The sequence below is a fragment of the Ardenticatenales bacterium genome, assembly GCA_020634515.1.
In the GTDB taxonomy this organism is placed as follows: domain Bacteria; phylum Chloroflexota; class Anaerolineae; order Promineifilales; family Promineifilaceae; genus JAGVTM01.
This window is the reverse complement of sequence record JACKBL010000001.1, coordinates 461,372-519,042: the sequence shown is the minus strand read 5'-3', so window position 1 is coordinate 519,042 and position 57,671 is coordinate 461,372. Positions and strand designations below refer to the sequence as shown.

The 57,671-nt window shown below is 60.9% G+C and carries 51 protein-coding genes and 1 tRNA gene (2 of these 52 running past the window's edge); 29 read left to right on the top strand and 23 right to left on the bottom strand.

Annotated elements, in window-relative coordinates:
* From H6650_01975 to yjjX, 3 genes are all read right to left on the bottom strand, one after another.
* Nucleotides 1-1,542, bottom strand: partial view of a PAS domain-containing sensor histidine kinase gene (locus H6650_01975; GenBank protein MCB8950760.1) — the 5' portion only. 237 nt of this gene lie to the left of the window's left edge; only the first 1,542 of its 1,779 coding nucleotides appear in the window; it begins with the start codon at nt 1,540-1,542; the stop codon falls past the left edge of the window.
* Nucleotides 1,543-1,738: 196 nt separating this feature from the next.
* Nucleotides 1,739-3,145: a site-specific DNA-methyltransferase gene (locus H6650_01970; GenBank protein MCB8950759.1), complete on the bottom strand. Its 1,407-nt coding sequence runs from the start codon at nt 3,143-3,145 to the stop codon at nt 1,739-1,741.
* A 12-nt stretch (nt 3,146-3,157) separates the two neighbouring features.
* Nucleotides 3,158-3,694 (bottom strand): inosine/xanthosine triphosphatase, encoded by a 537-nt coding sequence (gene yjjX / locus H6650_01965; protein MCB8950758.1) that lies wholly within the window; start codon nt 3,692-3,694, stop codon nt 3,158-3,160.
* 151 nt (nt 3,695-3,845) lie between these two features.
* Here yjjX and H6650_01960 point away from each other — a divergent pair, with 151 nt between their 5' ends.
* Together H6650_01960 and H6650_01955 are read left to right on the top strand one after the other, a co-directional pair.
* Complete coding sequence (locus H6650_01960; protein MCB8950757.1) at nt 3,846-6,575, top strand: DNA translocase FtsK 4TM domain-containing protein; 2,730 nt, start codon at nt 3,846-3,848, stop codon at nt 6,573-6,575.
* A 27-nt stretch (nt 6,576-6,602) separates the two neighbouring features.
* The gene (locus tag H6650_01955; GenBank protein ID MCB8950756.1) at nt 6,603-7,865 is read left to right on the top strand and encodes an MFS transporter; all 1,263 of its coding nucleotides are present in this window, start codon (nt 6,603-6,605) and stop codon (nt 7,863-7,865) included.
* Between the two features lie 47 nt (nt 7,866-7,912).
* Here H6650_01955 and nth read toward each other — a convergent pair whose 3' ends face one another.
* The 5 genes from nth to H6650_01930 form a co-directional block, all read right to left on the bottom strand.
* On the bottom strand, nt 7,913-8,563 hold the full coding sequence (gene nth, locus H6650_01950) for an endonuclease III (GenBank protein ID MCB8950755.1): 651 nt from the start codon (nt 8,561-8,563) through the stop codon (nt 7,913-7,915).
* 90 nt (nt 8,564-8,653) lie between these two features.
* Nucleotides 8,654-8,740: transfer RNA gene (locus H6650_01945), tRNA-Ser, on the bottom strand.
* 11 nt (nt 8,741-8,751) lie between these two features.
* On the bottom strand, nt 8,752-9,213 hold the full coding sequence (gene tadA / locus H6650_01940) for a tRNA adenosine(34) deaminase TadA (protein ID MCB8950754.1): 462 nt from the start codon (nt 9,211-9,213) through the stop codon (nt 8,752-8,754).
* A 181-nt stretch (nt 9,214-9,394) separates the two neighbouring features.
* Nucleotides 9,395-10,357: a folate-binding protein YgfZ gene (locus H6650_01935; protein MCB8950753.1), complete on the bottom strand. Its 963-nt coding sequence runs from the start codon at nt 10,355-10,357 to the stop codon at nt 9,395-9,397.
* Nucleotides 10,354-10,872 carry a ClbS/DfsB family four-helix bundle protein gene (locus tag H6650_01930; protein MCB8950752.1) on the bottom strand — a complete coding sequence of 173 codons (519 nt, stop codon included), beginning with the start codon at nt 10,870-10,872 and terminating at the stop codon, nt 10,354-10,356. The genes H6650_01935 and H6650_01930 overlap by 4 nt, the downstream gene beginning before the upstream one ends.
* Nucleotides 10,873-10,908: 36 nt before the next feature.
* On the opposite strand from H6650_01930, the gene H6650_01925 reads away from it, so the two are divergent.
* The 26 genes from H6650_01925 (at nt 10,909) to H6650_01800 (ending at nt 41,390) form a co-directional block, all read left to right on the top strand.
* Nucleotides 10,909-11,148 (top strand): hypothetical protein, encoded by a 240-nt coding sequence (locus H6650_01925; protein MCB8950751.1) that lies wholly within the window; start codon nt 10,909-10,911, stop codon nt 11,146-11,148.
* 558 nt (nt 11,149-11,706) lie between these two features.
* Nucleotides 11,707-12,975, top strand: coding sequence for a hypothetical protein (locus tag H6650_01920; protein MCB8950750.1), 1,269 nt, complete (start codon nt 11,707-11,709; stop codon nt 12,973-12,975).
* Nucleotides 12,976-13,029: 54 nt separating this feature from the next.
* Nucleotides 13,030-14,625 (top strand): cytochrome c3 family protein, encoded by a 1,596-nt coding sequence (locus H6650_01915; protein MCB8950749.1) that lies wholly within the window; start codon nt 13,030-13,032, stop codon nt 14,623-14,625.
* Nucleotides 14,622-15,479, top strand: a complete 858-nt coding sequence (locus H6650_01910; GenBank protein ID MCB8950748.1) for a hypothetical protein — start codon at nt 14,622-14,624, stop codon at nt 15,477-15,479. Before H6650_01915 ends, H6650_01910 begins: the two co-directional genes overlap by 4 nt.
* Nucleotides 15,480-15,737: 258 nt before the next feature.
* The gene (locus H6650_01905) at nt 15,738-17,756 is read left to right on the top strand and encodes a cytochrome c3 family protein (GenBank protein MCB8950747.1); all 2,019 of its coding nucleotides are present in this window, start codon (nt 15,738-15,740) and stop codon (nt 17,754-17,756) included.
* A gap of 182 nt (nt 17,757-17,938) precedes the next feature.
* On the top strand, nt 17,939-19,453 hold the full coding sequence (locus H6650_01900) for a sensor histidine kinase (GenBank protein MCB8950746.1): 1,515 nt from the start codon (nt 17,939-17,941) through the stop codon (nt 19,451-19,453).
* The gene (locus H6650_01895) at nt 19,425-20,072 is read left to right on the top strand and encodes a response regulator transcription factor (GenBank protein MCB8950745.1); all 648 of its coding nucleotides are present in this window, start codon (nt 19,425-19,427) and stop codon (nt 20,070-20,072) included. Before H6650_01900 ends, H6650_01895 begins: the two co-directional genes overlap by 29 nt.
* A 298-nt stretch (nt 20,073-20,370) precedes the next feature.
* Nucleotides 20,371-20,511: a hypothetical protein gene (locus H6650_01890; GenBank protein MCB8950744.1), complete on the top strand. Its 141-nt coding sequence runs from the start codon at nt 20,371-20,373 to the stop codon at nt 20,509-20,511.
* Between the two features lie 67 nt (nt 20,512-20,578).
* The gene (locus H6650_01885; GenBank protein MCB8950743.1) at nt 20,579-20,935 is read left to right on the top strand and encodes a hypothetical protein; all 357 of its coding nucleotides are present in this window, start codon (nt 20,579-20,581) and stop codon (nt 20,933-20,935) included.
* 26 nt (nt 20,936-20,961) lie between these two features.
* On the top strand, nt 20,962-21,861 hold the full coding sequence (locus tag H6650_01880) for a hypothetical protein (GenBank protein MCB8950742.1): 900 nt from the start codon (nt 20,962-20,964) through the stop codon (nt 21,859-21,861).
* Between the two features lie 213 nt (nt 21,862-22,074).
* Nucleotides 22,075-22,719 carry a 4Fe-4S dicluster domain-containing protein gene (locus tag H6650_01875; protein MCB8950741.1) on the top strand — a complete coding sequence of 215 codons (645 nt, stop codon included), beginning with the start codon at nt 22,075-22,077 and terminating at the stop codon, nt 22,717-22,719.
* Between the two features lie 8 nt (nt 22,720-22,727).
* Complete coding sequence (gene nrfD, locus H6650_01870) at nt 22,728-23,975, top strand: polysulfide reductase NrfD (protein ID MCB8950740.1); 1,248 nt, start codon at nt 22,728-22,730, stop codon at nt 23,973-23,975.
* A gap of 192 nt (nt 23,976-24,167) precedes the next feature.
* Nucleotides 24,168-24,539: a hypothetical protein gene (locus H6650_01865; GenBank protein MCB8950739.1), complete on the top strand. Its 372-nt coding sequence runs from the start codon at nt 24,168-24,170 to the stop codon at nt 24,537-24,539.
* A gap of 334 nt (nt 24,540-24,873) precedes the next feature.
* Complete coding sequence (locus H6650_01860; GenBank protein MCB8950738.1) at nt 24,874-25,350, top strand: cytochrome c maturation protein CcmE; 477 nt, start codon at nt 24,874-24,876, stop codon at nt 25,348-25,350.
* 103 nt (nt 25,351-25,453) lie between these two features.
* The gene (locus H6650_01855) at nt 25,454-27,460 is read left to right on the top strand and encodes a heme lyase CcmF/NrfE family subunit (GenBank protein MCB8950737.1); all 2,007 of its coding nucleotides are present in this window, start codon (nt 25,454-25,456) and stop codon (nt 27,458-27,460) included.
* A 12-nt stretch (nt 27,461-27,472) separates the two neighbouring features.
* Nucleotides 27,473-27,973: a cytochrome c-type biogenesis protein CcmH gene (locus tag H6650_01850; GenBank protein MCB8950736.1), complete on the top strand. Its 501-nt coding sequence runs from the start codon at nt 27,473-27,475 to the stop codon at nt 27,971-27,973.
* Nucleotides 27,970-28,554, top strand: a complete 585-nt coding sequence (locus H6650_01845) for a TlpA family protein disulfide reductase (GenBank protein MCB8950735.1) — start codon at nt 27,970-27,972, stop codon at nt 28,552-28,554. The genes H6650_01850 and H6650_01845 overlap by 4 nt, the downstream gene beginning before the upstream one ends.
* Nucleotides 28,555-28,621: 67 nt before the next feature.
* The gene (locus H6650_01840) at nt 28,622-29,221 is read left to right on the top strand and encodes a zinc ribbon domain-containing protein (GenBank protein MCB8950734.1); all 600 of its coding nucleotides are present in this window, start codon (nt 28,622-28,624) and stop codon (nt 29,219-29,221) included.
* 60 nt (nt 29,222-29,281) lie between these two features.
* Nucleotides 29,282-31,006: a c-type cytochrome gene (locus tag H6650_01835; protein ID MCB8950733.1), complete on the top strand. Its 1,725-nt coding sequence runs from the start codon at nt 29,282-29,284 to the stop codon at nt 31,004-31,006.
* Nucleotides 31,007-31,061: 55 nt separating this feature from the next.
* Nucleotides 31,062-32,090 (top strand): polysaccharide deacetylase family protein, encoded by a 1,029-nt coding sequence (locus tag H6650_01830; protein MCB8950732.1) that lies wholly within the window; start codon nt 31,062-31,064, stop codon nt 32,088-32,090.
* A 13-nt stretch (nt 32,091-32,103) separates the two neighbouring features.
* Nucleotides 32,104-33,447, top strand: coding sequence for a DUF2029 domain-containing protein (locus H6650_01825; GenBank protein MCB8950731.1), 1,344 nt, complete (start codon nt 32,104-32,106; stop codon nt 33,445-33,447).
* Nucleotides 33,444-34,634, top strand: a complete 1,191-nt coding sequence (locus H6650_01820; protein MCB8950730.1) for an MFS transporter — start codon at nt 33,444-33,446, stop codon at nt 34,632-34,634. Before H6650_01825 ends, H6650_01820 begins: the two co-directional genes overlap by 4 nt.
* The gene (locus tag H6650_01815) at nt 34,631-35,779 is read left to right on the top strand and encodes a hypothetical protein (GenBank protein ID MCB8950729.1); all 1,149 of its coding nucleotides are present in this window, start codon (nt 34,631-34,633) and stop codon (nt 35,777-35,779) included. The genes H6650_01820 and H6650_01815 overlap by 4 nt, the downstream gene beginning before the upstream one ends.
* Nucleotides 35,780-35,788: 9 nt before the next feature.
* Nucleotides 35,789-35,995 carry a hypothetical protein gene (locus tag H6650_01810; GenBank protein MCB8950728.1) on the top strand — a complete coding sequence of 69 codons (207 nt, stop codon included), beginning with the start codon at nt 35,789-35,791 and terminating at the stop codon, nt 35,993-35,995.
* A gap of 400 nt (nt 35,996-36,395) precedes the next feature.
* Entirely contained in the window at nt 36,396-37,448 is a 1,053-nt protein-coding gene (locus H6650_01805; protein MCB8950727.1) for a BMP family ABC transporter substrate-binding protein, read from the top strand.
* A 432-nt stretch (nt 37,449-37,880) separates the two neighbouring features.
* The gene (locus H6650_01800) at nt 37,881-41,390 is read left to right on the top strand and encodes a lamin tail domain-containing protein (GenBank protein MCB8950726.1); all 3,510 of its coding nucleotides are present in this window, start codon (nt 37,881-37,883) and stop codon (nt 41,388-41,390) included.
* Between the two features lie 41 nt (nt 41,391-41,431).
* Here H6650_01800 and H6650_01795 read toward each other — a convergent pair whose 3' ends face one another.
* From H6650_01795 to H6650_01730, 14 genes are all read right to left on the bottom strand, one after another.
* Nucleotides 41,432-42,643, bottom strand: a complete 1,212-nt coding sequence (locus tag H6650_01795; GenBank protein MCB8950725.1) for an ATPase — start codon at nt 42,641-42,643, stop codon at nt 41,432-41,434.
* 5 nt (nt 42,644-42,648) lie between these two features.
* Nucleotides 42,649-43,626, bottom strand: coding sequence for a ribonuclease Z (locus H6650_01790; GenBank protein MCB8950724.1), 978 nt, complete (start codon nt 43,624-43,626; stop codon nt 42,649-42,651).
* A gap of 331 nt (nt 43,627-43,957) precedes the next feature.
* Nucleotides 43,958-45,019 carry an RNA 3'-phosphate cyclase gene (gene rtcA / locus H6650_01785; protein MCB8950723.1) on the bottom strand — a complete coding sequence of 354 codons (1,062 nt, stop codon included), beginning with the start codon at nt 45,017-45,019 and terminating at the stop codon, nt 43,958-43,960.
* Nucleotides 45,020-45,226: 207 nt separating this feature from the next.
* Complete coding sequence (gene recR / locus H6650_01780; GenBank protein ID MCB8950722.1) at nt 45,227-45,835, bottom strand: recombination protein RecR; 609 nt, start codon at nt 45,833-45,835, stop codon at nt 45,227-45,229.
* Nucleotides 45,836-46,026: 191 nt separating this feature from the next.
* Complete coding sequence (locus H6650_01775; GenBank protein ID MCB8950721.1) at nt 46,027-46,338, bottom strand: YbaB/EbfC family nucleoid-associated protein; 312 nt, start codon at nt 46,336-46,338, stop codon at nt 46,027-46,029.
* A gap of 186 nt (nt 46,339-46,524) precedes the next feature.
* Nucleotides 46,525-48,147: a DNA polymerase III subunit gamma/tau gene (gene dnaX / locus H6650_01770; protein ID MCB8950720.1), complete on the bottom strand. Its 1,623-nt coding sequence runs from the start codon at nt 48,145-48,147 to the stop codon at nt 46,525-46,527.
* Between the two features lie 149 nt (nt 48,148-48,296).
* Nucleotides 48,297-49,856: a DUF4268 domain-containing protein gene (locus H6650_01765; GenBank protein MCB8950719.1), complete on the bottom strand. Its 1,560-nt coding sequence runs from the start codon at nt 49,854-49,856 to the stop codon at nt 48,297-48,299.
* Nucleotides 49,857-49,985: 129 nt separating this feature from the next.
* A complete protein-coding gene (locus H6650_01760) occupies nt 49,986-50,633 on the bottom strand; it encodes an HD domain-containing protein (GenBank protein MCB8950718.1) in 648 nt (215 codons plus the stop codon).
* 161 nt (nt 50,634-50,794) lie between these two features.
* Nucleotides 50,795-51,790 (bottom strand): Rpn family recombination-promoting nuclease/putative transposase, encoded by a 996-nt coding sequence (locus H6650_01755; protein ID MCB8950717.1) that lies wholly within the window; start codon nt 51,788-51,790, stop codon nt 50,795-50,797.
* Nucleotides 51,791-51,837: 47 nt separating this feature from the next.
* A complete protein-coding gene (locus H6650_01750; GenBank protein MCB8950716.1) occupies nt 51,838-52,152 on the bottom strand; it encodes a peroxidase in 315 nt (104 codons plus the stop codon).
* Nucleotides 52,153-52,185: 33 nt separating this feature from the next.
* Entirely contained in the window at nt 52,186-52,431 is a 246-nt protein-coding gene (locus H6650_01745) for a carboxymuconolactone decarboxylase family protein (GenBank protein ID MCB8950715.1), read from the bottom strand.
* Between the two features lie 56 nt (nt 52,432-52,487).
* Nucleotides 52,488-53,399, bottom strand: a complete 912-nt coding sequence (locus H6650_01740) for an ABC transporter permease (protein MCB8950714.1) — start codon at nt 53,397-53,399, stop codon at nt 52,488-52,490.
* A gap of 1 nt (nt 53,400) precedes the next feature.
* Nucleotides 53,401-54,534 (bottom strand): ABC transporter permease, encoded by a 1,134-nt coding sequence (locus H6650_01735; GenBank protein MCB8950713.1) that lies wholly within the window; start codon nt 54,532-54,534, stop codon nt 53,401-53,403.
* Nucleotides 54,535-54,561: 27 nt separating this feature from the next.
* On the bottom strand, nt 54,562-56,106 hold the full coding sequence (locus H6650_01730; protein ID MCB8950712.1) for an ABC transporter ATP-binding protein: 1,545 nt from the start codon (nt 56,104-56,106) through the stop codon (nt 54,562-54,564).
* 214 nt (nt 56,107-56,320) lie between these two features.
* Between H6650_01730 and H6650_01725 the strand changes: the two genes are divergently transcribed.
* Complete coding sequence (locus tag H6650_01725) at nt 56,321-56,830, top strand: hypothetical protein (GenBank protein MCB8950711.1); 510 nt, start codon at nt 56,321-56,323, stop codon at nt 56,828-56,830.
* Between the two features lie 35 nt (nt 56,831-56,865).
* On the opposite strand, the gene H6650_01720 is transcribed toward H6650_01725, so the two are convergent.
* On the bottom strand, nt 56,866-57,671 hold the 3' portion of the coding sequence (locus H6650_01720) for an MBL fold metallo-hydrolase (protein MCB8950710.1). Its footprint extends 49 nt past the window's final position; the window shows 806 of its 855 coding nt (coding positions 50-855); the start codon falls outside the window, past its right edge — the gene reads right to left on this strand; its stop codon occupies nt 56,866-56,868.

The following is a 57,671-nucleotide window of genomic DNA, read 5'->3' as shown; positions in this document are numbered from 1 at the left end:
GGGTACACCAAAATTCTCAATCTCCAACTTGAGAGACTCATCTACCTCAGACAATCTCACATCTACCCAGGTCCCTGAATCACGCGACCAACTGTATTTCACTGCGTTGTGAAGCAGGTTGGTGATGACACGTAGCATCTCTTGCTCGTTGGCGGTAATTCTCACGTATGTAACCACGGACGCGGGATGAAAGGTAATACCACGACTATCGGCAAAGCCGTAAAGATTGCGCATTGCCTGTTCTACGATCATCCACAATTTGAACGTTGTTCGCGGAGACTGTACATCATGAGCAGGTGTAGTCAGGTAAGCACGCAAACTACGTAAAGCATGGTCCATATGCAAAATATCTCCAATTCGTTCCTGGAGTCGAGCCAGAGCAAGAATACGCATTATTTCTTGCGCTTCTTGTCGAACCTGTTTCAGTGGCTGACGCGGCACTCCCCCACTTTCCAGGGCATTTTGACAAGCGGCGGCTATCTGTACAGCGGAGAAATATAATGCGTGCGGGCGAAATAGCAGTTCTGTCTTTTCAGCTTCATCCAACTTCGTGATAAGCTTCTGGAGTTCCTGTTGCAGCGCTGTCAAGTCACCGCGCGCCACTAGCGCTTGTTCCAATAGGATTAGGCTACGTCGTAAAGTTGTTACTGATCCCTGCATTTCTGAATAAATTTGTTCGGCGGTTATGACCGGAGCTGGGGCAAAAGGGCTGGGGTCTAGGGCCGCTTTTGCCATTTTTATGTCGCTACCAATAGTGATAAGCCCTGTCGTAAAAGTGTGTAGAACGTTTCCTAGATCCTGACGCAACTTTTCCAGAGGGGCATCTTGAGCCAGATCCCGTATTACACCTACACGACCAATTGGTTTGCCGCGCTCATTTCGCTCAACGCGTACATTCGCTTCGATCCAAAAAATCCTCCGCTGGTCAATGGTCTGCACTTCAAGCTGATGAGTTACAGAATTCTCATTTCCCAAATCAATGCGGTTATGGAAGCTTTCGTAATCACTGGAATGCCTGTAAAGACAACTTATGTTTACGCCAACAGCTTCCTGCGCGGAGGAGAATCCAAACATATCAGCAAATGCTTGATTGCAGTAGGTAATGATGTCTGTTGCATTCCGGACCTCAACTGCATAGTATCCAACTGGAATGGCTCGCATAATTCTGCGATGAATCTTACGTTCGGTTGCATCTAACACGATACCTTCGCAGCCCTGGTAATGACCACTGTCATCTGTTATCGCCACTAGATATAGAGAGGCCCAAAAGTGCTCACCCCATGGACGTTTAAACTCGAAAACACCATCCTGCAAAGTCTCATTAGTGACCAGATCCATCTTGATTTTCTGTGCTGTTTCTGCGGGACGAGCATAAACCATGTTAATGTTCTTTCCGACAACTTCCACAAAGTTCTGGAAACCGTGCAAGTCTAGCCAGGCACGGTTAACATAAATGATGTTGTCATCAGCATCAAGGCGATATGCGCCAATAGGAATTCGCGACAATATAGCGGATGATAGATCAAGAGGTACGTCATTCATGGAAAGACCTATTGTTGATCAGCAATAAGGAGTCTTAACTGTACAAGTGCAACACGCTTTTCCAGTCTTCAGATGTGGCACATCTACAGAACTGGCTAACGCTAACCATCATTACCATATAATATAACTATTCATAGGGATTTTTCCCCTCGGAACCATAACGATCCTATGTCAAACCCTCTGGACACGCTTCCCATTAGCCATTTCGGGTTGTCCGCATCTTATAGAGGCCAATGACGTACTCGGTGTGCATGCGGCGCTGGATGGGGGAGTGGGGGTCGTGTTTGTTGGCTGCCGGCATCATCCTACGATTCCGGTCCAACTGGCGCACGCCGATGTCAGGGACGGTGAAACCCAACGCCGCGCCCATTTCCGCCAGGCAATGGTGTGTTTCCGTGCTTAGGCCCCGCATGACGGAATTGCCCACCACCAGGATAGCCGCCGCGCCGGGACGGAGGACGCGGTGCATTTCCGCCAGCACGCGCGTCATCTCCGAGTAGTAGCGGTGCAGGATACGCCCTTTGCGCACGTCCCGTTCGCCGATGCCGGCAACAATGCCGGCAGTCCGCGGTGGCAATGGCGCAAACATAACATTTTGCAGCGACTCATCCCCGATATACCGTTTCCGCCGCTGCCCCAGGTCGTCAATGAGATAACCCATCCAGACGAGCGAGAATTTGTGGGCGCGCATGTAATCGATGGCATTGCCGGCATACGGTGGCGACGTCACAATCAAATCCACCACCGCATCCGCCAGCGGCAGCGCCTGCGCATTCCCAAACCCCAGCAGCGGCAGCGGTTCTGCCGGCAAATCCGCCAACAACCCACGCGCCACGTACCGCACCCGCCGCCGAAACTCCCCCAGCACCGGATAAATCACCTTCACCTGATGATGATTCCGCACCGTGCCAGAGGCCGCCACCTGCCCAAACAGCACCTTGCCCGTAGGCGACAGCGCCGCCTGGACGCGGTGCGGGCGCGTGTGCGCCAGGTCCACCGCCAGCGACACCCCGCGCGAACGGGCAATAATCGTCGCCGAAAAAGCCGTCAACAAAAAAGCGCGCACATCCGTCTCCGCCACCCCTTCAATCTCCCGCATGAGCGCCGTCAATTCCCACTGCGTCGTCGGCGCAAACCAGTAATCCATAAAACGCCGGCTGCTTTCGCCCCAACGTCGCGCCCGAAAGCGCTCCAGCGCGTCCCGCTCCTTTTTCACCGCCCGCGCCGCCCGCGCCGCCGCCTCCACGCCCGCCTGCCGCGCCACCGCCGCGTCCAACGGCGTCGTTTTCACCTGCCCCAACAGCACCGCCAGCGGATCAATATCAAACCCCACCGCCTGCCGCCCCCCCAAACGCGCCTCCAACACTGTCGTACCCGAACCAAACATCGGATCGAGAACAACCTGGCCCGGCTGCGTCAGCGCGGTAATGAATTCTCGCGGGAGTTGGGGAGGAAAGCGCGCCGGAAACGAGTGAATGTGATGGGCGGAGCAACCGTTTCCCTGGTCGTGGAAGTCCAGATCGCGCGCCAGCAGATCGGCCAGACGCGCCGCGGTGGAATCGGCAGCAGGAGCAAGCGGTAGGGCGGCGGCTGTGTGCATCATGAGCGATTCCGGTCAGCCAGAAAACCCACGCCTGTAGAAGTGGGGCGTGAGAAATGGGGCCAGGGCATAGGCAACCGCCGCCGCCAGAGCCTCGCGGCGGTTAACGAGGCCGTTGGTGAACGCGCCCACGGCCCCATCCTTGTGCTTCACATTCGTCTGCCCCAGCAACTCGTCCATCACCGGCCCCAGTTCCGCGCCCTGGCGAATCCGCGCGGCAACGAAGTCGGGCAGCAGCAGGCGCCCCGCGCTGCCGACGCCCTCCGCCCCCTGCGCGTCCAGCACCACGGCCCACGCCGTCAGCATGAGGCCCGTCGGCTCCGCCTGCACGCCGCCCTCAATGCCCACGCCCAGGTCCGCCTGCGCCTGCCGCCGCGCAGCCACGGCGCGATTGCGCGCGCCGGCAATGCACTCCGCGTCGCTCAGGGGCATGGCGCTGACCCCCGTGGGTACGGCACAGGGGAAAAGCTGGCAATCGGGCCACACCTGGGCCACAATCTGTCTCACGGCGGCAATTTTAACCGGATTGGTAGAGCCAACGGCAATTCTCATGATCTCTTCGGGTTCGTGAAAAATTACTTTGAGATTGGTTCATTCTGGGAGAATGAACCAATCTAACGCGACCACGCTCTTTTTTAACACGTTCGTGCCAACCTGCCCATATCCCGCTTCCGTGCTATAATGCCCCAGGAACATTTGAGCTATGACGAAAAAGAAGAGCAACAGCGCCAAAACGTCACAAACACAGGCTCGCTCCGCGACGCGCGGGGGAACGTCGGCGCGCGGCAAGAGCGGCGGCAAAAGTAAGCCTGCTTCCTCCAGGTCGAAAAATACGCCACGGCGCGGACGCAAACGGGAGCCGTTTCGTTTGAATCTGGAGCAGAAGGCGCTGATTGCCGGCATTGTCCTCATCTTCCTCACCGCCATCACCGTCCTCAGCCTCCTCTCCCCCAACCAGGGACAACTCCCCGCCGCCCTCGCCAACCTCATGTGGTCCACCTTTGGTTGGGGCGGGGCCGTCATCCCCCTCTTTGTCGGCGGCGCCGGCTTCTACCTCGTCCTCTGGGGCATGGAGCAGCACCCCAAACTGCCCACCATCCGCCTCGCGGGCCTCGTCCTCCTCTACCTGATCATCGAAGCCTTTGCCTCCCTCCTGCTCGTCATGGGGCGCAATGGCCTGCCGGACGTGTGGACCGTGGCGCAGCAGCAGAAGGGGGGCGGCTACCTCGGCGGCATGATTGCATTGTTGATTACGAGTTTTGCCGGCAATCTCGGCGGCATCATCATCCTCGCTCTCCTGGGCCTGGGCGCAACCGTCCTCCTCACCGGCGTTGATCGCCAGGACTTGCAAACCATCTGGCGGCTGCTCCAATCCCGGAGCCGGCGGGCGGATCAACCCACCGTCGCCGACACCCCCGCGCCCGCTGCGCGCGAGCGGCCAGCCGCCACGCCTCGTCCGGCCATCACCCAACCGGCTTTGCGCCTGGGGGATACACCCGCCACGGACACACCCGCCACGGACACACCCGCCACGGACACACCCGCGCCGGAGAACGAACGCCCCGCCCGCCGCTCTCGGCGCTCGCGCAGCGCGGAACCGGCGCAGCCGCCGCCCCCCGCCGAGCCGATACCCGTCTTCCTCGGAGCCAGCCCGGGGCAGGTATGGCGGCTGCCGGAGTTGAGCACTATGCTGGATGCCGGCACAGATCAAGAAACCAACGACCTGAACATCCGCGAACACGTGGAAATCATCGAACACACGCTGGAGAGCTTCGGCGCGCCCGCCGCCGTCGTGGAAATCAGCCAGGGTCCCACCATCACCCAATACGGCGTCGAACCACAGTTCATCGAACAGCGCAGTGGCAAACGCACCAAAGTCAAAGTGGGCAAAATCGCCAGCCTGGCCGATGACCTCGCCCTGGCCCTGGCCGCCCGCTCCATCCGCATTCAAGCCCCCGTCCCCGGCAAAGGGTACGTGGGCATCGAAGTGCCCAACACGGCCAAAGCCATCGTCTCCCTGCGCGACGTGATGGAAGCCGACGAATTCCAGCGCATCCGCGGACCGCTGCGCCTGGGCCTGGGGCAAAACGTCTCCGGGCAACCCGTGGCCGCGGACCTCTCCCGGATGCCCCATTTGCTCATCGCCGGGGCCACCGGCTCCGGCAAGTCCGTCTGCGTGAACGGCATCATCGCCTGCCTGCTGCTGCAAAACACACCGGACGACCTGCGCTTCGTCATGGTGGACCCCAAGCGGGTGGAACTGGTCGGCTACAATGGTATTCCCCATCTGGTCGCGCCGGTGGTGGTGGACCTGGAGCGCGTCGTAGGCACGCTGCAATGGGCCATGCGCGAAATGGACACCCGCTACCATAAATTGGCGGAAGTGGGCGCGCGCAATATCGTTGAGTACAACAAAAAAGTGGCGCGGCGGCAGGAATACGAGAAGCTGCCCTACATTGTGATCATCATTGACGAGCTGGCCGACTTGATGATGATGGCCCCGGAAGATACGGAAAAGGGCATCACGCGCCTGGCGCAAATGGCCCGCGCCACGGGCATCCACATGATTATCGCCACACAGCGCCCGTCGGTGGACGTGGTTACGGGATTGATCAAGGCGAATTTTCCGGCGCGCATCGCCTTCGCCGTCGCCTCCGGCACGGACAGCCGCGTGATTTTGGATACAACGGGCGCGGAGCGGCTGCTGGGGCAGGGGGACATGCTGTTCCAAAGCCCGGATGCGGCGGCTCCTGTGCGAATGCAGGGGTGCTTTGTCAGTGATAAGGAACTGCAAGCGATCATTCACTACTGGCAGGCGGCCCGTCGCCAGAATTTGCTGCAAGCGCGCGGCCCGTTGGCCGGACCGGCTGCCGCGGCGGAACCGTCGGCGGATGCGGACGAACGGGACGCGGTGGCGCCAGGCGCGCGCGCCACGCCCGCACGCACGGAGGCGCTGCCGGGGGATGGGGAAGAACCAGATGCCGGCATTTCTCCCACGCCTCCTGCCGCCATAACCCCACCCACGCCCGTCGTTCTGCCGCCATCCACGCCCCCCACGCCGGCACGTCGCCCTGCGTCGCCCCCGCCAGAGCCAACGCTGACCACCATCCCCTCCCCCTTGCAGCAACCCTTATGGGAAGACCTGATCCCGGCGGAAAACGGCAACGGGGACGAAGATGAGTTGATGTCTGAAGCGATTGACATGGTGCGCAAATTGGGCAAGGCATCCACATCCCTGCTCCAGCGCCGCTTCCGTATCGGCTACACACGCGCGGCCCGCCTCATTGATGCCATGGAAGAAAAGGGCATCATTGGCCCGCCTACGGGCACGAGCAAGGCGCGCGAGGTGCTGCCGTGGGACCCGGCGGCGGAAAGTGGGACGGATGATGAGGATACGGCAAATGCCGGCAGCGCCGCCGAGGACACCGCCTGACATTGGTCCAATCTCCAGAGAACCCGCTTGATGTTCACACGCCTCGTCGCCTTCCAACACCGCGATTTCCGTCTTCTCTGGGGTGGACAAACCCTGTCCAGCATCGGCACGCAAATGCAGTTGATCGCCGTCAACTGGCACGTGTTCGCCCTGCTCAAAGGGCAGACCATCACCATAACCCTGTTTGGGCGCGCGATTCCGCTGGGGGCGGAGGCGTTGGGGTTGGGCACGTTGGGGCTGGCGCGCATCGTGCCCATTTTCATTCTGGCGCTGTTGGGCGGGATGCTGGCGGATACGTATGACCGGCGGCGGGTGTTGATAGGGACGAATGTGGCGGCGGCGGTTTTTGCCGGCATTCTCGCCCTCCTCACCCTCACCCACCAGATCAACCTCCCCCTCATCTACCTCCTCACCGCCGCCGGCGCGGCCACCGGCGCATTTGGCGAACCGGCGGAGCAATCCCTCGTCCCCAACGTCGTCCCCCGCCACCACCTCACCAACGCCATCAGCCTGAACACCCTGCGCTGGTACGGTGCCAGCATCATCGGCCCCGCCGCTGCCGGCATCCTCGTGGGCGTGCTAGATGTGGGCATCGTCTACGCCATCAACGCCATCTCCTTTCTGGCGATGATCGTCGCCCTCTGGGGCATGACCTATCGCGGCGCGGGGCGTGGCAGCGGCGGCGGCATGGGGTGGGCCGCGCTGCGGGACGGGCTGCGCTTCACCTTTGGCTCGCGCATCATCCTCAGCACGATGCTGCTGGACTTCATGGCTACCTTCTTCAGTTCGGCGCGCACGATGCTGCCCATCGTCGCGGACCAGATTCTGGGCGTGGGGGTGCAGGGGTACGGGATTTTGGCGGCGGCGCAGCCGGTGGGGGCGGTCATTGCCGGCATCTGGCTGGCCGTGCGCGAGGATATTCGTCACCAGGGCGTCGTCCTCCTCGTCAGCGTCGCCATCTACGGCCTGGCCACCGCCCTCTTCGGCCTCTCCACCCTGTTCGCCCTCTCCTTCATCCTCTTCGCCTTCACCGGCGCGGCGGATACCGTCTCCACGGTCATTCGCGGCACCATCCGCCAGCTTACCACACCGGACGAACTACGCGGACGCATGACGGGCGTGAACATGATCTTCTTCATGGGGGGACCGCAGTTGGGCGAACTGGAAGCCGGTCTGGTGGCCTCCGTCTTTGGCGTCCCGCTGGCTATCGTCAGCGGCGGCGTGGCCACCGTCCTCCTCACCGCCCTCATCGCCTGGCGTTTCCCCCGCCTGCGCCGCTACGATAATTGATTGGCTCGTCACCCGGTTCATAATGCCGGCAGCAGCCGCCCCACCCACTACGAACGAGAAGCAAAACTAAACGCCGCCGGGCACAAATCGGTCAGGGGGCACTGTTCGCAATCCGGCTTGCGCGCATCGCAAACGCGGCGGCCATGAAAAATGAGCAGGTGGGAAAAGGCGACCCACTCCCCGTGGGGCACAATGGCCATCAAATCCGCCTCAATTTTACGCGGATCAGATGCCGTCGTCAGGCCGAGGCGGTTGGACAATCGCTTGACGTGCGTGTCCACGACAATGCCCTCGGCGATGCCAAAAATCTCCCCCAGCACGACATTGGCCGTTTTCCGCGCCACGCCCGGCAATGTGAGCAGGTCTGACATAGATGCCGGCACTTCCCCGCCAAACTCATGCACAATTTTCCCCGCCGTCTCCTGAATGTAGCGCGCCTTCTGCCGGTAAAAACCCGTCGGGCGCACAATCTCCTCCACCGCCGCCCGCGCCGCCCCCGCCAGGTCCGCCGCCGTCGGATAGCGGGCAAACAGCACCGGCGTCACCTGGTTCACGCGCACGTCCGTGCATTGCGCGGAGAGGATAGTGGCAATGAGAAGCTGCAACGGGGTCTCATAGTCCAACTCGCAATGAAAATCAGGGTGACGCAAGCGCAGGCGGTGGATCAATGCCGGCAGGCGTTCGGCTGGGGGCAACATGTCGGGATTCATAAGCAATCGGGCACAATGGGGCAGCAGTACGGATGAAAAAAAGCCTGTATGCGGCGCACATACAGGCCAGTCAAACAGCGGAGAGGGTGGGATTCGAACCCACGGTGACCTCACGGCCACAACGCTTTTCGAGAGCGCCCCGATCAACCACTCCGGCACCTCTCCAGATGCAATTGTCAGCTTGCGGCAGCAAGGGGTTCGCCGCGCTTCTGGCGCAACCTGCGGAAAAAGGCTTGCAGCAACGCCGCCGCCTCCTCTTCCAACACGCCACTGCTGATTTTAACCAGATGATTGAAGCGGGGTTCGCGCAGCACCTGGACGATGGAGCCATCCGCACCAAAGCGGGTGTCGCGCGCGCCATAGACCAACCGCTCCAACCGTCCCTGAATCATCGCCCCGGCGCACATAGGGCAGGGTTCCAGCGTGCAGTACAATGTCACGCCGATCAGCCGCCAGTTGCGCAAGTAGACGGCGGCCTGCCGCAGAGCCGTCATCTCCGCGTGCGCCGTCGGGTCCAGGTCCGCTTCTTTGCGATTGTATCCCGCGCCAATGACCTGCCCCGCATAAACGGCCACCGCGCCAACGGGCACTTCGCCCAGGTCGGCAGCCAATTGCGCTTGTGCCAGGGCCAGGCGCATCCAATGCGCGTCATCCAGGTTCGTAACGTTCGCTTCAATCACAAAACGATTATAGCAACGCGAGCAGAAACACGCCAAAGACCGTGCCCTCGTCCAGCAGGGGCGGGCCAGGCGGAGCGTCCGTGCCGTCCCGCCCTACGCCGATTTGCAGATGGTTGTTGGCGGCTGCCCAAACGGACAGCTACTTTTCTACAGATACGGGGATGTCGTTGGCTGTGAGGGCGCTGAGGTCGGTGTCAAGGATGCCGGTTTTGAGGTAGCCGAGGGCCAGGGGGCCGCGGGGGCCGTCGGCGGCGGAGGTGATTGTGCCCACGGCGCGATCATTGAGGGTGAGTTCCGTGCCGGCATTTACCACTCCCGCCAGACGCAGCCGAAACAACTTCTTCGCCAGCCGCCCGCGGCTCTCCAGACGGGCGATAATCTCCTGCCCCGTGTAGCACCCCTTCTTAAAGGAAACGTCCGCCCACAAATTCGCTTCCAGAGGGATGTAGTCCAGCGTAATCTCATGCCGCAGGCGAGGCAACCCACTTTCAATGCGCAGGTAGTCGTAAGCGGCGGCAGATGCCGGCACAATACCCCCCTCTTGTAGCATCGCCGCCACCGCTTCCTTTGCCCCCCGCGGGCACATGAGGAAGTAGCCATCCCCGGCCACGGGGTCGGTGCGGTGCAGCGTCACCGCGAGGTCGGCCAGCGTCACCCGCCGCCAATGGTGCGGCGGCAAATCCACTGCCTCCGGCCACAGCGCGGCCAGGCGCGCGCCGGCGGCCTTGCCGTAGATGCCCCAGATAGCCTTCTCCGCCGTGAGGTCTTGCAGGCGAAAGTCGTCGTTGAAGAAGACAAACCGCAGGAGATAGCGGGCAATGTTCGGCGCGTTTTCCTCCCCCGTGAGCGCGTAGACGTCGTCGCTCCCCGCGTACAGAATCAGGCGATCAATCATGCGGCCAATGTCCGAGGTCAGAATGGTGGCCGCCCCTTCGCCATCGCCCAACCCCTTCACTGCCTGCGTGGACATGCGGTGGAGCAGGTCGAGGCGCGTCGCGCCGCTGAATTTGAGCAGCCCCAGGTCGCCGCGGTCTACCAGGATGGCCTGCTTGTGCGCCGCTTCGTAGGCGGCGGCCAGCGTCTCTGCGGTCAGCGTTGTCATTCGTTCACCTCAATGCTCCCCAAATCTACCCGCGCCGCCTGCCAGTCGCGGGCAAACGCTTCCACCGCCGCCGCGTGCGCCGCCTCGTGCCGGAAAGTCACGTCCGCGATGATTTCCCACAAGGGTTTGTCGAACCACTTGTATCGCCGGGGATCGTTCAAGGCGCGGTCGCTGAAATCCTCCAGCCACTGCTCCAACTGCGCCCGCGCTCCCTGGAAATCGGCAAAAACCCATTCCAGGTCGCGGTCTTTGTTTTCCTCGTAGCGCGCGGCGTTGTAGGCGTCGCGGTCGGCCAGGGCTTGCAGCAGCCGCTGCGGTTTTTTACCTTGCCGCACCTGCATCAGCGCCGTCACCAGTTCCGCTTCCCAGGTCGCCAGGTGTGCCAGCAGGTCGCAAACGGACCAATGCCCCAACACACCCGGATAGGTGAGCGCCTCGTCGGGCAGGGGTTCCAAAGCCATCAACAGCCGTTCACGGCTGGCGTCTAGTGCATCGTAGAGTTCTTCCTGATTCATGGGGGGCATTGTAGCATATGGTCGGGGGAAGGGGAAATGCCGGCAGGTGGCCGCCTCTACAAATATCTTCGCTGGGAACTGGAAACGTACCCCCTCACCCAACTCCACCTTTCCCCGGACGAACTGCTGCGCTGCCTCACCCGCATTCTGGAAACGGGCGATTGGCGCACCCAGCAAAAACTGCTCCGGGAAGCGGAGCGCGCCTTCACGCTCGCCGGATGGGGCGATTTCTTCACCTGGAAAATGGCGCGATTCAGCCTTGAATACGCCGAATAACGGGAATTGGCCGTCGCACCACCCCCATTTTTGCGCTTACGTCTTGTTGCTTTGGTATGGTGGATGTTATAATCTTGCAGCCAGTCCATAATGCCATTAGTGGTCCTTGTATCCGTGCTTTTTCCCAGGCTATCCTATCAGGTGACGGTAGTTGTCATCCATTTGTTATGATAAATGTCACTTTTGAGGCTTGCTGCCTGCCGATAAACTAGTCACTGTATCAAATCAGGTTTGGTGCTGTACCGTATGGCATCTCCTGATTGAGCAGATCGTAGAGTTGCTCCTTCTTTTGGTCAGGCAATGCATTTTTGTGGCAATCTGGTGCGTTTCGGATTGACCTGCCGGCATTTTCAAACTTCCACAGTGACTATACAGGTCATCTGCCCAGATTGGACCAATTTGCTCTGGTTGAATCTTATTGATGTCTACAAAATTGGTCCAATCTCTCGGAGACGTGAATAGTTACCTTCCACAGACAAAATCTTCATCTCTCGCACCAAACGAACACATTCCTCGCACAAGGTGGCGAACATGGCAGCATTTAGAGGAGGAAAGATCATGAGACGAAATAGCTGGCGGGGAGCATTTTTCCCACTCCTCATCCTCGTCCTATTTCTCACCGCCTGCGCCGGCGAAATTGGCCCCGCAGGACCGGCAGGCCCCCCCGGACCGCAAGGCATCCCCGGCCCCACCGGGCGTGACGGCGCGGCCGGGTCTCCCGGACCGGCCGGCGTTGATGGCCTCAGCTACCAACCGCCTGCCTTCATCGGCGCGGACGCCTGCGCCGAATGCCACCAGGAAATCTACGACCGGTACCGCTACAGCGGCCACGCCTGGCAACTCACCCCCGTCATCAACGGCGAATCCCCCGACTACCCCTGGAGCAGCGTCCCTAATCCCCCCGCGGGCTACACCTGGGACGACATTAGCTACATCGTCGGCGGCTACCAGTGGAAGGCCCTCTTCCTGGATCAGGATGGCTACATCATCACGGGTAACGAAGCACAATACAATCTGGCAAACCGCCGCCTGGGGCAGCGGGATGAATGGGTCGCCTTTCACACCGGCGAAACACGGTCCTACGACTGCGGCGGCTGCCACACCACGGGCTATAGTCCCGAGGGGCATCAGGATGGGCGCGAAGGAATCGTGGGCACGTGGACCGAACCGGGCATTAGCTGCGAAGAGTGCCACGGCCCCGGCAGCCTGCACGCCTCCAACCCACTCACCATGCGTCTGGCCGTTGGTTCCAGCGCAGCGGTGTGCAGCGATTGCCACATGCGCAACGCTGGCGTAACCCTCACGGCCACCGATGGCTTTATTCAGCATCATGACGAATACATTGACCTGTTTCCGGGCAAGCACGCGGTCATTGATTGCGTCACTTGCCACGACCCGCACGACGGCGTAAACCAACTACGGGAGACAAAAGAAGCAACGACACGGGCAACCTGCCAGAACTGCCATTACCAGGAAGCACAAGTGCAAAATGTCGGGCGACATGCCCGCCTGGGGGTCGATTGCATTGACTGCCACATGCCCCGCCTGATCGAGACGGCGGAAGGAGACGCCGCTTTCTTCAGCGGCGACGTACGCACGCACCTGACCGCGATTGATCCGAATCTGATCGGCCAGTTTACGGAAAACGGGGAGGTCATTCCGCAGCTAGGACTGGAATATGTCTGCCGTAGTTGTCACGTAGAAGGGGGCAACGCGCCCGCCTGGACGGACGAGGAATTGCAGGCAGCGGCAAAGGGGTATCATACGCCGCGGCCAACGACGGAACCGGAGACAACGACGGAGACAGCAACACAGCCTACACCTTAATGCAACCGATAGGGCGCGCCGCCCGTTGCCGCGGCGCGTCAGCCCTCCCTTATCATGATGACTCTAACGCTCCATTCCCGCCACCGACTGATATGGCTTACAGGCCCAGGGCTGCTTCTTCTGGTCTTTTTGCTGCTGGGCGTGGCACGTCCGGCGCAGGCGGACGAAGGGGGGGCGCGGCCCGACCTGGCCTGCCGCCTCTGTCATGTGGACACCACGCAGTCGCTCACCTTTCCTTCGGGAGAACGGCTTTCCGCGCAAATTCCCCTTGCCGCCCTTGATCAGTCCGCGCATGGCCTGGCCGCCGCCGAACCGCTCGTCTGCACCGCCTGCCACACTCCCGCCAACAACTACCGCATTCCCCACGCCCCCCTCACCGCCGTGAATGCGCGCAGCTATGCCACGATCCTGTCCGCCAATTGCACCCGCTGCCACAACCCACCCCACCTCAGCAGCCACCCGGACGCAGACAGCGACGAACCCGTTATCTGCACCGACTGCCACAGCGCGCACGAGGTGCAAACGGCGGCTGCCTGGGAAAGCGGGAGCGGCGTGGAAACGTGCCTGCAATGCCACGATACGGCGCAGCGCCCCCTGCTTGAGGGCGTCATCCAGGCGGGACTGTTCACCCATACGAGTCAAGACAACGACTACTGCCTGGCCTGTCATGGCCAGCCGGGGCTAACTAAAACATTCCCCGATGGCGAGACAATTTCGCTCACGATTGACGCGGCGGCCTTCCACGATTCCGTGCATGGCGTCGGCAACGAGTGGGAAGCTTTGGCGTGCAGTGATTGCCACGGCGATTATGCCTTTCCCCACGCTCCTACAACCGCGGCCTCCCGCCGCGATTTCGCCCTGGAGATGTATACGGCCTGCTCCCACTGCCATGAGGACAAATATGAGTTGACGTTGGACAGTGTGCATGGCGCGGGACTGGCGGAAGGGGATAAAGATGCCGCCGTCTGTACAGACTGCCACGGGGCGCACGACACCCCCGTGCCCAATGTGCCACGGGCGCGGATTTCGCACACATGTCAGAAATGTCATAGTGAGATTTACGACGAATATGCGCAGAGCGTACATGGCGAAGCGCTGCTGGAGGAGAGCAACGAGGATGTGCCTACGTGCATTGAGTGCCACGGGGTACACAACATTGGTGACCCGACGACGAATCTTTTCCGCATTCGTTCGCCGGAATTGTGCGCGAACTGCCACGCCAATGTGGATCTGATGTCCAAGTATGATATTTCCACGGATGTGTTTGATACGTACGTGGCGGATTTCCATGGCACGACGGTGACGTTGTTTGATCATACAGACCCGAATGCGGAGACGAACAAGGCGGTTTGTTATGACTGCCACGGGGTACATAAGATTTTGGCGCCGGATGATCCGAATGCCGGCATCAAAAACAACCTCCTCGCCACCTGCCAACAATGCCACCCGGACGCCAGAGCCAATTTCCCCGATGCCTGGACCAGTCACTTTGAACCATCGCTGGAACACAACCCCTTCGTCTACCTCGTCAACCTCTTCTACACAATCCTCATCCCCGGCGTCGTCGGCTTCTTCGTCTTCCTCGTCGGCACGGACATCTACCGTCGTCTGCGCCACCGCCTGGCAAGCCCCCCCCAGAGTGAATCATGAGCCAACAGACCCAGTATCCCCGCTTCCGCCTCATGGCCCGCATTGAGCACGCCATCTTGCTGGTGAGCTTCACCGTACTGGCTGTGACCGGACTGCCGCAAAAATACGCGCTTTCCGCCGTCTCTGATTGGATGATCCGCGCGATGGGCGGCATCGAAACCGTGCGCCTCATCCATCGCGGCGCGGCCTTTCTCCTCGTCGTCGGCTCCGTCTACCACCTGTTCACCTCCGCCTACCGCCTCTTCGTGAAGCGGGAGCGGATGCGCATCATGCTTGGGCTGCAGGACTTTCGTGACATCTGGGATACGATTCGCTACAACCTCGGCTTCATTCCCGACCCACCCCGGATGCCCAAATTCAACTTTGGTGAAAAGATCGAATATTGGGCCGTGGTTTGGGGCACAGCCATCATGGCCATCACCGGATTCATGCTTTGGAATCCCATCGCCACCACCTACGTATTGCCCGGCCAGGTTATTCCAGTCGCGCTGGCCGCGCACGGTGGCGAAGCCGTGTTGGCGGTGTTATCCATAGTCATCTGGCATATGTACAACGTTCACATCAAGCATTTCAACCCCAGCATCTTCACGGGGAACCTCCCGCACAAGATTATGGAGGAAGAACATGCGCTAGAACTGGAGCGACTGGAAAGCGGCGGTTCTCCCTGGCCAGGGTTGGCCCTGCCCGTGTTGCAGCACCGCCGGCGGATTTTTCTAATAGCCAGTGTCATCATCGGCGGCGTGATACTGGTTGTGTTGGTATGGGCTTTCACATTTGAGCAAACGGCAATCACCACGATTCCGCAGGTCACGCGTGACGTGTTTACTCCATTAGTAGGCACACCCATACCATAAAGCGTGGCGCGGACGGATACTCTACAAGCCGCGCCGCATTCTACCAACAAACATGTAAGGAGGTTTGTTATGAAACGGATGATCAGAATCTCGTGGGCACTGGGACTGATCTTCCTCTTCAGCTTCATGCTCTACGCATGTAGCAATGAAGGGTCGGGAACAGCAGGTACGCCTGTGGTCGTCACCCGAGAAGTTCCAGTAACGGTCGAGGTGGAAGGACCGGCCGTCGAAGTCGAAGTGACACGTATTGTAGAAGTGATGGTGGAGCCGACGCCTGTCGTGCCCGTCATCCCCTTCCTCGACCAATGGGTCAACTCCGGCCATGCCGACAAAACGGCGGAAGCCTTTGTCCATTGGAACGAAGATGATCCGGCGGAAGTGCCGGAATCCTGCGCCCGCTGCCACAGTGGCGTCGGGTATCAGGACTTCATTGGCGCGGACGGTTCGGAAGCGGGCGTGGTTGACCAGCCCGCGCCGATTGGTTCCGTCATTACCTGCGATGCCTGCCACAACGCGGCTACGGTCATGATGACGAGCGTTGTCTTCCCCTCCGGGATAGAGGTGACGGGTCTGGGACCGGAAGCGCGTTGTATGCAGTGCCACCAGGGGCGTTACTCGAAGGTGGGCGTGGATGAGGCTATTGCCAATGCCGGCATTACCGACAACCTCGACGAAGTAAGCCCGGACCTCGGCTTTGCCAACATCCACTACTACGCCGCCGCCGCCACCCTCTATGGCACGGTGGTCAAGGGTGGCTACGAGTACGACGGCAAAGCATACGATGCCAAGTTCGACCACGTCGCCGGTTATGACACCTGCGCCTCCTGCCACAGCCCGCACACGCTGGAAGTGAAAGTCGCCGAATGTCAGACCTGCCACACCAATGTAGAAACGGTGGAAGACCTGAAGGACGTGCGTATGCAAGGTTCGCTCGTCGATTACAACGGCAACGGTGACCGGGAAGAAGGCATCTACCACGAAGTAACGGGGATGCAAGAGACGCTCATGATGGCGATTCAGGCTTACGCGCGCGAAGTCGCCGGCCAACCGATCGCCTACGACACCGCCCGCTACCCCTACTTCTTCATTGACGCCAATGACAACGGTCAGGTTGATGAAGACGAAACAGGTCGCTACGATTCCTGGACGGCACGCCTGGCCAAGGCCGCCTACAACTATCAGGTATCCCTCAAAGACCCCGGCTTCTTCGCTCACGGCGGCAAGTACATCATTGAGCTGCTGTATGACTCAACCGAGGACTTGAACGGTTCCATTTCCGAACCCATTGATATGACCAACATGCATCGCATTGATGCGGGTCACTTCGCCGGTTCCGAGGAAGCGTTCCGTCATTGGGATGAAGATGGCGAAGTGTCCGGCTCCTGCAGCCGCTGCCACTCCGCCGCCGGCCTGCCGCTCTTCATTGAGCAAGGCGTAACCATCAACCAGCCCACGGCAAACGGCCTTAATTGCGCCACCTGCCACAACGATCTGACCACCTTCACCCGCTACGAAGTGGAAGAAGTGCCGTTCCCCAGCGGGGCCACCCTCACCCTGGGCGAACCGGACGCCAACCTGTGCATCAACTGTCACCAGGGACGCGAGTCTACGGTCAGCGTAGACCGGCTGATCGGTGACCTGGGCGCGGATGAGCAATCGGATCGGCTGCGCTTCTTGAACGTCCACTACTTCGCCGCCGGGGCCACGCTGTTCGGCACCGAAGCCAAGGGCGCGTACGAATTCACCGGTCAGGTCTACGCGGGTCGCAATGAACACGTTGCCGCGCGTGACACCTGCATTGAGTGCCACGACACCCATTTGCTAGAAGTGCAAATTGACGAGTGCGTGGAATGCCACGAGAACGTCGTGACACGAGCCGATCTGGTCGATATTCGCGTCAGCGAAGATGACTTCGACGGTGACGGCGACGTGACCGAAGGTCTGGCCGGCGAAATCGCCACCATGCAGGAAGCCCTGTATACGGCGATGCAGTCCTATGCCACGGACACGATTGGCACGGGTATCGTTTACTCAGATGCCGCCTATCCGTACTTCTTCACGGATACGAATAGCAACGGCACCGTAGACGCGGACGAAGCAACCCGCAGCAATGGCTACAACACCTGGACGCCTGCCCTGCTGCGCGCGGCATACAACTACCAGTATGTGGCAAAAGATCCAGGCGCATTTGCCCACAACGGCAAGTACATCCTGCAAATCCTGTATGATTCGCTCAACAGCCTGGGAGCGGATACCACGAACATGATCCGGCCCTAGCGCCGTGACGAGATAGGCTGATAAGGCCGGATGCAGCAATGTATCCGGCCTTATTTTTGTCACGCGCGCGTCCTTTCCCGGGGGGAGGGACGATAGTTTGTGGGCAGCGTTTCAGACCACTGACCACTGACCACTGACCACTGACCACTATCCACTGACCACTGTTTGGGGTTGATGCCGGCATGAGCGACGCCTTCCACGCCATCCTCTTCCTCATATACGGCCTGGCATTCGTCATGATGGGCTTCATCGTGCTCCTGGAGCACGTACGCGCCAACGACGAACGGCTGCGTCACGCCCTGCGCCCGCTGATCATCTTTGGCCTCCTCCACGGCGGCCACGAATGGCTGGAGATGCTGGAACGCCCCGGACTCCTCCCCTGGCAAGCCGACTTCCCCGAATTGTGGGAGGCAATCCGCCTGGGATTGCTGGCCTTCTCCTTCCTCTCCCTCACCGCCTTTGGCGCTTCCCTCCTCTCCCCCAACGCCAACATCCGCCGCATCAGTCTGCTGGGGCCGCTGCTACAGGGTGGCATCTGGGCCGGCGGCCTGCTGGTGATGCGCGGCCGCTATCCGGCGGACGCCCTGTGGGATGGTGCCGACGTGTGGACCCGCTACGTGCTGGGCATTCCCGCCGCGCTGGTTGCTTCCGTAGGGTTGGTGGCGCAGCAGCGGGCGTTCCGTCGTGCCGGCATGGAACAATTCGGACGCGACAGTCTCTGGGCCGCCATCGCCTTCGCCTGGTACGGCCTTATGGGCCAGCTCTTCACCCGCGCCAGCCAACTCCCCCCCTCCACCTTCCTCAACCAAGACCTCTTCTTCCGCTTCTTTGGCTTCCCCGTACAACTGCTGCGCGCCGCCGCCGCCGTCGCCATCTCCTTCTTCATCGTCGGTTCCCTACGCTCCTTTGAAGTGGAAACGCAGCGCCGCATCACCCAACTACAAGAGGACCGCCTGCGCGAAGCGGAGAAACGGGAGGCGCTGCGCGGGGACCTGCTGCGCCGCGTGGTGGCGGCGCAAGAAGCGGAGCGGCAACGCATCGCCCGCGAACTGCACGACGAAACAGGGCAGGAGCTGACGGCGCTGGGGTTGGGGCTGCGCGGCGTCTCGCGTATGTTAGGCGCCAACCATGAATTAGCCGCGCACAATCTGCACCAGTTGGAAAACCTGGTGGCGCGTTCGCTGGATGAGCTACAGCGGTTGATCGCCAACCTGCGCCCTTCGCACCTGGATGACCTGGGATTGCCGGCAGCGCTGCGCTGGTGGGCGGGCGAAACCCAGAAAGTTGCCGGCATCACCGTAACCGTCACCGTTGCCGGCACGGAACACCCCCTCGCCTCCCCCGTCAAGATCGCCCTCTTCCGCATCGCCCAGGAAGCCCTCACCAACGTCATCAAGCACGCCCAGGCGCAAAACGTAGCCATCACCCTCACCTACAGCGGCGCCGACGTGCGCATAGAAGTGCAAGACGACGGCTGGGGATTCGACGTAGAACGGGCCATGAGCGACGAACGACGACAATCCTGGGGCCTGCTGGGCATGCGCGAACGCGCCTCCCTCCTCGGCGGAGAGTTCACCCTCGACTCCCACCCCGGACGCGGCACACGTATCGCCGTCGTCATCCCCTGTCAAACAAATTGGTCGATCCCGGAACAAGGAGCGCAAGAAAATGGGCATACGCCTGCTGCTGGTGGATGACCACGCCGTGGTGCGGCTGGGGCTGCGCATGTTGCTGGAAAGCGAAGACGACATCGAGATCGTCGGCGAATCCGGCACCGGGAATGAAGCCTTGCGCGACGTGGCCCGCCTGCTACCCGATGTCGTACTCATGGACATTGGCCTGCCCGACATCTCCGGCATCGCCGCCACCCGCCTGATCAAAGCCCAGTACCCACAGGTTGCCATCGTCGCCCTCACCATCCACGAAGACGAAGAGTATTTCTTCCAGATGCTGGACGCGGGGGCCCATGGGTATGTGCCCAAACGCGCCGCGCCGGACGAACTGGTCACGGCCATCCGCGCCGCCGCCGCCAACGAAGTATACTTATACCCCTCGCTGGCGAAACTGCTCGTGCGCGACTTTGTCGCCCAGCGAGAAAGCGCCGCCGATACATCCTCGGACAACCTGACACCGCGCGAAGAAGAGGTGCTGGCCTGGCTGGCGGAAGGAACCAACAACGCGGAGATCGCCGAAAAACTAGTGATCAGCCCCAAAACGGTCGCCCGCCACCGCGAAAACATCATGCGCAAGCTAAACCTCCACTCGCGCACGGAACTGGTCAAGTACGCCATCCGCAAAGGCATCATCAAACCCTAGCCCCCCAACACGCGCCCCATTCGCCATCCCCTTTTTCCTCTTCCCGCGTGCCGTTATGGGGTAATCGCCCCATTTAACCTCAGTTTGAATTCCCCATTTGCCCCATTTTAGCACGGCCACATACCCACGCTTTGGGGCGGTTGCCCCATTCCCAGAATCCGTCACACAGCCAATTTACCCCACGCCGGCAAACCCTTACACTGTAGGCAAAGTTAGACCCACGGTTTGATGGTTTGCTTACTCCTCCAGTTCCCGTCTCTCAAAACCGTCAGACCATTCACCACAAGTGAGGTCCACCATGAGTGCGTTATCGGCCTTCTTTATCGTCACAAGTTTCTTTTTAGTTCGCGTGGTGCTGCCGGCATTTATCCTCCTCTCCATCGGCACACTGCTGCAACGCCACTACGAACGCAAAAGCGGTCAGCACGCCGCTTTATGACCTCTTCTATCCAATCAAGGGGTGTTGACCTGGCTTCTCACAAAGCCACCAACACGGACGGTGTACCATGACCACCTTCCAAGAAATTCTCACAATCGCCTTCGGTTTCCTCCTCCGCCTGGGTATCCCCATCGGCATCACCATCCTCATTGGCTGGTTCCTGCGCCGTCTGGATGCTCGCTGGCAGGCGGAAGCCGAAGCCGAACTGGCCCAACTAAAAACCCGCACAACCCCAGTCCCCTGCTGGGAAGTGTTTGACTGCCCCCCCCGGCTGCGCGACCGTTGCCCAGCCTATCTCCAGCCAGACATCCCTTGTTGGGAATGCCATCGCAGTAACGGGCAACTCCAGTCCGCCTGCCTGACCTGTAAAGTCCGCCGCCAGTTTGAAAAAGCTACGGCAGTCGTTCAGCCCCAAATCAGCTAACGGCGGCGCACAAGGGGAAATTTGGAATGTACAAAAACCTGATGTGGAGAATGATTGTGGGCATCTTTTTTGCCCTCCCCATGGGTCTGTTAGCGACCACCATCGTCCAGGCCAACACATCGCTGCAAACAGCCGAACCGCAAGATTGCCTCGACTGTCACGAAAGTATCCAGACTTCCTGGGCCGTAAGCCCACACGGACAGGCCTTTTCCGACCCCATCTTCCAAGAAGCATGGCAAGAGCAAGGCAAGCCACAAGCCTGCCTGCCTTGCCATACCACCGGCTTCGACGAAGCCACCGGAACCTACGAAGAAGAGGGCGTAGCCTGCACCACTTGCCACTATCCCACCTCCGTCAACCATCCTGATATGGTGATCATGCCCACGGACATCTCCTCGCGCCGCTGTGGCGATTGCCACATAGACACCTACTCCGACTGGCAGCACAGCACCCACAGCCAGGAAAACCTGGCCTGCATTCGCTGCCACAACCCGCACACCAGCGAGATTAAGAAGAGCAGCGCGCAAGAACTGTGCCAGACATGTCACGACAATGAGTCCGAAATGTTTGGCGCTACCGCCCACGCCCAGCAAGGTGTCCTCTGCACCGACTGCCACCTGACCATCTCCGACACGCAGATGGGCGAGGGACACGGCAAACGCTCTCACACCTTCACCGTGGACATCGTCACCTGCTCCGAGTGCCACGCGCAGGAAATGCACGTCCCCACGGACCACAACCTGCTCCCCGGCGAACTGCAGCAGGCGGGCATGGTTCAACCCCCCGCCAACAGCACCACCGTCAGCGCCCAGCCGAACCCGGTCAGCCCGTACAGCTTTGTCGCCCTGGCCGCGCTCGTGGGCATGGGTTTCGGCATGGTTCTGGCCCCCTGGCTGCGCAACTGGTATCGACAGGCGGATTTCTAGCCCCATCACCTTCCTGGAAGCGTCCAACTTCCAGGAAGGTTTCGAGGTATTGTCATGAACAACGAGAAGATTGGAAGACGCGGTTTCCTCAAAATGCTGCTGGCGGGCACGGGAACCGTCCTGGTCGTGGGACCGCGTAAACTGGGAGAGGTCGCGGAAGAGCTTATCTCCGCTTCCAAAGCACCCGGCGACTCCGCCAGCCCCCGCTGGGCCATGATTATTGACCAATCAAAGTGCATTGGCTGCGGCGACTGCACCCACGCCTGCGCCGCCGCCAACGACACCGCCCCCGGCATCTCCTGGAACCAGGTCACCGAAGCGGAAAAGGTCGGGGAGCAGCAAGTGTTCCTCCCCGTGCAATGTATGCACTGCAACAATGCGCCCTGCGTGGACGTTTGCCCGGTAAAGGCCACCTATCACCGCGCCGATGGCATCGTCATGATGGATTATGACCGCTGTATCGGCTGCCGCTATTGCGAAATAGCCTGCCCGTATGGGGCGCGTTCCTTCAACTGGGAAGCGTTTACGGGGGATAACCCGGATGTGCCGGCATGGGGCCAGCCAGAAGTCGAACGTCGTCCGCGTGGCGTCGTGGAAAAATGCACCTTTTGCTACCAGCGCATCAATCGCGGCCTGGCGCACGGCCTCACCCCCGGCGTAGACCGGGAAGCGACGCCCAAGTGCGTGGTCACCTGCCCAACCGGGGCGCGCATCTTCGGCGACCTGAACGACCCTGACTCGCCGGTAAGCAAAGCACTGGCGGCACACCCCTCGTTCCGTCTGCGGGAAGAACTGGGCACGGAGCCGCGCATCTACTACCTGCCACCACATGAAGCGCATAGTGAGGTAAACGCATGAACGGCAAATTGAGCGCACGAATCCTGAACCCGTTCCGTTGGTGGATACTCCTGCTGCTAGTCTTGATGACGGGCGGCGTTATCGGCGGCGTGCTGGTCTTCGCCCGCGGCCTGGTGATCACCAACCTGAGCGATCTTGTCCCCTGGGGACTCTGGATCGCCATTGACCTGTCCTCGATAGCCCTCAGCGCGGGCGCTTTCCTCCTCTCCGCCGCCGTCTATTTGCTCGGTCTGCGCCGCTTCCAGCCGGTGGCCCGCACAGCCGTCTTCATCGGCCTCATCGGCTACAGCATGGCCCTGATGACGTTGCTGCTGGACATTGGCCGCCCGGACCGCTTCTGGCACGCGCTGGCATTTTGGAACCCACATTCGCCGCTGTGGGAAGTGACGATGTGCGTGGCCCTTTATCTGTCGGTGTTGGTGCTGGAGACGGCGCCCATTTTTGCCCGCTTCGCCTGGCTGCGGCAGCGTTGGCCGCGCCTGACGCAGCGGCTGGAGCATGTACACAAGCTGGCCCCCGCCCTGGCAATTGCGGGTCTCTGCCTCTCCATGCTGCACCAGTCGTCGCTGGGAGCCACGTACGGCATTCTGAAAGCACGCCCCATCTGGTATCAACCGGGTTTGCCTGTGTTGTTTATCATTTCGGCGGCGGTGGCCGGGCCGGCGCTGACTATTCTCGCTTCCATGTTGGCGGCGCGGTTGTCGCCCCGGTTGGCGGTGGTGAAGGATGATCTGCTGGCGCAATTGGCCCGCTTTGTGGGCTGGGGGCTGCTGCTATACTTGTATCTGCGCTTCTGGGACGTATTGGCGATGAGCTACACGTATGAACCGGGGCGCACGGAAGGGTTGCAGTTGTTGACACGCGGCTCGCTGGCGTTTAATTTCTGGATTGGGGAGATTTTGTTGGGGGCGGTTGTGCCGGCATTTATTCTCCTCACCCCCCGCCTGCGCCAAAAACCCCTCCCGCGCATGGTCGCCCTCCTCTGCGTTGTTGGCGGCCTCGTCGCCTATCGCTGGGACGTGAACATGGTCGGCCAGCTCGTCGTCTTCGCCCACCTGCCACAAGGCATTGTCCCGCAATATACGCACTACACTCCTTCCCTGGTTGAGTGGGGCACAGGATTGGGCATTATTGCCTACGGACTGCTGGCCTTCACCCTCGGCGTACGCCACCTGCGCGTCGTGGACCACACCCCTGAGCCACACCCGATTCCCGTAGAAGCACAGCCCGCGCTGGCTCTGGCCGGCACGGACTGACGGCTACTGACAAACCTCCTTCCCTTCTTCTCTTCTTGGAGCAAGCCTCCGTCACGACAAAAGTGGCGGAGGTTTTGCTTTGGCGGCAGGTCTCACCCCGATCTCATGTTCCCGATCTTCTTTGGTCGCATGGTTTGCATTTAGTGTATAATGCGTTCAAGAAGATTTCGACGCAGCTATCAGGAGATAAGAATGAGCGAGGCTGCTTTCCCTCTCAAATCCATGAATTCCGAATCATATGCCGCCGGCGCCGACCGGAACGCGGTGGAGACTACGCCAGGCCACGATGAGGAAGTACGTTGGGTGGTGATACAGGAAACAGGCGGGATTTTGCCGGCACAAGTCATTGCCGGTAGTCTCCAGGCCGAAGGCATTCCCGCCATCGCCTGGCAAGAAGGCGCAGGTCGGGCCATCGGCCTCACTGTGGGCCTGCTGGGCAATGGTTACGTCTCCGTACCCCAAAACTACGAGCAACAGGCTCGTGACTTTTTAGCAATGATGGACGACTTGGAAGAAGAATGGGAGGAAGAAGATTGGGATGACGAGGAAAACGAAACACCCTGATCCTCTGGCGCTTCATCTCCCCCATTTGTTACATTCGTCACTATTGACGCGGCTGCCTTCCCCCTACAATCGGAAACATCAAGCGCCAGTCCGCCCCTGCATGGGGGCTGGCCTATGACTATTTGACAACTTTCCCAACGACTATCCACTCAAGGCGTTCCCCTTGAGTGCGGCGTGCCACGATGGAGAAGACGTCCGTAGTGCCGATTGCCGTCGGCGATGCCGTAGCCGCCACCAACCTCCGCCTGAAGCGGCGGTCCGCTGGTCCGCAAAAGCGACGACCAACTGACCACTACCCACTGTCAACTGACCACTTTCCTCGAAGGAGTATCGAATGGCCGAAACGACCTGGACCAATAAAGAGCAAGTCATCATGGATGCCCGCCCCAGCCGCCTGAAGTACGTCATTGGCGGACTCGTCATCCTGGCCGCGCTGTCGTTCTTGATTTACAACGCCATGCGCGACACCACGCAGCTTTATGTGACGGTGCAAGAATACTACGCGAATCCGGCTAAATATGCCGGCAAAGACCTGCGCATCGCCGGGTTCGTCATCGGCGACACCATCAACTTCATCCAGGTAGACGCCAACACCACCCGCCTGGAGTTCTCCGTCGTAGATGACCTCAGCAACCCCCAACAAACCCTGCAAATCGTCGCCATGAACGAACCCATGCCCGACTTGCTGCAACACGAAGCGGAGGCCCTGGTCGAAGGCCATATCGAAAACGGCGTCTTCTACGCCAACCAGGGCGGACTACTCCTCAAATGCCCCACCCGTTACGAAGAAGCCGCGCAAAGCGCGAATTAGACCGCTAACCTTCCCGGAAGCTCAATCGCAGACCAACGGCGTCTCATACAGCTTCCGGGAAGATGATCAACCATCACCAATACCCCGGCCCCCGAGAAACCCTATGATTGCCGATCTTGGTTACACAGCCCTCATGATTGCCTTCGTCATCTCCGTCTATGGCGTTCTGGCAACCATCTACGGCATGGTCCAACACGACGAACGCTGGGTTACCAGCGCCCGCAACGCCACCATCCTCATTTTTCCCCTCGTCTTGCTGGCCTGCCTCGCCCTCGTCGCCTCCATGCTGCGCAGCGACTTCTCCCTGGAATACGTCGCCCGCGTCACCAGTCGCGGCATGCCCACCTACCTCAAAGTCACCGCGCTCTGGGGAGGGCAGGCCGGATCCCTCCTCTTCTGGAACCTGCTCCTGGCCGCCTTCACCAGCATCGCCATGCTGCGGCACTGGCGCGACGAACACGAACTCGTCCCCTACGCCCTGGCCATTTCCACCGTCACTCAGATTTTCTTCCTGGGCATTTCGCTATTCGTGGAAAACCCGTTTGTCCGCCTCAGCCCCATTCCCGCCGACGGCAACGGCCTCAACCCCCTGCTGCGCCATCCCGGCATGATCATCCATCCCCCCATGCTCTATCTGGGCTTCACCGGCCTCACCATCCCCTTCGCCTTCGCCATGGCCGCCCTCCTCAGCGGCAAGCTGGACGACACCTGGATTCGCCTCACCCGCCGCTGGACGCTGGTCGCCTGGCTGTTCCTCAGCCTGGGCTTGATTCTGGGCGGGCGTTGGGCCTATGATGTGTTAGGCTGGGGGGGGTACTGGGCCTGGGACCCCGTGGAAAATTCTAGCTTTATGCCCTGGCTTGCCGGCACGGCCTTCCTCCACTCCATCATGATCCAGGAAAAGCGCGACATGTTCAAAATCTGGAACATGTTCCTCGTTTTGCTCACCTATTTACTGGCGATTTATGGCACGTTCGTCGTCCGCAGCGGTGTCATCTCTTCCGTACACGCCTTCGCCCAATCCGCCATCGGCCCCCTGTTTTTCGGTTTCCTCGTGCTGATGCTGCTCTTCTCCCTGGCCTGGATTTTTATCCGTTGGGACAAACTGCGCTCGGAAAACCGCCTCAACTCGCTCCTCTCGCGGGAAGCCGCCTTTCTGCTAAACAACTTCCTCTTCCTGGGCATCCTGTTTGGCACGTTCTGGGGCACAAACTACCCGATCATTTCCGAACTGTTCACGGGAGACAAGGCTACCGTAGGCCCCCCCTTCTACCACAAGGTAAACGGCCCCCTGTTTGCGCTGCTGATGCTGCTCATGGGGGTGGCCCCGCTAACGATGTGGTATCGCACCAGTCTCAAACGACTGGAAATCATGATGCGCTGGCCCGCACTGGTGACAGTGCTGTTCGTAGGCGCATTGTATGCGTTGGGCGTGCGTAGCTGGGTGGCTTTGTTGGGATATGGGTTGGTGACGTTTGCCGGCATTATCACCCTCCTCGAATTCTGGCGCGGCACACGAGCGCGCATGAAAAAAGGCGAACCACCCTGGACCGCCTTCATCCGCCTCATGGCCCGCAACCGCCGCCGCTACGGTGGCTACTGGATTCACCTGGGCGTCGTCATCATGGGCTTCGGCATCATCGGCAGCACCGTCTATCAACAGCAGCGCCAGCTCCAACTGCATCAGGGCGAATCCCTCACCATCGGCGATTTCTCCATGACCTTCCAGGGCGTGGACCGCTTCCCCGGCGCCGATGACCTCGTCATCACGGAAGCCACCGTAGACATATACAAAAACGGCGTTTTCCTGAAAACGCTGCATCCCCGCACCGAACTGTACACGCGCACCAACCAGCCCATGACGATTCCCGATAAACGCTCCACCGTTTCCGAGGACTTCTACGCCCTCCTCATCAACTGGGAACCGGTCGCCGCCGACCTGGCCACCTTCAAGGTGTACGTCAACCCCCTCATCAACTGGGTTTGGGCAGGCGGCCTTATTTTTGTCCTGGGCACAACCATTGCCGGCTGGTCGGACCCCGTGCCCGTGCGCGAACCTTTGGCTGCTCGTCGCCGCCGTGTCGTCGTCGGTGGCGCGGCCACCGACTAGGCGCAAATGATTATGTCAAACAAGACACGTTTCCTCACGCTCCTCTTCCTGCTGCTAGCAGTCGCGGCCCTGGCAGCCGCCCCCGCCGCGCTGGCGCAATCAACCGCAATCACGGATGACCAGGTCAACGAAGTCGCCCACGACCTCTACTGCCCCGTGTGCGAAAGCACCCCACTGGACGTGTGCCCCACGCAAGCCTGCCGGGATTGGCGCGAAGTAATCCGCACGCAGCTTGCCGAAGGTCGTAGCAAGCAGCAAATCATGGACTATTTCGCCGAACAGTATGGCGACCGCGTGCTGGCCGAACCCCCTCGCAGTGGGTTTGACCTCATCGTCTGGATTTTGCCGGCAGCCGCCGTCATCGGAGGCGGATTCTTCTTTGCGCGCTACCTCAATCGCCTGCGCCGACCAGAGGACGACCGCGACGAGGAAGCCCCCCCCTCCTCCCCGCCTCCATCTGGCGAAGACCCCTACCTGGCCCGCGTAGAGAAGGAATTGCAACAAAAATCATGACAGACGTAACCATGACACCGGATGATTCCGCGCCCGCGCGGCGCATCAACAAATGGAGCATCGTCACCGCCGCCGCCGTCCTGTTCATCCTCGGCTTTCTAGGTTGGGGGTTGATGAACACCAACGCCTCGCGCCCGGAACCGGGAAGCAAAGCGCCCGGCTTCGATTTACAGTTCTTTAACGGGTATGAATGGGAAGAACGACAGACCGCATCCCTGGCGGACATGCAAGGGCAGGTCGTCGTCCTCAACTTCTGGGCCTCCTGGTGCGTTGAGTGCCGCGTCGAAGCAGATTTGCTCGAAAACACCTGGCGCGCCTACGCCGACAAGGGAGTCGTCTTCCTCGGCGTCGCCTACATTGACGTGGAACCCCAATCCATCGCCTACATGAATGAATTCAACGTCACCTATCCCAACGCGCCCGATCTGCGCTCCATGATCTCGCACGAATACAAAGTAACCGGCGTACCGGAGACATTCTTCATTGGCAAAGATGGGCTGATCAAAGACATCGTCATTGGCCCTGTCTCGCAACAGCGCCTTGTCAGTACCATCGAACGCCTGCTGGCGGAGGATGCCTGATCCACAACGACGAGCATGATGGCCCAAATGTCCCCATCCGCCCGTCCGCAACAACAGACAAACAGTTATGTCCACAGGTTCTATTCTTCTCGGGTTAGCCCTATTTCTAGGGGTGGCCTTTTTCCTGGCGCACCCCTTTTTGCTGCCCAGCAGGCAGCCAGATACGTCCCGTCACGCCACACCTGCCGCGTCATCGCGGCAACCGTTACTGGCGGCAAAAGAAGTACTGCTGGTACGACTGCGTGCCCTTGATTTCGACTACGAAACGGGCAAAATCCCCGCCGACATCTACGAATCCCAACGCCTGACCCTGAAAATGGAGACGGCGGGCGTCTTGCAGCAACTTGACGCCCTGACGCCCGCCACGCCCCCTGCCGCGGGCTTGGGGGATGAAATCGAAGCCGCCGTGGCAGCACGACGCGGCCACGCCGGGCGGGCCGCGTCGCCGACGGCGGTGGAAGGTGAAATTGAGGCGGCTGTGGCCCGTAGGCGACACCAGGGCGCGCCCGCCAAATCCGCCGCGCCGGCGCAAGCAAATGGGCAGCCCGTGGCCCGTTTTTGTCCGCGGTGCGGTCAACGCACCGATGTCGGTGATAAATTCTGCGCCGGCTGTGGCACGCCGCTGGCGCAGCCCGCGTCCGAAACAGAATCTTCCTGGAAGCTTTGAGCTTCCAGGAAGATGACAACCTTCTCTGAAGCTCAAAGCTTACAGGCGCTTCTTCCCCTCATGATGACATCAAAACACGCTCGTTTTATGCTCCCCTTGCTGATTTTGGCCGCGATGATGGTGGTGATGCCGGCATTGCCGGCATTCTCCCAATCCACCCCCACATCCGAAATCTCCACCGCCGACGCCGACGCCGGCCTCACCATCTTCGCCGAACGCTGCGCCAACTGCCACGGCCCACAAGGCGCAGGCGACGGCGACATGGTAGACCGCCTGCCCGCCCCCCCTCGCCCCTTCAACGACCCCGAGTACGCGCGCCAGGCCATTCCTGCCGGCATGTTCCAGGCCATCACCGACGGCAACCTGGAAAAAGGAATGCCCCCCTTTGGCCCCAGCAGCACCAACGCCATCGCCGAAGCAGACCGTTGGAACCTCGTTGCCGCCGTCTTCGCCCTCAGCGCCTCGCCGGACGCCATCGCCCGTGGCGCGGATCTGTTCGCCGCCCTCGACCCCGGCCCGGACACCGCCTTCATGACCGACCCCACATTCTGGCGCGACAACAGCAACCAGACCGCCTTTGACCGCCTGCAAGCCCTGCTCCCCAACACGCCCGCGGACGACGTTTGGGCAATGGTCGATTATGGCCGCGCCACATTTTCTTTTAACGGCGTGGCCCCGGTGGTGCTCGTCGATGGGGTGATTACGGGGCAGGTGCTAAACGGAACGACGGGAAACGCGGCCGGTGATTTGCCGGCACTCCTGCGCGCCTTCAACCCCGCCGACTTCACCATTGGCCTCGTCCTCACCAGCACCGTCAACACCGATGGCTCCTTCCAGTTCGACATCACTCAGGCCCCTTCCGACTGGGTGTACATGGCCAGCGTCGCCTACAACGACATCAGCTTCAGCAGCGACATTGGCCGCCTCGGCGCCGACGAACCCAGCGCCGCCCTGCCCATCACCATCTACGACCCCACCACCGACGCCTCGGTCATCTCCATTGACCAGCTACACATCATCATGAACGTCACTGCCACCCAGTTGGAAGTCAACGAGTTGTACACCTTCAGCAACAACGCCAATCAGGTCTACGTGGGCGATTCCGGCGACGTCAACGGCGGCACGGTCCTCATCCCCCTGCCGCCCGACGCGCAAAATCCCGCCTTCCAACGCGGCTTTGGTTCCCTCGACTCCTTCGTGCCCGCCAATGAACTCTTCCCCACAGACGCGGGTTGGCGCGACACCCTGCCGCTGCGCCCCGGCCCCAACAGCATGAACCTGCTGGTCCGCTACACGCTCCCATACGACAGCGGCATGACCGTGGCCCACAGCGTCCCCTACGACACCACCATCCCCACCATCATCCTCCCCGACAGCGGCGTCACCCTCGTGGGCGACTGGCAGAGCAGCGGTCCGCAGGACTTCCAGGGGCAGACCTTTGTGCAATACACCGGCGCACCCGTGAACGCGGGCGGCAGCCTCAGCATCACGCTGGAAGGGAAACCACGCTCCGGCGGTGGCGCTGTGGCCATCAACAGCACCACCCAGATTCTCATCGGCGCGGGCGCGCTGGTCCTGGTTGCCGGCATTGCCATCATCGCCACACAGCGGGCGCGGCGCAATGCCCCAATAGAGGAACCGGCGGATCGGGAAGAACTGCTGGCGACGCTGGTCGCGCTGGATGACGCCTACGCCAACGGCAAAATCTCCGCCGCCGATTACCAGCAAGAACGGCAGCAAGTCAAAGAAGAACTGATGGCCATCTGGAACAGCAGCGATTCATAAAGCCGGTGGCAACCGGCCTTCCAGCGGGCACAAGAAACATCATGGGGCAAGCGGCATGGGGTCCTGGCAAAAAACAACGTTCGTCCTGACGACGATAGCCGTCATCTTACTCGCAAGCTGCGCCAGGCCCGCCGCTTCCCTGCCCGACCCCACCACCTCCTCTCAGATAGCGGCGGCGTTGCCCACGGCAGCGGCGGCGCCAACCGCCACGCCGCTGCCACCGCCGATCCTATCCACGGCGCGCCCCACCGCCACGCCGCTGCCATCCGCCACACCTCCCTCCACGGCCACCCCCACGCCCACCAACACGGCCCCGCCCCCGCCCACCGCCACGGAAACAGTTGCCCCCACGCCCACATCCGAATTCGCCTGCCGCCCCCAGGCGGCGCTGGCGGATATACAACCGCTGTACGGGGTTGCGCCCGGCCCGTGGCCTCGTCCCGCGACTGCCTGGCCTGACATGGTTTTTGCCGGCACAGGCGGCGGCCAAAACCTGATTCAACTGGGATTCGACGTCGAAGGCAGCCCCGCGCACCTGGGCGAACTACTGGACATCCTTGACCGCCACGGCGTCAAAACCACCATGTTCATCCTCGGCTCCTGGGCGGAAACCTACCCCGACTGGGTACGCGAGATCGCCCGTCGCGGCCACGAACTGGCAAACCACACCTACTCCCACGGCAACATGCGCGACATGAGTGCGGAGCAGGTCGTGGACGAACTCAACCGCACCGAAGACATCGTCCTGCGCCTCACCGGGCAGTCCACCAAACCGTGGCTGCGCCCCCCCTTCGGCTCCCGCTCCGACGAAAGCGTCCAGGCCGCCTACGAAGCCGGCTGGACCACCATCATCTGGTCCGGCAGCGCCGACGACTGGCGCGAAGACACCACCGCCGACCGCATGTGCCAGACCATGCGCGAAGGCTCCTTCCCCGGCTCCATCCTCTACACCCACACCTATCGCGCCGACATGCCGGAAACCATCGACCGCTACATCGGAGAGATGCAGTCCCGCGGCTACACCTTCGTGCCCATGTCCGTCCTCATGTCAAATAACCCCTCCGCCTGGTTGACCCAGCCATAAAAAGCGAGCCTATATGAAAATGAACGAGCCACATTCAAGAAGGCAAGGAGCCTTTGCTATTCCGCTTGACCTGTTATTTTTACTATTACTTGTGCCGGCACACATGTATACGGGTGGCATTTCATTTCTTCTCGTTGTTCCGCTCATGCTATACATTCTTCTGGCAATATGGCATCCATTAACAGATTATGTTCGTTTACCCGAAAAGTTTAACAAGACACGCCTGGTCTTTCTTGTTCGTTTGGGACTCATCTTAATCATGATTGCCACCGCCGTCGTACATCCCACCCTGAACAATATCCGCACGCGCATCATCTCTCAAGTGGATGAATCGGGATACACAGAAGCGTATGCCGATATACATGACGGTGCGATTCAAATTGAATCAGCATTACATTTCCTCAGCAACGAAGTGAATCCTTACGTAGCAAATTATGCGCATACGCCTTTGCAATTCTACGGGTTCTCCCGCATCGAAATGCCAACCAATCCTGCATTCGAGCATTTCGTCTACCTGCCCGGCTTCCTCCTCTTTTCATACCCTGTTTTTCGTCTCTTCGAGCAGCACACATTACCATATGATCAGCGCTGGATATATCTGGCGGCCTACGTGATGTTTGCCATATTGCTGCCCGTTATGGTGCAGCAACCAACGCTTAAATTGACCCTGTTGGCAGGAGTAGCCTTGAATCCACTATTGACACGTCCGGTCATGATTGGCATGAATGATGTTGTCATCCTTTTGCTCATCTTCCTCACGATTTTAACCCTATCTCAAAGGCGACTAATTATCTCCGCCATATTTCTTGGTCTGGCCTGTGCCAGCAAACAATCTGCTGGCTTCTTTTTGCCATTCTACGTTCTGCTATTGCAACAATACGTCCCCCGCGCCAATCGAATCAAGGAAACGTTGAAATTGCTGGCCATCGTTGTGGGAGTGGCCGTCATAGTTATTGGCCCGTTTGTGGTCTGGAATCCACGCGCTTTTTTTCTTGACGTTTTTGCCTACCCTGGCGGCGCTGTTGCCATCAATTACCCAATCCGCGGGCATACATTGGGTACGATCCTGGTTAGCCTGGGCATCATTCCCTCTGCTCTCGACCCTTTTCCATTCTGGATACTTCAAATCTCATTGGGTCTGCCCTTACTGGCAATTCTGATGAGATTTCAGTGGCAACGCAACGGGATTGGAACCACGCTGCTTGTTGCGGGGATTTACATTTTTCTTATCGGTTTTGTTTCCCGCTTCTTTCAAGACAACTACGTCGGTTTTGTAATCGTCTTGATTCTTTCCGGGATTTGCCTGATGGCTGCTGAAGGGGAACCCTTTGCTATGCACACAAAGGTCCCGGAGTGACAAAGACTCATAGCCGTGGTGATAGCTATACTGTTGTCGGTATTGCCTACGCCGAAATGTTGGGGATTGGACTGTTCGCGTCCATGCTGGGAATCGCCTGGCCTTCGGTCCGCGCTTCGTTCGGGCTGCCGCTAGACGCGCTGGGGCTGCTGCTGCTGGCAAGCACCGCCAGCCATCTGCTCGCCAGTTTCGCTACAGGGCGGCTGGTCTCCGCGCTAGGCGTGGGGCGGTTCCTTTTGCTCAGCAGCCTGGTGATGATGGCGGGGGCGGCGGCCTTCAGCCGCGCGACTTCGTGGGGATGGCTGATTGTCGCCAGCATGGTGGCGGGGGCGGGCATGGGGGCCATGGATGGGGCGCTGAACATCTATTTCGCCCTTAATTTTTCCACGCGGCTGGTGAATTGGCTGCATGTCAATTTTGGCCTGGGGGCCATGCTGGGGCCGGTGTTTGTGACGACGCTGCTGGCGCGGGCGCTGCCGTGGCAGTCCGGTTATCTGGTGGTGAGCGGGGTGTTCGCGGCACTGGCCGTTTGCTTCCTGATCACGCGCCGGCGCTGGCAACTGCCCACGGATACGATGGAGGAGGCGCGGCCGTCCGCGCCGCTGCGCCAGACGCTGCGGCTGCCGCTGGCCTGGGCCGGCATTTTCCTGTTCTTCGTGTATACGGGCGTGGAGTCGGTGGCGGGGCAGTGGAGCTATACGTTGTTGACGGAAGGGCGTGGGGTGTTGCCGGCATATGCCGGCATCTGGCTCAGTCTCTTCTGGGCGGGATTAGGGGTGGGGCGCTTCCTCTTTGGCCTCATCGGCGACCGCTGGAGCGCGACGCGCCTGCTGTTAGGCTGCATGGCCATCGCCCTCCTCGGCAGCTTGCTCATCGCCATCCCCACCTGGCCCGGGCTGAACTTTGGCGGGCTGGCCCTCATGGGGCTGGCCCTCGCGCCCATCTTCCCCACCCTGATCGCCATGACACCACGTTGGGTAGGCCACACCCACGCCGCCAACAGCATCGGGTTCCAGGTGAGCGCGGCCAGTTTGGGATATGCGGTGTTGCCGGCAATTGCCGGCATCCTCGCCGCCCGCATCAGCCTGGAAGCCATCGGCCCCTTCCTCGCCGCCAACACCCTGCTCATGCTCTGGTTCTACCGGCGACAGTTGACCCACCCTCTGGTACAATCCCCCGCAGCATGAAAAAATCGCCCCCCCTTCCCCCCATGGCCCGCCCCCTTCTGCTCCTCTTCACCGCCGCCTGGCTGCTGGCCTGCCAGGCCGTCACGGCCCTGTTCTCCCCCACACCCACGCCTGCCGTCGCCCTCCCCACCGGGCCGCAAGCCACGGCCACCCTCTGGCTAGACGCCCCTGCCATCCCCACCGCCGCGCCGCCACTGGCGGAAAATGCCAGTTCCCGCGCCCAACCACTCGCACCCGGAACGCCCATCGTCCTCCCCCACTGGCAGATAACTGTGCTGGAGATGGTGCGCGGGACGGAAGCCAGCGACCGCACCGCCGCCGCTAACATGTTCAACGACCCGCCCCCGGAGGGCTTTGAATACGTGCTACTGCGGCTCTCCGTCAGCAAAAGCCCGCTGGCCGGCGCGAATGATTATCTCTTTTTGGGACTCACCGGCTCCGCCATGCGGCTGCACTTCGCGTTTGAAGTCGCACAGGTGGCTCCCGAACCGATGTTGAGCAATGCCAGTGATATGATTGCCGGCACAACCGCGGAAGGATGGGAGTTGTTCCTGGCCGTCGCCGATGAGCGTAACCTGATGCTGGCCGCCGAGGAAAGCGGCGACGGCGAAAGCATCACCCATTTTGTGGCTCTGGAGGAAAACGCCGGCGTTGACGTGCCCGCGGCCCTGGCGGATATTCAGCGCAACCGCATCGGCACGCAGGCAACGGAGCCGGCCCGTTTTGATCAGACCATCGTGGACGAGTCATGGGAATTGTTGCTGCTGGAAATGCACGGTGGCGAAGAAGCGTGGCAGCGCATTTTCGCCGCCAACCGGTACAACGATCCGCCGCCGCCGGGTCGGCAGTATGTGCTTCTCTACGCCCGCGTTCGCTACATTGGCAACGATGAGGCGTCACAAGACCTCAACGGTTGGGATTTTCGTATTCTGGACAGCCAGGGTCAGGAATGGAGAACGCCGGCGGTCGTGGAACCAGAACCGGCGCTTTCGGATTTTCGCCTGTTCGCGGGCGGCGCAAAGGAAGGCTGGTTTGTGCTGGAAGCGCCTGCGAAAGACACCCATTTGCTGCTTCAATTCCTGCCGCCGGGCGATTATGCCCATGCGCGCACGCGCTACATCTCCTTGCAGCGGCAGGGAAGGTAGGAAGGCCACATGCTTCCCGATGAGGATCCCGTGGTTATTCTGAACGGGGATGTATGGCACATTGCCGAGGATGGTCGCCGCGCCAGGGTGTCATTTTGCGGGCAGCCGCTGCGGGACCGTCGCGCCCATGCTCGCTTGAAAACGATTGGCGCGCAAAACGCCTGCCCTGCCTGCCTCCGGTTGTTCCGGGAGGTGCATCAGGCGAGGGGTCATTGAACACTTGCCCACACCTTTCCGGAAGCTCCATTTCGGGCCAAAACCGTTTCCTCATTCAAGGTATTGAACATCAACGCAGCCTCCGGGAAGAAGTTACACCATTTCACGCGGCGGCCTCTTTATTATCCGCCGGCATTTAGGTATAATGTGCGTGTCTCGTTAGTTTGCCTGGAAGTGCCGGCATTTTATGAAGCAGCGGGGTATCTTCTCAAAAAAGTGCGGTAGCGTTGGTTGAGCCTGTCGAAACCAGCGGCCTTCGACAAGCTCAGGCTGCGGCTCCCCCGAAGTATTGAGAAGTTACCCAACGGGGGCCAAAAAAAACGTTCTCATCCATACAAGAAGAATCGGCGCCATCGCGCCCCGTGACTTCGCCATTTCAATCTACTCAGAGGAGAAAGAGATGCCCAACAAACGCTTCAACGTGCTACTCGTTACCGTGATGATTCTCAGCTTAATCCTTGCCGCTTGCGGTGGCGGCGCATCCGCCCAGAAGGTATGCGCCGTGCTGGACACAGGTGGTGAAAATGACAAAAGCTTCAATGAGTTCAGCCTCAAGGGAGCACGCGAAGCCGCCGAGGCGGAAGGAATGGAGTTCGCCTACATCGTTTCCGAAGCCGCCAGCGACTATGAGAAGAACATCCAGAACTTTGTCGAGGAAGGCTGCGGCCTGATCGTCACAGTGGGATTCCTCATGGGCGACGCCACTGCCGCCGCCGCACGCGCCAACCCTGACGTGAAGTTTGCCATCGTGGACTTCGCCTACTTCCCTGGCCCCGCTGACCAGGGCGGTTGCGGCGAAGTAGAGAGCTGCTACTCCGAAGAGGGCGGCCTGAGCAACGTCACCAGCCTCATGTTTGCCGAGGACGAAGTGGGGTATCTTGCCGGCACGCTGGCCGCCTGCATGAGCCAGACCGGCGTTATCGGCTCCGTCTCCGGCATGGAAATCCCCCCCGTCGTGCGCTTCGTCACCGGCTACCAGAACGCCGCCAAAGCGATGAAGCCAGACATCAAGACCTTGAACGTCTACATCCCCGACTTCAATGACCCGGCTACGGGCAAGCAGGCCGGTCTCGACTTCCTCGGCCAGAACGCGGACGTCATCTTTGGCGTCGGCGGCAACACCGGCAACGGTGGCTTGCTGGCCGCGCACGAGGCAGGCAAAATGGCTATCGGCGTAGACGTGGACCAGTACAACACCTATCCCGAAGTGGCCTCCTCACTGATCACCAGCGCCGCCAAAAACATGGATGTCGCCACGGGCAACGCCGTCAAAGAATACGCGGCGGGAACACTGCAGGGTGGCATTGAACTGGCGACCGTCGCCAATGGCGGCGTCGGCCTGGCCTCTTACCACGACTGGGACAGCCAGATTCCGGCAGAGTGCAAAGACGCCGTAGAAGCCGCACGCGAAGGTCTGGCCGATGGCAGCATCAGCACGGGCTACACGCCGTAGTGAGGATAATTAACTGTTGAGTTCACTGAAAAAACCGGGTTTTTCGATGGTCCGGCTGAAATTACCAGAGTGGTTCATGTGTAAAAACCCGGTTTTGGGCCTTTTTTCAGTAGAGTCACTGTTGAGTAGTTGAATGGTTGCATGGCGAGCAGGGCTTGATTAACCGTTCATCGATTCACGAATTCACGGATTAACTATTCTGCATCATCCAGAGATACCTGAACAGGGCGTCCCATCATGTGGACGCCCTGTTTGTTTTGGAATGCCGGCATTGCCTTTCCCCCATTCCCCACTATACTCTGGCCAGCGCGGACGGCGGGAACGCCTGTTTTATCCGCGTTCAATGAGAATATCATCACAGATTTCACAGATGACGCAGATTGGCTACTAACCGTCAACTGCGAACTGTCAACTATTCCCCCAGGAGTGGCTATGTGGCGTAAACTTGTGATTGGCTTCGTGATGTTGATGGCGATGGCGGGAGCCGCGTGCCGGCAAAATCCTCCCGAAACACCCACGCCCATTCCCCCAGCCGCCACCACCGCCGACGAAAACATCTCGTCACCAACAGAACCGCTCACCCTGGCAGACACCGGCGTTTTCATCAGCGAACTGCTGTTTGGCATCCCCGGCGGCAACAACACGGAGTTCATCGAACTGTACAACGCGGGGAACGCCCCCGTTGACCTGAACGGCTGGAGCCTCTGGTATCGCTTCCAGGACGACGACAACGAGCAGCGCCTGATCGCCTGGGGCCAGACCACGGAAATCCCCGCCCACGGCCACTTCCTCTTCGCGCGCGCGGGGCAAGACATAGGCGTTTTGCCGGACGCAACCTTTGACGTGCCCCTGGTACAAAAAGGCGGGCTGCAACTGCGCGACCGGCAAGATAACGTCGTGGATGCCGTCGGGTGGGGGGATGCACCCATCGCCTACGCCAGCGGCGTACCCGCCACCCTGCCGCCCAATGGCGCCAGTTTAGAGCGGCTGCCGGGCGGAAATGCCGGCAGCGGCCTCAACCAATCCGACAATGCCACCGACTTTGCCGCCAATGCCCACCCCGATCCCCAAAACAGCGGCAGCCCCACCACCCCCACCATCAACACCCCCATTCGCATCTCCCTCCAATCTCCCGACAGCGTCATCCCCGGCCAGCCCGTCACCCTCACCCTGGTCACCACCAACACCACGGACACGCCTTTGCGCGGCGTCCTGGTCGCCTTCCCCGTGCCGCGCCCCTTCAAACTGCTGACCGCGCCCGCGGGCGCGGCGGAAGCGGACGGGCGCGTCACCTGGACCATCGCCGATTTGCCGGCCAACGAGGCCGTTTCCGCGCAAATCGTGCTGCAAAGCCCCTACACGTACACCGACCTCCGCTTTCGCGGCTACTATGCAGAGGCGAATGGACAGCGGCAATATGGCTCGCTGGCGATGCTGACGGTGGGCGGCGGGGCCATTCCCGTGGCCGTGGCGCGGGAGTTGATCGGGCAGGATGTGATTGTGGAGGGGGTGGCAACGATGTATACGGGTGGATTTTTTGCCGGCACAACCGGCACAAAATTTTACCTCGAAGACGACAGCGGCGGCATCCAGGTGTACGTCCCCGGCGGCATGGGCGCCGTCACCGTGCGCATCGGCGACCACGTGCGCGTGCGCGGCGGCATCGAAGTGTACCGCAACTCGCTCGAACTCGTCCCCGAAGTCGCCGACATCGAACTACTGGACACGCCCCCCGGCGACCTCACGCCCCTGCCCATCACGGCGGACCAGCTTCGCGCCGACGACGCCATTCTGGGCCGCCTCACCCGCCTGCAAGGAACCGCCACGCGCATCGAAGAGTTCTCCTTTTCCTACGAAATCGACCTTGCCGACGAGGCGGGCGCAACCACCCTCGTCTACGTGGAAAAAGAAACGGGCATCACCGCCGAGGCGCTGGAACTGGGGCAGCAGTACCGCGTCACGGGCATCAGCGAGTATTACAGCGGGCAACGACAGTTGAAGCCCCGCCAACCGGACGACATCGCCCAGGTATTCCCCCCCATTTTGCGCCTGGACCTGGACGCCCCCAACAGCGCCCCTCCCGGCGCGGTCGTGACCGTCACGCTGCACGTCTGGAACCACACGCCAACGGCCATGACCGGCGTGCAAGTGACCGCCGCCCTGCCCCCGACCAATCTGGCGCAGGCGCAGGCACTGGATAGCGGCGTGGCGTCCGGCGATGCAGTCGCCTGGCTCCTGCCCGAACTGGCGGGAGATGGCGGCGAGGCCGTGCTTCGCTTCACCGCGCGCGTGCCTGAAGACGCCGTCGGCGACATTCTCCTCCCGGCGGCCACGGCCATCGCCGACCAATGGCCTGATCCCGCTCAATCCCCGGCTTTTCGCCTGTTCGTGGGGGATGGCGTGCCCATTTGGGCCATCCAGGGGGAGGGCGACGCCTCGCCTTATGTGCGCCGCCGCCTGACGACGTCCGGCGTGGTCACGGGCGTCTTCCCTGATTTGGGCGGCTTTTGGGTGCAAGATGCCGGCACGGACGACAACCCGGCCACCTCAGAAGGCATCTTCGTCCTCGTGGATAGCTTCGACGCCGTCGTAACCGTTGGCGACATAGTTCAGGTTCATGGCCTGGTGCGTGAAATTTCCGGGCAAACAACCCTTTACCCCACCACGGCCGCCGATCTGCTCGTGGTCGGAACCGCGCCGCCACCGCCGCCCATCGCCTACGACCCGCCCCAAGACAACGACGAAGCGCGGCTCTACAACGAAGCGCGGGAAGGGATGCTGGTGGGATTGGCCGCGCCCGCCGTGGCCGTGGCTCCCACGACGCAGTACGGGGAATATGTGCTGGTGGCGCAACATTGGGGCGTCGCCACCGTCCCCCGGGGCGCGCAAACGGGCTTCTTCATCGTGGTGGACGACGGATCGGACGCAACGCACGCCGACCAGCGTACGCTGCCCTACGCCATCCAGGTTGGGGATGTGATCACCGACCTGGTGGGGCCGCTAGCCTTCACCTTTGACCAGTACAAAATTGAGCCGCTGGCAGTTCCGGCAGTGACGCGAGAGGAAACGGAACTGCCGGCATTTGCCCCCGCCACGCCCGATCAGTTCGGCATTGCCACCTTCAACGTAGAAAACCTCTTCGACTATCGCCCCCCGCACCCCTCCTCGCCCGCCCCGCCGGACAAGGCAGGATACGAACTGCGGTTACACAAACTGGCCGACGCCATCCTCTCCATGGGCGCGCCCACCATCATCGGCCTGCAAGAAGTGGAGGACCTGGGGGTTTTGCAGGAACTGGTCGCGCTGCCGGAATTGGCCGCCCTCAACTATGCCCCCTACCTGATTGAAGGCTTCGACTCGCGGGGCATTGATGTGGGCTACCTGGTGCGCGAGGACCAGGCCACTGTCGTCACCGTAGGCAGCTATCCCGGACCGGAGGGTCTGTTCAGCCGCCCGCCCCTGCTCCTCACCGTGACGCTCACCCTCGGCGGCGAAACAAATACGCTCTACCTGCTCAACAACCACTTCCTCTCCCTCTCCGCCGGCGAGGAAGCCACGGAACAGACCCGCACGGACCAGGCCGCCTGGAACGTGAGCCTGATCGACCAACTGCGCAGCACCGACCCGAATGGCCTGTTCGTGGTCATGGGCGACCTGAACTCCTTCCTGGATACGCCGCCGCTGGACACGTTGGAGTCCGGCGGACTGCGCCACGTCTATCGCACCTACGACGCCCCCGCCGATTATCCCTACACATACATCTTCCAGGGAGCCACGCAGTCGCTGGACCACATTCTGGTGTCGCCACGGCTGTTTGAACGGTTGACGTTTGTGCAGGCGCTGCATATTGATGCCGGCTACCCGCTCCCCGCGCCGGACGACGCCTCGGCGCGTCATCTCTCCGATCACGACCCGCTGGTGGTGATTTTCTCACGCAACTAAATGGTTGGGGGCGCGACGTCCCTCGGCGTCGCGCCCACGCATCAAACGCGGGTGGGGGCTTGGGGCGGGGCGATGGCCAGGAAATCCTGGGCGAAGCGGCCGGCGTAGGCGTTGATGAGCTGCTCGACGCGCGCCGCATCAGGAGAGGCGACGATGACGCCGGCATGGTGGGGCTTAGGCAGTCGCCAGACGATTTCTGGGTCGTTGTAAGCGGAGAGGTCGGGATGTTCCTGGCGGGAGAGGCAGATGAGAATGCCGGCATTCTCATCCTTCGCCGCCGGTGGTGTATAAGATTCGCCGCGCACATCCGCTATCTCCAACCGCGCCGCCTCCGTCCACAAATCCACCTCGCTGGCCGCCGCCACCATCCTGTCCAGATTAGCCCCGCCAACCCGCGCTGCCGTCTCCAGAAAATAGAAACGGCCATCCGCTGCGCCGCGAATGTACTCCGAATGGCTGACGCCGCGCACCATGCCCAACCCCGTCATCAACTGCTGATTCAGCGACAGCAGGGCCACGGATTCCGCGCTGCGCAATGGCAGTGTGCGGCTGCTGAACACCCCGCCCCCATGCGTGACGGCCAGCGGCGGCAGCCCATAACGGCTGGCACGGCTGAAAACCACCTCACCCTGCCACACAATCGCGTCCACGTGGTACACATCCCCCGCCACAAACTTCTCCAGCAGGTAGAATGATTGCTTGTCGCCCAGATCATCCAGCGCCCGCCACACGCCTTCCGCATCCCCTAACTTGCGAATGCCAATCGCGCCGGCCTCGAAGCGGGGTTTCAGCACCCACGGCGGCGGCACGTCGGCCATGAAGGCGCGCAAGTCGTCGTAGTTGAAGACGCCGGTGAACGGGGGCACAAGAATGCCCTTGTCCCGCGCCGTCACGCGCATGGCGAGTTTGTCGCGGAAATGACGGGCGGTGGTGTGGCCCATGCCGGCAATTCGCAAATGTTCACGCAAGTCCGCCGCCGTCTCCACGTCAAAATCATCCAGGGCCACGATACGGTCAATGTGATGATTACGCGCCAGGTAACTGACCCCGTAAGTGACGTCCGGCTGCCGCGACAGATCCGGCATCCGAAACAGTTCGTCAATGCTCGACCACGGCCATTCCGCCTGCGCATAAGCCTCCGCCACGACCAGAATGGTGCGGCATCCCTGGCGATGCGCCTCGACCAGAAAGGGCACGCCTTTCAATTCGCTGGCCAGGCACAAAAACGTAAGGGGACGGGATGGATCAGACATGTGCATTACTCCTCGGCTTCCCCGTTCCACGCGCCGCCCTGACCGCGAGAAAGGCGCACCGTGCCCTCGCGCGTCACCTGGAAGCGGTCAAAGTCACGGGCCACGTAGGTGTTGGGAAAAATAGCGCGCGCTTCTTGTTTGATCTGGCGCTCGTAGTAGCGACGCGAAAGGTGGGTCAGGATCAAGGTTTTGACGTTGGCGTCACGCGCCAGCCGCGCAGCCTGGCCGGCGGTGAGGTGTCCAAATTGATGGGCCATCTCCGCGTCGGCGTCAATGTAGGTGGATTCGATCACCAATGTATCCGCATCCTGGCAGACGTCCAACAAGTTGTCAGTTTCCCCCGCATCGCCAACATGGACGTAGCGCGTGCCGGCAATCACCTCCCCCAAAACATCATCAGGCCGCACCACCGTGCCATCCGCCAGCGTAATCGCCTGCCCCTGCACCAACCGCCCCCGCTCCGGCCCAGGAGGGATCCCCAATGCCTCCGCCTTCTCCGCCAAAAATGGGCGACGCGCCTTCTCCGTAAACAAAAAGCCAAAACACTCCGCCCCCCGATGCGACACCGGAAACGCCGTCAGCGTAAATTTGCTGTCTTCTACCACCGTCATGCGCGGACGCAACGGCACCAGATCGATACCCACCGGGGGACGCGCCCCGCGCAAGGCAACGCGAAAAACCAAGTCGCCGACGCGGTCCAGCGCCGATTGGCCCCCATAAATCTCCAATCGCTCCAATGTTTCCCAGCGGCTAAGCGTGGAAACCAGTCCCCCTAATCCCAGAATGTGGTCCAGATGCCCATGCGTCAGCAGCACCTTATCCAGCCGCTTAAAGCCCAGGCCGCTCTGCAAAATTTGCCGCTGCGTGCCCTCGCCTACGTCAATGAGAAAGCGATATTGGCGATGCAGCACCATATGCGCCGACAACCCACGATGGACAGACGGCGTTGATGCGGATGTTCCTAAAAAGATGATTTCAAACATTGTGCGAGTGTGCGAGTGTGCGAGTGGCAAGTATGCGAGTGGCGAGTGGCGAGTGTGCGAGTGTGCGAGTGGCGAGTATGCGAGTGGCGAGTATGCGAGTGGCGAGTGTGCGAGTGTGCGAGTGGCGAGTGGCGAGTGTGCGAGTGTGCGAGTGGCGAGTGTGCGAGTGGCGAGTGGCGAGTGTGCGAGTGTGCGAGTGGCGAGTATGCGAGTGGCGAGTGGCAAGTATGCGAGTGGCAAATGTGCCAGCACATACTCCCCTCATACCTCATACCTCATACCTCATACCTCATACCTCATACCTCATACCTCATACCTCATACCTCATTCGTCATACCTCATTCGTCACCGTGATCGTCCCTGGTTGCCCCAGTTCGCCCGCAACGTGCAGAGACACGGGCAGCCACTGCCGCAAAAGGTCGGCATTGGTCAACGTGTGCAAGGTGATCCGATTGGTGGTGAGGCTGGACCTGCCGTGGGCGAGGGCCATGGGCAAGAGTAGTTGATCAGCCAGGTGTTCGTCCACAGCGGATGAGTTAATAAGCCCTCCATTGTCCACAAAAGCGCGCAGTTGGGCAACCGCTTCCTCGGCCACTTTGTCCGCCGGGAACCCTTTGCGCCCCAGGCAGCTAAACCCGGCCCCCGGTAGCCAAAGCACGATGCCCGCGCCAGGGCCTTTGCCTGTCGCGCGTACCGGCGTGATGACCGGCTGCAAGCCCATCTCTTGCAGTAAATTATGGGCGCGGCGGGCCATGCGCTGCGGAATATCCGCCGGCAAATTCGTCACGGCGGCCACGCCTTCCACTTTCGTCGATCTTTCCGGCGCAAACGCCACCCCTTGCAAGCGCGCTGCCGGCTCCACCGTCAGCACCATTTCCCCACCTCCCGCCTGCATCCACCCCCACGTGACCAGTTCCGTGGCAAAATGCGCCCCCAGGCGGGCGAAGGCGGGACGCGCCACGTGCGCCAGGTAGTGATATGGCGGACTGTAGGGCACAAATGTGCCGCCGCGCAGCCGCACGCGCGCGGGTTCCGCCGCAAAGATCAGCGGCCAGAGGATTGCCTGACAAATCAACGTGACGGCGCCGGCGGAAAAGGTCTGCGCGGCGTCGGAAACGTCAAAGACGTAATCACCGCCGCGCGGCGGCGTGGTGGGCGTGAATTCCAGCGTGCGCGAGTTGAGCCGGTCGCCATCCATTCGCGCCGCGCAAATGCGCCCCACTGCATGAACGGCAGTGAGGTGCTGCGGGCGCAGGCCGGGTTTGCTGCGTCCGGCGCGGATATTGTAAAGGCGCAGCGGGCGTCCGGTGATCGCGGCAAGGCTGAGGCTGGTACGCAGCACCTGCCCACCCCCTTCGCCCTGGCTGCCATCAATGGTAATTGGCGTTTGCATCATCAGCGGTAACGATTCACTACTATCTTCCCGGAAGCTATTTTGATGCTAAGGACGCATCCGTTATTCGTCTGGGAATTGACGGATGCGCTGGAAGGGTTCTTGCTTGTCGCATAGTCCAAAGGCAATTTTGGACGAACCCTAAGGGCGCATCCGTTAGCAGCGTGAGGACAGCCGTGAGTTGCTTGCGAAATGCGGAAAAACGCCCTAACGCAGGTCTTGCCGTCCTTCCAGGGCACGCCGCAGGGTGATCTCGTCGGTGTATTCCAGGTCGCCGCCCACGGAGAGGCCGCGAGCCAGGCTGCGCAGCTTGACGCCGTAGCCCGCCAGCCGTCGTTGCAGATAGAGCGCGGTGGAGTCCCCTTCGAGGGTGGGGTTGGTGGCAATGATGATTTCGCCGAAGTTCCCCTGCTCCACGCGCTGCACCAGTTCGGCCACGCGCAGGTCTTCGGGGCCGATGCCTTCCACGGGGGAGATGGCTCCGTGCAAGACGTGGTAGCGTCCCTGGAAGGCGCGCGTGCGCTCCAGGGCGACGACGTCCAGCGGTTCTTCGACAACACAAAGGAGGGTCTGGTCTCTGCCGGCATCCTGGCAAATCACGCAGGGATCATTCTCGGTGATATTGAAGCAAATCGAACAGAAGCGCGTGCGTTCCTTCAAGTCGCGCAGCGCCTCGGCCAGTCCAAACGCCTGCTCATCGGCGGCGCGCAGCAAATAGAACGTCAGCCGCGAAGCCGACTTGGGACCGATACCCGGCAGCCGCGCGAATTCATCTATCAAACGCTGTACCGGTTGCGGCAACACATTGCCAGCCATGTTTACTCCTTGTTAGAGTGGGCGAGTTTGCGGGTTTGCGAGTTTGCGAGTTTGCGGGTTTGCGAGTTTGCGAGTTTGCGGGTTTGCGGGTTTGCGAGTTTGCGAGTGTACTCGCCACTCGCCACTCGCCACTCGCCACTCGCCACTCGCCACTCGCCACTCGCCACTCGCCACTCGCCACTCGCCCCTCCTCACATGCCGCCGAGCAGGCCACCCAATCCACCCAGATCGGCGCCGCCGGTGATCGCTTCCATCTTCTCCGCCGCCAGGGTTTGCGACTGCTCAATGGCACTGTTGATGGCCGCGACGAGCATATCTTGCAACATTTCCTTTTCTTCCGGGTCGATCAGGTCTTCGGCGATGGCGATGGACTGCACGCGCTGATGACCGGTGATGACAACCGTTATGGCGCCGCCGCCGGCCGTCACGCTGACGACTTCGTCCGCCAGCGATTCCTGCGTGGATTTCATTTCTTCCTGCATCCGCTGCATTTGCGACAGCATGTTGTTTGGGCTGGCCTGTTTGGGCTGCTTCGGTTTACCACGGAATGATGAGCGCTTTTTCGCCACGATTGAAACTCCTTCGAATACGTCTTGTAGGGCAAGTTGCGAACTCGCCTGAGAAAAGGTAACAGTTGATGGTTGGCAGTTTGTGGTCCTACTTTAGTAGGCCGCTGTCTGGAGGGAGGGCTACTCAATCTCGCGCACGACGCCGCCAAGCTCCTCCGCCAGTGCGTCAAATTCCGCTTTGCTGACCTGCGCGGGAGGCCGGTATTGGCTGTTGAGGACGGTGCGTATCGGGCAAGGGACGCCGGTCAATTCGCTTAAGGCATCGCCAACCAGATCGCGCGCCTGCGCCGTGTTGTCGAATTTGTCCTTGAGTGTGCCATATTCAAAGCCCAAAATGAGCGTGCCGTTTTCCACTGCCAGGGGTTGGCACATGGTCAGTAGTGAGCCAAGATTGCGGTTCTTTTTCTTCACGTTGGTCATGGCCTGGGGCCAGTGGCTGGTGATGGCGACGAGTGTGAGCGACGCGGCGGCAGGCGGAGAAGCCGTCGCCGGCGGCGCGGGCGGAGGCGTTGCCGCGGCTTCGGTCCGTGCAGGTGGTTCCGGGACTGTTTCCGTGGCCGGGAGGGACGCGGGTTCGGGCTGGCTGGTCAACGGCGATGGGCTGGGTCGCGCGGGTTGGGGGATGGCGGCGGGTTGGGCGCGCCGCGCCACCGGTCCGCCGACTTCGGGCAGCATCTCAATGAAGGCCAGTTCCAGTGGGAGTTGGGGCTGCCAACCAGAGGCGACCGTGCTGGCAACTTCGTTGTACTGCTTGATGGCGGTGATGAGGGCGGGGCGGGCGGCTTTTTCGGCCTGTGCGCGCATTTGTTGTTGCGTGTCTGCCGGCATTTCCAAATCAAACGTCTCCCCGGAAGCCTGCAGCAGCAACACGGCACGTAGATAGGCCACCATCTGCCGCGCCAATTGGCGCGTATCCGCGCCCGCCGCCAGCGCATCATGAATCAGTTGCAGCCCCAGCGTCCCATCACCGGATAGCCACGCCTCCGTCAGTTGGGACACCATCGCCAGGGAAGCCGTGCCCAGCACCTTTTGCGCCCGCGCCAGCGTGATCGTGTCGCCGGGCGCCGTCACCAACTGGTCCAGCAGGCTTTCCGCGTCGCGCGCGCTGCCCGCGCCCTGGCGGGCAATCAGGGCCAGCGCTTCCGGTTCAATGGTCAGGTTTTCCTTTTCCGCCAGCCACAGAAGCCGCGCTGTCAGTTCGGACACGGTGAGCAGGCGGAAGTGAAAGACCTGGCAGCGTGATTTGATGGTTGCCGGCACTTTATGCTCTTCCGTGGTTGCCAGCACAAATTTGGCGTGCGGCGGCGGTTCCTCCAGCGTCTTCAAGAGGGCGTTGAAGGCCGCCGTGGAGAGCATGTGGACTTCGTCAATGATGTAGACCTTGAAGCGCCCTTCGTTTGGCGAGAAGTTGATTTTGTCCCGCAGATCGCGGATGTCGTCCACGCCGGTGTTGGAGGCGGCGTCAATTTCGATCAGGTCGAGGAAGCGGCCTTCGTTGACGGCGCGGCAGATGTGGCAGGTGTTGCAGGGGCGTTGGGCGGGATCGGAATGCCGGCAGTTGACGGCTTTTGCCAGTAGTCGCGCCGTGGTCGTCTTGCCCGTCCCGCGTGGTCCAGAAAATAGAAAAGCGTGTCCCACACGGTCAGAAGCAACCCCGTTTTGCAGGGTGCGGGTGACGTGTTCTTGACCAACCACCTCGTCGAATCGGGCCGGTCGCCATTTGCGGTAGAGGGCTTGTGACATGGGGTTAGTTTAACATTACGATCAGGGGGGGGCAAGCGGGCGAGTGGATGGTTTGTGGTTGTCGGCTGTCAATTACAACCATGTTGCTCTAAGGCCCGACGTTTGCCTGCGGGTTTGTGGTTTGACCACAGGACGGCTGAACGCAATGGTTATGCTTTTGTATCGCCGAGTCGCCAGGCCGCCTCGTCAGGGGTCTCTTCGCTGCCTGGCTCTGGTAGGAGGGCAGCCAGGCGGGGCCGGAAGACCTGCACGAAGCGCAGGAGGGTGGTCAGCCCCCATTCGTGCAGAGACGGATCGGCCAGCGTGGCCCCGGATTCCAGGGCCACGCGACATTTCGCCTGGGACGGCAGCCGCTCCCACACAAGTGCGCGGCCCAGTTCCCCCTCTACGTCGGCCTGTTGCGACAGCAGCCGCTCAAAGGCGCGTTCACTGGTGTGCCATGTGCCCAGGGCAATCACCAGTTCGGTGCGCAAGGTGCGGGCGGGCGTGAACCGCCAACCAAAAGCAAACCCCGGCCCGCCTGCCTCGAAGTGCCACCAGGGCTGAGGGTAGGCGCGGGGGGTGTGTATCAGGTCAGGCCGTAGCCGCTTGAACTCTGTAAGCAGGCCGGCAAAGAACAGTTGATACAAAACGGTGTCTTCGCGCTGAAACGTGACGGTTTCGTGGGTGAAATCCACATGCGCCACCTTCCACCCGGCCCGCAGCCATGCTTCCGCCTGTTGCCCCCGGGTGGGATCGTTCCCCCACCAGGAGCGGTAATGGCGCGCGGATGCCGGCAATTCCATCCCCATCAACGCCTCCACGCGGGAAAACGCCTGCTGCACGCGCTCTCCTGGCTCCCTGTTCAGCCCTTGTAGCCACGTGGTCAAGCTGCTGTATTTACCCCCACCTGTGTCCACCTGGTAATCAGCCGCGCTTTCAGCCACGACCAGGGGCCTGGGCACGTCTGGCACAGCCTCAAAGCGGTTCACCAACCAGGCGCGCGCCCGCTGCAGCGCATCCCGCTGCACCGCATCCAATTGTCCGCGAAAGTGGACCAGTTGATTGCGAATATCCCGCACCTGTTCCATGTAAATGCGGAACAACTCTTTCGATTGCAGCGTAGCCTCAAAGTATGACCAGTTCTTGTTGTTGCCAATGAGCTTGATGTAATCGTTAAACGTTAGCTGCTCCAGGCAAGGCAGCTCTTCCGTGCCGTTCTTGAAGTAGTTCTTCAGGGCGTTTTGCATGGCCTCCTGCCGCTCTGGTTCATGGGGCAGCGCCTGGTCGATAAGCTGCCGCAGCATCACTTCCACATCTTCGACCAGCACCAACCCTTCGGAAATGTCGCGGAAGAAGAGCGTCAGGTCAAAGGCTGTCAAAATCCCCAGTGGGATTCTGGTATCGTCCACCACCACAATTGTGAGCGTCTTTTCCAGCCAGTTCAGGACGTCAAAGGCGTCGGTTTCCAGCGGCACGGCGGTGACCCGTTCCAGGCAGTGAAACAGGGGATAATCCAACAGCGGGATGCGCGCATCAATGTGGTACAAGGTGCGGTTGATCCCCTGTTCGGAAATGATGCCCATCAACTTGCCGTCAGCGTTGACGACCGGTAACTGACTGTAATTGTGCTGCAACATCAACGCCAGCGCATCCCGCACCGTTTGATTACCATGAATACATAGCGGTCGGGCACGCCCAGCCAGAAGACGTTCAATTGGAATCAGCATCACTTTCTCTCATCCTAGACACTCCAGCGGGGGCCATCCACCCGCGGCAGCAGCGCGGTCAACCGTTTCTACCCCGATGACCGGGCAAAGATGGTGCGTATTGTCCTCACTGTGCTCGTGGATCGCAAATCAACTCTCCACAGGGTCAATTTCCGAGGCCAACTGTTCCAGGAAGGCCAACATGAAGGTGGTGCGGCGCCGGGCTTCGGCGCGGCCCGCCTCTGTCTGCATGGCGTCCGCCAGGCGCAACAGCTTGGTGTAGAAATGGTCCACGGTGGCGGCGTTGTCGTCGGGCTGACGGGTGTGGCAAAAGGGGTCGGCGGCATGGTACAGGGGACGGGCGGCGGCGGTTCCCACCTGGATACAGCGGGCGATGCCAATGGCTCCCAGCGCATCAAGCCGGTCGGCGTCCTGGACGATTTGGGCTTCTAGGGTGCGGGGGGAAATGCCGGCAGAAAAGCTGTGAGCGGCAATGGCGTGTTCGATGTCGGCCACATTCGCCAGCCCATACCCCTGCGCCCGCAGGAATGCGCCTGCTGCGGCGGCGGCCAAACGAGAAGCCTGCGCCCGCTGGGGCGAGGATTTGGGCACGACCACGCAGTCGTGCAGCCAGGCGGCGGGAAAGACGACGGCGGCGTTTGCACCCGTGGCTGCCGTCAACTGCATGGCGTTGGCGACGACGCGGCGGACGTGGTGGATGTCGTGGGCGGCATCAGCACTCATTTGGCGGGCGAGAAACTGCTGGAAAAGGGGCTCCCAATCCTGTGGTTGGCGCATGTGGTTGGGGGAAGGCGTGTAGCTAAAATCCTTATCTTTTGCCATCAGGGACATGGAACGTACTGCCGGCATCTGGTCCGTCCGCAGTGATGTAATGGCCGAAACAGGCAGCGCAACGACAGCCACGGATTCCCCAATTTAGTACCTGTCCAGTGTGCGGCTTACTCTGCCGGCAACAGTTCCGCAAACGCCTCCAATGAATCAAGGGTCGCCGCCTGGCGCAGTAGCTGCTGCAGGGTGGGAATGTCCGTGATCTGCTCAATGCGCTGGCTGATGGCTGGTGGGACATGCCCAAAGCGGGCATCCAATACATTAATCAGGTTATGCTGCGAACCTTGCCGCAATCCTTCCTGCAATCCTTCCTGCAATCCTTCCTGCAACCCTTCCTGCAATCCTTCTTGCCGGATTTGCTGCGCAATGGTAGTCATTGTCCTTTCTCCTTCTTTGCCCTGCCGCGCAACGGCCTGTTGCAAGGCTTCGCGGCTTACTTTTTCTGTCGCCGTGCTCAAATAATACAGGATCGTGTGGATAAACTCCAACCCCTTTTCTTGCCGCGCCAGTTGAAAGACCAGTTCCATCAAAGTACTCAACTGTCCCGACAGCCGTGGGTCAAACACCGCCCGCAGCGTCGCCAGAATCACCCGCAGCCAGAGGTCGCCGCGGATGGTTTCATCAGAGAGAAAAGAGAGGTCCGTGAGATGGTAGCGAAATGATGGCAGATAAGGCCATAACGCTTCCGGCGCATCCAGCAGCGCCAGAAACTCGGTTGACGCTGTCCACGCCCTTTCGCCGTGATAGAGAACGAGCGGAATGATGGCGGACAGCGGTTCCTTTTCCTTTTCCTGCCGTTCCCAGATACGCACCATGTAGCGCAGCATTTGCAGGGCAACCAGGGGGTCAGGATAGCTTTTGTGCTCAAAGAGAAGGTAAACGTAGGCCACATCCTCCTCGCCGACCAGCCGTGTCTGGTAGAGCAGGTCGGACTGATGGTCGCGCATTGTCTCGTCAATGAAAGAGCCTTCCTGCAATTCAAGGTGGCTCAGGTCAAGCAGGGAACGCAGTTCTGCCGGCAGGTATTGCTGCAAGAAGTTGCGCGCAACCTGGCTGCGGCCAAAGGATTCGCGGAAGAAGTGGTCGTGTGGGTTTTGAACGCTCATGCCGGCATTATAGCACGAGTAGGGAAAATGCCGGCAAGGAAGCTCCGCTATTCCAAAGGCTGCTCCCAGGGACGGACGAACGTCTCCGGCTCCACGCCCAGGCTGTCAGCGATGCGGTTGATGTAGTTGAAGTAGCTGATGACCTGCGTAGCGTCGTGGATGGCGCGGTCGTCAAAGGCGTGCCGGCGCAGCGCCTGGATATCCGCATCGGTCATGGCATGGGGAGCGCGGGTGAGCTTTTCCGCGTAGGCGCAGAGGGCGTGGTCAGCGGCGGAGAGAGGAGCCTGCCGCCAGTCAGAGGCAATCAGATGTACGACGTGATCCGCTTCCGCGTCATCGGTCAGCCCCCAATCATTGCCCACCTCAGCCCGGAGGTCGTGCGCGTGGGCGCGGGTTCAGTAGCGGCATTGGTTGGCGGCGGAAACAACCACCGCCAACATTTCCCGTTGGCTGCGGCTGAGGGGGGAGGAGCCAAACATGAGGGCGCTGTAGAAGTCCATGGAGGCCTTCATAACGCGCGGGTTCTGGCTCATGATGCTGACGATGTTCCAGATGCGGCCCGCGCGTTGCAGCGCCGCCTGGTACTCTTTGAGCAGGAATCCGCGGGCTTCCGCCAGGGGGATGACTTTGATGCGGGGCATAGGGGAGCCGTTGACGGTTGGTGGTTGACAGTTGGTGGTTGTTGGGTGAGGAGGAGTTACGCCTTTTCGTAGGGCACGCCAACGGCGGCGGGCGGAATGGGGCGGCGCACGGTAGCCACCAGGATGGTGAGGACGTAAGGCAGCATTTGCAGGAATTCCGCCGGCACTTGCGGGAACGCCGTCTGCGTGCGAATCTGGACGGCATTGGCCAGACCGAAGAGGAGCGCCGCGCCAAACGCGCCAAATGGTGTCCAACGGCCAAAGATCAGGGCGGCCAGGGCGATGAAGCCACGCCCATTGGTCATGTTAATGTTAAAAGAACCGACCCACTCCAGCGTCAGCCAGATGCCGGCAAGTCCCGCAAACAACCCGCCGATCATCACATTGGCATAGCGCGTAAAATACACGTTGATGCCCAGCGTATCCGCCGCGCGCGGGTGTTCGCCCACGGCACGCATCCGCAGCCCCCAGGGGGTGTACCACAGCACGTAGTGGATGACGAAGGTGAGGATGAGCATCAGGTAGACGATGGGCTGATGATCAAACAGGATGGGACCAATGAAGGGGATTTTGGAGAGAACGGGGATGGGCAGAGCAGGGAAAGTGCCGGCACTTCCCGGCCAGCGCGGCGGAACCAGATAGGCCTGATACAGGTGTCCCGTCACCCCCGCCGCCAGGAAATTGATCACCGTACCGCTGATGATCTGGTCTGTTTTGTACTTGATGGAGACGAGCGCGTGCAAACCGGCCATCAACGCACCGGTGAGCAGCCCGGCAACCACGCCCAACGCCAGGCTCTGCGTGTAGGCGGAGACAAAGGAGGCCATCATGGCCGCCATGAGCATCATGCCTTCGATGGCGATGTTCACGACGCCGGAGCGTTCGCTGAAGAGGCCGGCATAGGAGCCAAGCGCGATGGGGGTGGCCGTAGCCAGGGCCAGTTGCAAGACGGTTGTGATAGTGTCCATGTCAACCTCCCCACCCGCGTGAGAGCGTGGCCTGGGTGCGCTCGCCGTCGTCTCCTTTGAGGCGGAAGACGGAGCGCACGATGGCGGGCGCGGCGACAAAAAGCAAAATGAGGGCGTTAAAGATGGAAACGATGTGGACGGAGAGTCCGGCGCGAATTTGTAGGAAGTCGCCGCCAATACGGAGGGCGCCAAAGACAAAGGCGGCGGGGATGATGGCCAGAGGGTTGTTGACGGCCAGCAGGCTGACGGCGATGGCGTCGAAGCCGTAGCCGGCGGCGAAGCCTTCGGGGAGGACGTGGGTGATGCCCTGAACTTCGATGATGCCGGCAACACCCGCCAACCCGCCGCCGATGACCATGCTGAGAATGTACTGTTTCCAGGGAAGAATGCCGGCATATTGCGCCGCATCCTTATTCAACCCCGTCGTGCGCAGCGCAAACCCCCACGTCGTCTTAAACAGAAAATAATACGCCGCCACCGCCAGCAGCACTGCCACGAAAAAGCCCAGATGCAGGCGGCTGCCAAACAAGCGCGGCAGTTCCGCCGCCTTGTGGATGGGCAGCGTCTGCACCGTGGACGGGTTCGGGTCCTTAAATGGGCCGCGCACGGCAAAATTGACAAAAGCAATGGCGATAAAATTGAGCATGATCGTGTTGATCACCTCATGCGACCCCAGCCGCGCCCGCAAGAATCCGGGAATGAAGCCCCACAGCGCACCCCCGACGAAACCCGCCACCAACACCACAATCGCCAGCAGCACAGGGGGCAAATCCAGATAGATGCCGGTTAGCGTGCCGGCCAGCGCGCCCATCATGAACTGGCCTTCCGCGCCAATGTTAAAAAGGCCGGCGCGGAAAGGGATCGCCACGGCCAGCCCCGTCAAGATGAGGGGCGTCATGGCGACCAGCGTGTTGGTGCGCCCGCTGCCGCGTAGCAGCGCCCCATCCACAATCCCCCAGTAGCCGCGCAGTACCTTCTCCCAGCCAATCGCCGGCGTCTGCGCGGTGAGAATGATGGCGATGGCCGCCAGGATGAGAGAGGTAATAATCGCCACGATGGGAATTTGCAGCCCGCGCCACAGGCGGCGAAGCAAGGTTCTTAATTGGCTGTTGGTTGATGGCTTGGTGTCGCTCATAGGTTTTCTCTCAGGTGCGACGATCTTTTATGGGGCAACGGCGGAACCGGCCATGAGTAGGCCGACTTTTTCGCGGGTGGCGGCGGCGATGGGCAGCACGGCCACGATTTGCCCGTGGAACATGACGGCAACGCGGTCTGACAGGCTAAGGATTTCGTCCAGTTCGGCGGAAACAAGCAACACGGCGCTGCCCTGGTCCCGTTGGGCGACGATCTGGTTATGGATGAATTCGATGGAGCCAACGTCCACGCCGCGCGTGGGTTGGTTGGCGATGAGGAGTTTGACGGGATGGGAGAATTCGCGGGCGACGATGACTTTTTGCTTGTTGCCGCCGGAGAGATTGCCGGCATGTGTATAAATGCTGGGCGTGCGTACATCGAATTTGTCCACCAGCATCTGCGCCTCCGCGTCAATCTTCACCTGATTTAGCATCGGCCCCTGGGCAAACGGCGGCAAATAGTACCGATTCAGGCAAAGGTTGTCGGCGATGGTATAGGCCATCACCAATCCATGCTTCTCCCGGTCTTCGGGGATGTGGGCCACGCCCAGCTCCGTTACCCGCCGTGGCAAAAAGTGCGTGGCGTCCGTGTCGCCGATACGCACCGTGCCCGACCGCACCGCGCGCAGCCCGGTGAGCGCCTCCACCAGTTCCCGTTGCCCATTTCCCTGCACCCCGGCCACGCCCAAAATCTCCCCGGCGCGCACTTCCAGGCTGACGCCGCCGACGGCGAGGTGATGCCGGTCATCGTCTACATGCAGATCCCGCACCTGTAGCACCGGCACGCCCGGATGCGCTTCGGACTTTTTCACCTGCAGGATTACCTTGCGCCCGACCATCATTTCCGCCAGGCTGGCTTCCGTGGCCGCTGCCGGTTCCACTGTGCCCACCATTTGCCCCTGGCGCATGACGGCGATGCGGTCGGCGACGCGCAGCACTTCCTTTAGCTTGTGCGTGATGAAGATAATGGAGACGCCGCGCTCCGTCAGACCGCGCATGATGACGAACAGTTCTTCCGCTTCCTGCGGCGTGAGGACGGCGGTGGGTTCGTCCAGGATGAGGATGTCGGCGTGGCGGTAGAGAGCTTTGATGATCTCGACCCGCTGCTGGATGCCGACGGGCAGGTCGCGGATGAAGTCATCGGGGTTGACGGCGAGGTTGTATTGTCGGGAGAGGGTGCGGATGCGGTCGGCAACTTCCTGGCGGTTGATGCGCCCCAGCATGGGGAGTTTGGCGAGGAGGCCGCGGGTTTCTTCGACGCCGAGCATGATGTTTTCGGTGACGGTCATGACGGGGATGAGCATGAAGTGCTGGTGGACCATGCCAATGCCGGCATGTATCGCATCATCCGGCGAGTCCATTTCCAGCTTACGCCCATTAACCCAGATTTCCCCCTCATCCGGGCGATAGAGGCCGTAGAGCATGTTCATCAGCGTGGTCTTGCCCGCGCCGTTCTCCCCCAACATCGCCAGCACCTCCCCTTTGTACAGCGTCAGATCAACCGAGTCGTTCGCCAATACGCCCGGAAATCGTTTTGTCAGACCACGCGCTTCCAAAACAGGTGTTTTTGTCATGAACGGGACTCTCCCGGAGCCGTCGCGCAGGCGCGCTACTTGCTCCGATGGGATAGGGTTTGTGGGGGTTGCTAACTGGCAATGCCGGCAAATTGTAGCCGCAAACACCTAAATTCGCTACCTTTTTCATCACGTTGCGTAACGTGGTGAAAAGCCAGGCCCTATCAGCAAAACGAACAATTCCCTCCTGCTTCTTATTGCCGCCCTTATCTACATGCCCCTTCGGCTCTATATTGCGCGGGTTCGCATATCATTCCATGAGAAACGCTTTCGCGCCCATCTCCAGGATCGCGGCTATCGCCTTTTGCAGCTTTCCTTCCATGAGGGGAATCCCTTCCGCAACTATTCTGACAACTACTACGTCGTCACCTGCGCGACACCAGAGAACGACATCTACCGCGCCCATTGCCGCACATCCCTTTACTCAAATTTCTTCTGGACGCAGCCTCACCATATCGGACATTTATCCGCCACCGAACTGGAGCGCAGGTACTCCGTCCCCCTGCACAAGTCAACGAAAGAACAACTCATGGACCACTTGACCAGTCCATACCGGCACGAACGACGCCAGGACGCGCAAAAGATCGCACAAAGCGAGACAGTTGACCCGGTGGTGGTGCAGCTTAACGAAGATTTCCCTGTTCGACCCGGACGCCAACGTGCGCGCGGCGGCAATGGAAGCGGTCAACAATCATCAATCCTCCCCCTGACACGTCCGATCTGAGCGAAAATGAAGACACCCCTATCGGCGTGTTGACGTTACGACAGGGGGATTTGTTGCCCCATGTGGGCCAATTCCGCATGGGCGGCGCGGATGGCGGCGCGGGCCGCGGAATCGGGGTCCAACGCGGGATTGGTGTGGTTCAAATGCGTGAGCAGCAGGCGGGCGGGGAAGCGGCGGGCAAAGGCGAGCGTGTCGGGAATCAAGGGATGGGCCACGGGCGGGCGTCCGCCGAGTTCGTCCGCGCTGTAAAAAGAGGCATCCACCAGGGCCACATCCGCGAGCCAGAACCAGCGATCCGCCTCCGCCCACAGTGGCCAGGCGTCAATATCCGGCACGTACAGCAGGGATTGAGCCGGACCGCGCACGAAGAAGGCCAACGTCCCCGCGCCCACCTCATCCCGGTGCGGCACGGGCAGGGGTGTGATGGTCAGGTCGGCGGACAGGGGGACCGGCTGGTGGGGAACGAGCGGGTGCAGGCGCAGGTTTTGCCGCAGCGGTTGCCACAGGGGCGTTTGCCGCAGCAGTTCCAGCAGGGGGGCGGCGGCGTAGAGGGGGAGGTCGCGCGCGAACATGCCTTCGGGGCCAAGCTGCGGCAGGCCGCCGATGTGCCCCATGTGCGCGTGGGTGAGGAAGATGGCATCCGGCTGGCGCAGGCGGTGGGGGCGGGTGGCGTGCGGGCCAAGCCAGGGGGCGAGGGCGTTGATCTGGTATTTGATGTCGGGGGTGGCGTCAATGAGCCAGACGCGGGTGGGCGTCTGGCGGGTGTCGATCAGGGCCAGGCAGGCGGCGTATTCGTTACGCCCGGCGCGGCAGTGGGGGCAAAGGCAGGCGATATGGGGCA

Bases quoted from the DNA above. Each gene is read 5' to 3' on its own strand.
- H6650_01815 (MCB8950729.1), top strand. From the start codon at position 34,631: ATGAAAAAATCGCCCCCCCTTCCCCCCATGGCCCGCCCCCTTCTGCTC.
- H6650_01745 (MCB8950715.1), bottom strand. From the start codon at position 52,431: ATGCCCCGCATCAAAGTCATCCCCCTGGCGGAAGCCCGCGGATTCCTG.
- H6650_01920 (MCB8950750.1), top strand. From the start codon at position 11,707: ATGAGACGAAATAGCTGGCGGGGAGCATTTTTCCCACTCCTCATCCTC.
- H6650_01900 (MCB8950746.1), top strand. From the start codon at position 17,939: ATGAGCGACGCCTTCCACGCCATCCTCTTCCTCATATACGGCCTGGCA.
- H6650_01795 (MCB8950725.1), bottom strand. From the start codon at position 42,643: ATGTCTGATCCATCCCGTCCCCTTACGTTTTTGTGCCTGGCCAGCGAA.
- recR (MCB8950722.1), bottom strand. From the start codon at position 45,835: ATGGCTGGCAATGTGTTGCCGCAACCGGTACAGCGTTTGATAGATGAA.
- H6650_01835 (MCB8950733.1), top strand. From the start codon at position 29,282: ATGATGACATCAAAACACGCTCGTTTTATGCTCCCCTTGCTGATTTTG.
- H6650_01790 (MCB8950724.1), bottom strand. From the start codon at position 43,626: ATGTTTGAAATCATCTTTTTAGGAACATCCGCATCAACGCCGTCTGTC.
- yjjX (MCB8950758.1), bottom strand. From the start codon at position 3,694: ATGAGAATTGCCGTTGGCTCTACCAATCCGGTTAAAATTGCCGCCGTG.
- H6650_01970 (MCB8950759.1), bottom strand. From the start codon at position 3,145: ATGATGCACACAGCCGCCGCCCTACCGCTTGCTCCTGCTGCCGATTCC.
- dnaX (MCB8950720.1), bottom strand. From the start codon at position 48,147: ATGTCACAAGCCCTCTACCGCAAATGGCGACCGGCCCGATTCGACGAG.
- H6650_01830 (MCB8950732.1), top strand. From the start codon at position 31,062: ATGGGGTCCTGGCAAAAAACAACGTTCGTCCTGACGACGATAGCCGTC.
- H6650_01960 (MCB8950757.1), top strand. From the start codon at position 3,846: ATGACGAAAAAGAAGAGCAACAGCGCCAAAACGTCACAAACACAGGCT.
- H6650_01875 (MCB8950741.1), top strand. From the start codon at position 22,075: ATGATTATTGACCAATCAAAGTGCATTGGCTGCGGCGACTGCACCCAC.
- H6650_01800 (MCB8950726.1), top strand. From the start codon at position 37,881: ATGTGGCGTAAACTTGTGATTGGCTTCGTGATGTTGATGGCGATGGCG.
- H6650_01760 (MCB8950718.1), bottom strand. From the start codon at position 50,633: ATGCGCCAACCACAGGATTGGGAGCCCCTTTTCCAGCAGTTTCTCGCC.
- H6650_01905 (MCB8950747.1), top strand. From the start codon at position 15,738: ATGGTGGAGCCGACGCCTGTCGTGCCCGTCATCCCCTTCCTCGACCAA.
- H6650_01865 (MCB8950739.1), top strand. From the start codon at position 24,168: ATGAGCGAGGCTGCTTTCCCTCTCAAATCCATGAATTCCGAATCATAT.
- H6650_01855 (MCB8950737.1), top strand. From the start codon at position 25,454: ATGATTGCCGATCTTGGTTACACAGCCCTCATGATTGCCTTCGTCATC.
- H6650_01880 (MCB8950742.1), top strand. From the start codon at position 20,962: ATGTACAAAAACCTGATGTGGAGAATGATTGTGGGCATCTTTTTTGCC.
- H6650_01825 (MCB8950731.1), top strand. From the start codon at position 32,104: ATGAAAATGAACGAGCCACATTCAAGAAGGCAAGGAGCCTTTGCTATT.
- nth (MCB8950755.1), bottom strand. From the start codon at position 8,563: ATGTTGCCCCCAGCCGAACGCCTGCCGGCATTGATCCACCGCCTGCGC.
- tadA (MCB8950754.1), bottom strand. From the start codon at position 9,213: ATGCGCCTGGCCCTGGCACAAGCGCAATTGGCTGCCGACCTGGGCGAA.
- H6650_01845 (MCB8950735.1), top strand. From the start codon at position 27,970: ATGACAGACGTAACCATGACACCGGATGATTCCGCGCCCGCGCGGCGC.
- H6650_01935 (MCB8950753.1), bottom strand. From the start codon at position 10,357: ATGACAACGCTGACCGCAGAGACGCTGGCCGCCGCCTACGAAGCGGCG.
- H6650_01840 (MCB8950734.1), top strand. From the start codon at position 28,622: ATGTCCACAGGTTCTATTCTTCTCGGGTTAGCCCTATTTCTAGGGGTG.
- H6650_01725 (MCB8950711.1), top strand. From the start codon at position 56,321: ATGCCCCTTCGGCTCTATATTGCGCGGGTTCGCATATCATTCCATGAG.
- H6650_01810 (MCB8950728.1), top strand. From the start codon at position 35,789: ATGCTTCCCGATGAGGATCCCGTGGTTATTCTGAACGGGGATGTATGG.
- H6650_01895 (MCB8950745.1), top strand. From the start codon at position 19,425: ATGGGCATACGCCTGCTGCTGGTGGATGACCACGCCGTGGTGCGGCTG.
- H6650_01755 (MCB8950717.1), bottom strand. From the start codon at position 51,790: ATGAGCGTTCAAAACCCACACGACCACTTCTTCCGCGAATCCTTTGGC.
- H6650_01735 (MCB8950713.1), bottom strand. From the start codon at position 54,534: ATGAGCGACACCAAGCCATCAACCAACAGCCAATTAAGAACCTTGCTT.
- H6650_01885 (MCB8950743.1), top strand. From the start codon at position 20,579: ATGACCACCTTCCAAGAAATTCTCACAATCGCCTTCGGTTTCCTCCTC.
- H6650_01890 (MCB8950744.1), top strand. From the start codon at position 20,371: ATGAGTGCGTTATCGGCCTTCTTTATCGTCACAAGTTTCTTTTTAGTT.
- H6650_01805 (MCB8950727.1), top strand. From the start codon at position 36,396: ATGCCCAACAAACGCTTCAACGTGCTACTCGTTACCGTGATGATTCTC.
- H6650_01860 (MCB8950738.1), top strand. From the start codon at position 24,874: ATGGCCGAAACGACCTGGACCAATAAAGAGCAAGTCATCATGGATGCC.
- H6650_01765 (MCB8950719.1), bottom strand. From the start codon at position 49,856: ATGCTGATTCCAATTGAACGTCTTCTGGCTGGGCGTGCCCGACCGCTA.
- H6650_01930 (MCB8950752.1), bottom strand. From the start codon at position 10,872: ATGAATCAGGAAGAACTCTACGATGCACTAGACGCCAGCCGTGAACGG.
- H6650_01925 (MCB8950751.1), top strand. From the start codon at position 10,909: ATGCCGGCAGGTGGCCGCCTCTACAAATATCTTCGCTGGGAACTGGAA.
- rtcA (MCB8950723.1), bottom strand. From the start codon at position 45,019: ATGCAAACGCCAATTACCATTGATGGCAGCCAGGGCGAAGGGGGTGGG.
- H6650_01730 (MCB8950712.1), bottom strand. From the start codon at position 56,106: ATGACAAAAACACCTGTTTTGGAAGCGCGTGGTCTGACAAAACGATTT.
- H6650_01775 (MCB8950721.1), bottom strand. From the start codon at position 46,338: ATGCTGTCGCAAATGCAGCGGATGCAGGAAGAAATGAAATCCACGCAG.
- H6650_01740 (MCB8950714.1), bottom strand. From the start codon at position 53,399: ATGGACACTATCACAACCGTCTTGCAACTGGCCCTGGCTACGGCCACC.
- H6650_01915 (MCB8950749.1), top strand. From the start codon at position 13,030: ATGATGACTCTAACGCTCCATTCCCGCCACCGACTGATATGGCTTACA.
- H6650_01850 (MCB8950736.1), top strand. From the start codon at position 27,473: ATGTCAAACAAGACACGTTTCCTCACGCTCCTCTTCCTGCTGCTAGCA.
- H6650_01910 (MCB8950748.1), top strand. From the start codon at position 14,622: ATGAGCCAACAGACCCAGTATCCCCGCTTCCGCCTCATGGCCCGCATT.